Genomic DNA, 54,465 nt, shown 5'->3' with positions numbered 1-54,465 from the left:
CTGAAGCTGGAGATCTGCGCGTAGTACCCGCTCGGGAACTTGCGCAGCGCCACCGACTGCGTGATCTCCTGGCCTTCGACGAACTGGATCTGGGTGACGGTCGTTCCGTCGTCCTGGGCGACGTTGTGGCAAATGGTCGCTCCCGAGCAGAGGTACGTCTCGATCGCCTTGTTCCTGGTGACGACGACCTGGAGCGCGGTCTGTCCGATGTGGTCGGTGAAGTGCACGAAACCGGACAGCTCGGGGTCGTTCGGCCTGTGCGGCGGGATCGTCGGAGAGTTCGGCTGATAGGCGTACACGCCGGGACGGAAGTCCGCGTAGACCTCCTTGAGGTTCGTCATCCTCTGCCCGAACTTCTCCACCAGCTTGTCGCCGATGCGCCTCGCCTTCTCGTCCACCGGCTCGCTCGGTGGCGCGGACGAACTCGGCGGCTCCTGGGAGGAGGCGAGCTGGCCGTCCTCACCGCGCGGCAGCAGGCCCGGCAACGACAGCGAAGCCACGGCGATCATCGCCGTAGCCACGCCCACAGCGACCAGCGCTCGTCGACGACTTTTTTTCTGCTCGACCCGCCTCATCAACGTGTCGGGGTCGAAGTCGAGCGGCGGCTCGTCCCAGACGGCCAGCAGCATTCCCTCGCGGATCTCCTGCTCACTCACGACGCGACCCTCCCCGAACTGTTGTCGAGCTTCTCCACGATGGCGCGCAACGTCGCGAGGCCGCGCGCCGTCTGGCTCTTGACCGTTCCCTCGCTGCACCCCATGGCCACCGCCACCTCGGCGACCGGCAGGTCTTCGAAATAACGCAGCACGAGCACCGCTCGTTGCCTCGGCGGCACCTGCAGCAACGCGGTGTGGACCAGCTCACGTGCCCACAGCTTCGCGCTGGTCGTGTCGGGATCCACGCTGGCGTCCGCGGCGTCCGGCAGCTCCCCGTCGCGCTGCTCGGCTCTGCGCCACGGCCTGCGCTTCTCGTCCAACCAGGTGCGCAGCAGCACCTTGCGGGCGTAAGCGATCAGGTTGTCGAGGTCCTTGATGCGCTTCCAAGCCATGTACATCTTCATCAGGCTCGACTGCATCAGGTCCTCTGCGGTGTGCCAGTCGCCACAGAACAGATAGGCAGTGCGTCGCAAAGACGCGGCATTGGCTGCCGCGAACTCGCGAAAGCCCTGCTCATCGGCCTTGCGCATGCGATCCCCTCTCGCGTCCTCAACCAGGGGAACGCATCAGAGGTACGCGGGGTTGCATCACTCGTGACGCGAAAGGGCCGTTCGGAGCATCCTGGCCGCGACGCCGCGCGGGTCCGACTTGAGCTCGATGAACGAGTTGACCACGGAACCGTCGACCAGCGCGATCAGCTCCTCGACCCGGTCGCGCGTGATGTCACGGCCGGAGCGGGCGAAGATGTCGGCGATCAGCGCGTGCAGCTCCGTGGACAGCACGTTCATCAACGGACGCAGGTACGGGCGGCGGCCGGTCGCGACGAGGCGTTCGTAGCGCAGCAGCATCGTCTCGGTGTCGGTGACGTCCTGGCCCACGAGCAGGTCGAGGATCAGCTCGATCAGCACGTCGGCGTCGGCCAGCTCGTCGGTCAGCTCGGCCAGGCGTGCGCGGCAGCTCGCCAGCTCGGTGCGGCCGTGGAACTCCACCGCCGCGGTGATCAGCTCGTCGAGCGAGTCGAAGTAGTAGGTGGTCGACGCGAGCGGCAGACCTGCGCGTTCGGCGACCGCGCGGTGCCTGACCGCGTCGAATCCGCCCTCCACGAGCAGTGCGGACGCGGCCTCGACGAGCGCCTGCCTCCGGCGCTCACCCTTCGGGGTTGCTGCCGTCATAGTCGGGCCAGGGTACTGGGCCGCTGATCAGAACTTCGGCGCCAGTGCGTCCGCGATGGGCCTGGCCTTGCTCTTCAGCTCGCCGTCGCCCTGGGTGAACACGTAGAGGTCCTGCCCGCTGCCGGACGTCACCTTCTCCGTCGAGGCACCGCTGGGCGGGTCGAACGCCCGCGGCGTCACGATCGCGGTGACCGTCAGCCCGTCGATCTTGAACGAGGCCGCGCGGGAGTCAGGTGAACAGGACACCGACGGAAGTCGGGCGAAGTCCGGTGAGACCGAAAGCTCGCTGGCGAGGGCCTCTGCGAGCTCCCGGTCCACCTCCGCGCAGCCCTGCACTGCGCGTTGTGCACCGGTCGTGAAACCGGTGCTCCCCGGCGTGGACCCGTCCCCCTGCGTGGACGAGTCTCCGGGGATGCTCTTCGTGGACGGCTGCGCTTCCATCAGGGTCATCGGCGCCTGCGCGTCGTTGTTCTCCTGCGGTTGCGCGCTGCTGCTGCTCTTGTCCGTGCTGATCCAGTTCGTGCCCGCCAAGACACCGCCGAGGCCGAGCACGACGACCAGGGTAGTGCCGGCGGCGATCGAGTTGCGCCTGCGGAGGCTGGCGCGTCGCGAAGCAGTTCGGACGTCACCCGCGTCGAAGGACGCCGGTGGCGCGTCGTGCGCGGCGTCGCGGAACAGGTCCGCGAGCTTCTGCTCGTCCATCTACGTCCTCCTTTCCGCGGTCTTGTTCATGACGCCGGTCGCAGGTCGTCGATCGCGTCGCCAAGAGCTTCCCGCAACGCGGTCAGCCCGCGTGCGGTCTGACTCTTCACAGTTCCTTCCGAGCACTTCAGAACCTCGGCCGTGGCCGTTACGTCGAGGCCCTCGAGGAACCTCAGCACGAGCACCGCGCGTTGCCGCGGCGGAACTCTGCGCAGGCCTTTCATCAACGCCTCGCGCGTCGCCACCGTCTCGCCGATCTCGTTGTCCTGAGTCGGCGACTCCGGCAGCTCGTCGGTGAACTTCTCGCGCCGCCACGGACGGCGCGACTCGTCGATCACCGCGCGCACGAGCGTGCGCCGCACATAGGCGTCGAGAGCCTGCTTGTCCCGGATCTTCCGCCACCTCCTGTGCACCGCCACGAACGCCGTCTGCGCGAAGTCGTCAGCGCGGTGCCAGTCGCCGCACAGCAGGTATGCCGTTCGGCGCACGGCCTCACGGCGAGCCACGAAGTACTCCGCGAACTCCTGCTCGTCGCGCTGATCCACGCGGACTGCTCTCCGCTCGTTCCTCGAGTTGCACTGACGGGACGGAAACTGGGTCACCAACGGTTGCACGAACCATCGACGAGAGCTACATCACCCCCTCGGTCGTTCACCGGATGTGATGTGATCGGGGCCGTGACCCCCATCGACCTGCGCTCGGACACCGTGACTCAGCCGGACGAGGAGATGCGCCGCGCGATGGCGTCGGCCGAGGTCGGCGACGACGTGCTGGACCACGACCCGACCATGGCGCTGCTGGAGGAACGCGTTGCCGCGTTGCTCGGTGTCGAAGCTGCCCTCTGGGTTCCCTCCGGCTCCATGGGCAACCTCATCGCGTTGTTCCTGCATCTGCGGCGCGGTGACCGGTTCCTGGCTCCGCTCGGCGCACACGTTCTCGACGCCGAACTCGGTACCGCCGCCTGGCTGGCCGGCGGGATGCCGCACGGGCTCGCGGTCATGTCTCCGGAAGCCGTGGTCGCCGCTGGTGGTGGCGAGTCTCCCTACTACGGGCTGAACACCACGTTGTTGTGCTTGGAGAACACGCACAACGCTTCCGGTGGCACTGTGACCACGGCTGATGAGCACGCTCTGCTGGTGTCCGCCGCTCGCTCGGTGGGGCTGGCCGTGCATCTGGACGGCGCTCGGTTGTGGAACGCGTCGGTGGCGCTCGGGGTGCCGCTCGAGGTGCTGGCCGCCGGGGCGGACACCGTGCAGGTGTGCCTGTCGAAGGGTCTCGGGGCGCCGGTCGGGTCTGTCGTGGCCGGGTCTGCCTCCTTCGTTGTCGAGGCTCGCCGGGTCCGGAAGATGCTCGGTGGCGGGGTTCGGCAGGGCGGGGTGCTGGCGGCGGCCGGCCTCGTCGCCCTGGATCGGATCTCCCGGCTGGCTGACGATCACGCGAACGCGTCCGCGCTGGCCGCGGGGTTGCGTGAGCTGGGTTGGGACGTTCCCGAGCCCGCGACGAACATCGTCCTGGCCTCTGTTCCGGATCTGGACAAGACGCTGACGGCGTTGCGCGAGGTCGGGGTTCACGCCAGTCCGATGTCCGGCAAGGTTCGGTTCGTGACGCACGGCGACGTGGGCTCGTCCGACATCGCCGAGGTGCTGCGCCGGCTACGAGAGGACGCCTGAGATGCGCTGGATCGTGTTCGACTTCGGCGAGGTCATCAGCCAGCGCAACCCGGCGCTGCCCGCGATGGCCTCACGGCTCGGTGTCTCGCTGGAGCAGTTCGAGTCCGCGTACTGGGACCGCGACGCGTACGACCGGGGCGGGTCGGACGCCGACTACTGGTCGTTGATCGGGTCCTCGCTCGGGATGTCGTTCGACGACGACACCGTGCGCGAGATGACCGCGATGGACAACGCGGGCTGGCTGGACGAGCCGGTAGCGGACACCGTCGCGCTGCTCGAGGATCTTTCGGCTCTGAGCGTGCCGCTGGCGTTGCTGTCGAACGCGCCGTCGACGTTCGCACGGCTGGCCGAGAAGGTGCCGTGGGCCAAGCACTTCCGGCACCTGGTCTTCTCCGGCGACCTCGGCTACGCGAAGCCGGATGCCGCGATCTGGCACCACGTGGAGTCGGTCGTCGGTTCGTCCGACCTGATCTTCTTCGACGACCGCGCCTCGAACGTCGAGGGCGCTCTGATCGCCGGGTGGGACGCGCGGCTGTGGACGTCAGCCGCCGCTGCGCGCGTTGAGCTCCGCGCGGAGTTCGGCGATCTCGGCGCGTAGGTTCCGGAGCTCCTGCGCGGTCTCGAGCTCGGCTTCCTCGACGCCGCGCAGCTTCTCCACCAGCCAGCTGGCGATCGTTCCGGTGATGACACCGAGCAGGGCGATGCCGCCGACCATGAGCAGGCCCGCGACCATCCGCCCTTCGCCCGTGACGGGGTAGCGGTCGCCGTACCCGACCGTCGACATGGTCGTGAGCGTCCACCACAGCGCGTCGCCGAACGTGGTGATGCTGGCGTTTTCCGCGTGCCTTTCCGCGTCCAGCACGGCGAGGCTCGCGCAGAAAACGACGATGATCGTCACCCCGGCGACGTAAATGCTGACCCGCTGCCGGATTTTGTGCTGGAACTTCTTGTTGAGCAGCGTTATCACCGTGATCAGCCTCAGCACCCTGAGTTGCCTGACCATCGGCAGAAGGACCGCCGCGAGATCGAAGAGATGCGATTTCACAAAGTGGATCTTGTTTTTGGCCAGCGTCAGCCTGGTCACGTACTCGGCCGCGAACAACGCCCAGACCAGCCACAACACGATCTCGAGGGTGAAGTGCGCGCGCCCGTGATCGTCGAGAACCTGCCACGCGTACGCGACGAGGAACAGCACGGCGAGTGCCGTCAGGGGCCACTCGACCTTTCGCTCCCACCGTTCGAGGCGGGCCTCGTTGGACTGCAACACCGCTTCATGGTGAGTGGTTGGTCCCGTTTAGACCAGTGTCACCGCTTGGATTTGATCGCACCGTAAGCCGCTGTGCCTGCGAGGAGTAGTCCTCCAATCACAGCGAGCCAGAAAAGGCCCTTCACCACGGCTCCGACGACGGCGAGCACGATCCAGATCGCCACCAGCCAGCCGATGATCGCCCACATGGGTCTTCCTCCCCTTCAGAGCCATGCCTTCAGACGTACCAACGCTTCCTCGATGTCGTTTGTTGCACCGGCGAACGACATCCGCACGAAGTGGTGGCCGTCGACCGGGTCGAAGTCGATGCCGGGGACGATGGCAACGCCCGTGTCGTCGAGGAACCTGCGGCAGAACGCCATCGAATCGTCGGTCAGGTGCCTGATGTCCGCATAGACGTAGAAGGCGCCGTCGGCCGGTGCGAGCTTGTCGATGCCGAGGTTCGTCAGGCCTTCGAGGAGGACGTCGCGGTTGGTCCTGTACCTCTTGAGGTGAAGTGCCGTTTCCGCATAGGAGTCTTCGTGGAATGCCTCGACGGCGGCGTATTGCGCCAATGCGGGCGGGCAGAGGGTGAAATTGCCGGTCAGACAGTCGACGGCGCGGCGGAGGCGTTCCGGCAGCAGCATCCAGCCGAGCCGCCAGCCGGTCATCGCGAACGCTTTCGAGAACGAGTTGACGACAATGGATTCTTTGGACGTTTCCCAGGCGCAGCGCAGCGGTTCGCCGTAGCTGATGCCGTGGTAGATCTCGTCGCTGACCAGCTGGACGCCGTTGGTCTGGCACCACTGCGCGATCGGGCGGACGTCCACTGTTGTCCCGGTCGGGTTGGCCGGGCTGGCGACGATCACGCCTTTGAGGCCGTCGTCGAGCATCTCGATCGTGGGCTGGAAACGCGTTTCCGGGCCACACGGGAGCTCGACGACCTCACATCCCAGTGCTTTCAGGATGTTGCGGTAGGCGGGATAGCCGGGGCGGGCCAGGGCGACCTTGTCACCGGCGTCGAACGCGGACAGGAACGCCAGCGTGAACGCGCCGGACGACCCCGTCGTGACCACCACGTCGTCGGCGGTCACGTCGAGGTCGTACTGGCGCTGGTAGTGCCCGGCGATGGCACTGCGCAGCTCGGGGATGCCGAGCTGCTCGGTGTAGCCGAGGGCGTGGTCGTTCAGGGCCTTGGCCGCCGCGTCCCGCACCGGTTTCGGCGCCGGGCTCGAAGGCTGCCCGGCGGCCAGGGAGATCACGTCGCCGTGCGTCCGCTGCCTTTGTGCGGCAGCGGAAAGCACGTCCATGACGTGGAAGGGCGGTACGTCGGCGCGGGCGGCCACGGTCAGCATGCCGCCAGGCTAACTCGCCTTTCGCAGGTCAGTAACCCTGATAGCCGCCGCCCTGCGCCATCGCCTTGAGGCCGGGGTGGCCGGCGAAGCCGCCGTAGCGGTCGAACGTGTACCGGACGCCGGCGATGATGTTGTCGACCGGGTTCCAGATGTCGTCGTGGCCGGGCAGCTTGTGGGCGTTGAACGTCGAGTCGATGCACTGCATCAGGCCCTTGGACGGGTGGCCCGCCTGGTAGTTCGAGTCCCAGAGGTTGATGGCGTGCGGGTTGCCGCTCGACTCCTTCTCGATGATCTTCCAGATCTCGTCGATGTTGTCGTCGGTGACCGGGATGCCGTTGGCCTGCAGGATCTTGATGGCCTCTTTGATCCACTCCTGGACGTTGCCGGGGGGAGGGCTGCCGGACGGCGGACCGCCGCTGGGGCCCATGCCGCCACCGCCACCGCCACCGCCTTCGCCGCCTCCACCACCGCCGCCTCCACCACCGGAAGCGCTGCCGCCGCCACCGCCGCCACCTTGATGCTGGGACGGGGCGGGTTGCTGCTGCTGAGGTGGCGGTGTGTCCGAAGAGGACGTTTTCGTCGAGTCGTCGGGCGCGGGAGTCGGCGCCCACTCGATCCCCTTGCCCGGCTCCGGTGTGAAGGACTGCGTGTTCGGGTCCTCAATGGACGAGAACTTCGGTGCCATCGCGCCAGGGCGGCCCTTGAGGGCGCCCGCGGCGGCGTTCAGGGCACTTTCCGCCTGGGAGATCACGGGTTTCGCGTCGCTCGTGGCCTCGGCGCAGTAACCGCGGATGACGCTGTCGACGTCCTCCTGCGGCTGGCCGTGGAGCTGCTGGCGCGTCTGACGGGCGCGGCTCAGCAGGTTCTCGCAGATCGTCGTCATCGAGGTCTTGGCGGTTTCCAACGCGTTCGCGGCCGCCTCCAGGTCGGCCGCGGCGCCGTTGAGCCCGTCGGTCATCGAGGTGCCGGCCTTCGTGATGGTGCCCATGTAGGCCACGAAGCCGTCCGCCGACTTGCCCTCCCAGGCGCCGTCGAGCTGGCTGACCGACTTCTGCAGGGCGTTCGTCTGGTCACCGCACTTGCCGGCCGCCTGCTTCCAGCGGTTCGCGATGTCGCGCACGGCCTGCGGTTGCGCGGTCTCGATCTTGTCAGCGAGCGCGGCCAGCTCAGCCCCGCCGGGCAGCCCCGCGACCTCGTCCATCGCGCTCACGTCACACCGCCCTCATGGAGTTCTTGGTGGCTTCCTCGGTGTCCGCGACGTTGGTCTGGATCTTGTCGAGCGCACCCTCGACCTTGCGCAGCACCTTCTCGGCCGCCTCGAACTCCTGCGTGCCCGCTTGATCCATCGCGGTCACCGCGCCCTGGACCGCGCCGGAAGCGCCGAGTTTTCCGAAAATGTCCGGATTGCCGTACTGATTGGAAAAGCCGTCACCGATCGCGCCGAATTGTCCGGCCTGGCTGCTCACGGTTGTCCGGCACTGTTCCATGGCCTCAGTGTTGAACTTCGCCACAGCCATGCGCGCCTACCCCCTAAACGTCTCGCCGCCGACCTTAGAGCGAATTGCTCTGCTCGGCCGGGTGATTGGACGCAGGGGTTGGCGCGAACGTTCCACTCAGACCTCTTGCAGGAGCTCCCAGACGGCCGCGGCGAGACGATGGTTGTCCACCGGCGTGATCGTGCACCACTGCCGCCCGTCACTGCTCGGCTTGAGCTGCCGCAGGTACCGCCCGTTGTGCGTGTCGTGGAACGAAACCACGCGCTTGGCCCGCTGCCCGTTGCGCTGCACCCCGAACTGCCCGCGCGTGGACGTCCCGTCCAGCATCCCGGCCAACTCCTGCGCGTCACCGAGCCGCATCCCCTGCCGCTCGAGCATGGTGATCAACCGCTGCGCGTCCTGCCCGACGTCCTTGGCGGCACTGACGAGTTCGTCGTACGGCAGGCTGATCGAGCGCCCGAACCCGGCCGGCATCTCCCCGGCCACCGACACCGCGGCTTCCGCGAGGGCGGTTCCCCGCGCCTCGATCAACCACATCTCGTCGCGATCCTGCACCGCCAGGATCGCCTCGTCCCCGATGGCCGCCGCGAGCCCGCTGATCTGCCGGTCGGCCCAGATCCACAGGTCGATCGACATGGACGCGTTGGCCAGCAACGCGAACCCGTCCGCCAACTCGGACACGACCCGGCCATTACTGGCCAGGCCGCGCGCCTCCAACGACTCCCAGGCCCGCTTCACCACCTCGGCCTTCTCGGTGTGGGTGATGGAGGGAATCCGCGTGTCCAGCGCGACGTGCGCGGCCGGGAGGCGTTGCGCCTCCCAGACCACGGCGAACTCCACTGTGGACAAAACCACAGAACCTGGTGAGCTCAAGGGATTACTGGTCCTTCGGGTCTTCGCCGATGACGGACTGCACCACCATGCGGTCATCACCGAACATCTCGTCGGAGTCGACGCCGTACTTGCGCACGTGCTCGCCGTCCTCCTCGCCCTCACCCTTGGCCGCACTGGCCGCGGGAGACATGAGCGACCCGGACTTGCCGGGAGCTCCACCCTTGCCCGCCGCGGCACCAGGCCGGCCGCTGCCCTCGGGCCCAACACCACTGGCGCCACCAGGCGTCATGGTGCCGCCCTTACCAGCAACTCCGGGCCCGCCAGGCAGACCGGGGCCTGCCTTGCCACCACTGGGACCGGGACCGCCCTTGCCCGCACCGATAGTGCTCGGGGCACCCTTCGGCCCGGTCGGGGCGATCGGCGTCTTCGGGGCCTGACTAGGCCCACGCCCGCCACCGACCACCTGAGCACCCTTCGCGGTGCCCGCCGCGCCCGCGATACCCGTCGCCGCCGCGCCTGCCGCGGCGATGCCCACCGGGAGGGTGGACGGGAACGGCTTGGGGAAGCCCGGACCGCTGGCGAGCGGGGTCGGGGTGGTGCCGGGAAGCACGCCCGTGGTGTTGCCGGGGATGCCTGGGGTGGGGCCGACCGGCACTCCTGGGGAGCCGGGGCTGCCCGGGGTGCCGGTGAAGCCCGGGCCGCCGTGGATGCCGGGCGGGGTAGCGCCGGGCGTGCCGACCTGGGGGCCGACAGGAGGCGCCACCGCGGCGCTGGCCACGACGATGTCCGGCGCCTTGTCAGGCGCGCGGAAACCGCTCAACGAATTCTGGCTGCCGCCGACATAGCCGTTCAGACTGTCGATGGCCTGCTGACGGGCGCGGTTGGTCGCCTCGACTTCCTTGGCGTGGTCGGTCTCAATCCCGACAACGCTGCCGACCTTGTCTTTCCAGTTCTGCTCGGAGTCTCCACGCAGGTTCTGCTCAGGAGGCGTGCTGTAGCGGGCAGTGCTGGTGCTCTCGCCCTGCTGCGTCATGGCCTGGGAGTTCTGCTTCGACGCCTGGCTGCTGTCATCGATACCTGCGGCCACGACGTCCGTCTTCTCGTGGCTCTGTTCTCCGGCCGCGCCGCCCCAATCGATCTTGAGATCCTTGAGCTGCGCCCGAATCGTCTGGTCGATGGACTCGAGAGAGTTCGCCAACGTGCGCAGAGCCTCGGACGCCTCGCCGAACTGCGTTGCGATCGTGCTGCTCGAAAGCTTCTTGACCTCGTTGGCGAGTTGCTCGTTGGACCAACCGTCGAAATTCCAGTCATTGAGCTGCCGATAACCCGACATGGCTCCCCCTCACTTCAACGTCTTGAGCGTCGAGAGTGCTAGACCAGCGGCCTTCTCAGCCTTACCGCACAGCACGGACTGGTCCTTCTCCTTGGTGGTCGTCGGGATGTAGCTGACCATCAGTTGCTGGCCATCCGCGACATCGATCGCCACCGAGCAGTCGAATCCAGAACCGCCCTTGAGCTTGACCTGCACCGCGCCGTAGTCGCCAACCTTGATCACCGTGGAGTCAACGTTGCCGCCACCCTGGAGCCAATACGAAACACCTTTGTGGGTTACCGCGCCGACCTGATAACCGAAGCCTCCGTCACTCCCGTAGTCACAGCTGGGCGACTCTTGGCCGTCTACCAGGTCCAGCTTCACCGGATCAGCGGAAACGGTGCTGATCTGCTTCATCTGATCTGCCGTGAACAGCTTGCAGGTGTCGATCGAATCCAGCTTGAGGGCCTGCGGACGCGCAGGCAGCTTGCTTCCAGGATCGTTTCCGGATGAGCTGGTCGACGACGGAACCGGCGTGGGATTCCCCTTCTCTCCGCCGGAAGTGCAAGCCGAAACAGCTGCCACGACGACAACCACCGCAGCAAGCTTTGATATGCGCATCGTCATTCTTTCGCCTTGCTGAACACGGCAGTGACCTCGTCCTCGGTGAAGCCGTACTGCTGAGCCGACGTCTTCAACTGGTCGGAAAGGCTCCGCAGCGTCTCCATGTAGAGGGTGATCCTGTTGGCGTAAGAATCTTCGTGGAAGACCAGTCTGTCATTCCACGCCTTGACGACGTCATCAGTGACCTCACCGTCATTGGACGGAATCCGCAGCTTGGGAACGTTCCGCTTGTACGCTTTCTCCAACAAGTCGAGCTGGTCGTGGATGACCTTGCCGGCCTTCAACACGGTGTCCTTTTCGACGTGAAACTGCTGGGTCGACGGGCCAGAAGAGATTCTGTCCATCAGCGACGACGCGGCCTTGAACGTTGCAACCGCCCCAGCAACTGCGCCACCGGCCAGTCCGGCAGCGGCACCGAGAACGGCATCCGCCCCCGCGTTCTCCTGTGTCACGACGTCCTACCCCCGTACGGTTGGTGACGGTTCGGTCCCGCTTCGCAGGCTACCAACGCCCGCGTAAGACGTACCTGTGGTTGGACGAAGACCACCCCTTGTTGGTTCCACGTCACGCTCGGTTTCGTTTCCACTGGCACAACCGGTCGATTCCGGCAGCTTCCGCGACTTGGGGGAGGAACGCACACGACCACCTGGGGGAACACGTGCACGGGCCGCAGCAGCCTTATCAGTTTCGGCAGTACCCGCGGTAACAGCTCCCGCCGCCAGGAAAGAGCGCACTGGGTTGATCATCACGGCGATCCTGGGGGCACTGGTGCTGGTCGGCGGAGGCATCACCGCCGTGATCCTGGCCAAGGGCCAAGACACACCTCAGGCGGCGGTCGAACAGCAGCCCGGTCCAGCAGTTCGCTCCGATCGCCAAGCGGATGGTGGACGAGGTTCGGAAGGCGATCGGATAGGGCACAGGAAGTCGGGTACGACCGCGGCTCAGCCCATAGCGTTGGGGACGTGTTGGAGCGACTCAACCAGGCCATGGCCCGCATCGAGGAGAGCCTCGACGGCGAGGTCGACGTGAAGGGGCTCGCGCGGATCGCGGGCACCAGTGAGTACCACTTGCGCAGGTTGTTCAGTGCGCTCGCCGGCATGCCGTTGAGCGAGTACATCAGGCGCAGGAGGCTCACCAAGGCGGCGAGTGAGGTCCTCAGTGGACAGGACTCGTTGCTCGACATCGCCGTGAGATGGGGTTACGGGTCCAACGAGGCCTTTGCTCGGGCCTTCAAGGCCATGCACGGGACGGGGCCACAGGAGGCCCGTACGAGCAGGAAGTCGTTGCAGTCGCAGCAGATTCTCACGTTCAGGCTGGTTGTCGAAGGGAGCACGAGCATGGAGTACCGGATCGTCAACAAGGAAGCGTTCAAGGTCGTCGGGCGGGGGACGCGGGTGCCGTTGGTGCACCTCGGGATGAACCCGGCGATCGTCGAGTTCGTGAAGGGCATCGGCATGCCGACGCTGGAACGCATCAAACAGCTCAGCGACGGGGAGCCGGGAGGGATGCTCGCCTTGACCTACAACCAGGAAGGGGTTGAGGAAGGGGATCAGCTCGACTACTTCCAGGGGGTGGTGACGAGCCAGGAGGCGCCGGAGGACTTGGAGACCGTCCAAGTTCCCGGGAACACGTGGGCCGTCTTCACGACGGAAGGGCCCTATCCCGAGACGATTCAGCACATGTGGCGGGACGTGTACGCGCAGTGGTTCCCGTCCAACAGCTACCAGAGCGTTGAGGGGCCGTCGATGTTGCGCACGCAGATCGACGGGGACAGGGCCAGGGCCGAGCTGTGGATTCCGGTCACCAGCTGAGTGCCAGGCGTTCGATCACGTCTCGCAGTTCCAGCACGGACAGCCACGAAGAAGGAATCACGGCAACGCCGTCGCGGGCGCCCAGGATGTTGCCGCAGATCGAACCGGTGGAGTCCGAGTCGCCTGAGTGATTGACGGCGATGCGCAGTGCGGAAGGGAAATCAGGCGCCACCAGGGCGGCGTGCAGGCCGATGGCCAGGGCCTCTTCGCCCACCCAGCCGCCGCCCAGCGAGGACTCGATCTCCTCTGGCGTCAAAACCCCGAGGCCGACCACCTTGTCCAGCAACGTGGTCTGCTCCTCGTGGCCCTCCCAGCGGACCAGTTCGGCACGCGCGACAGCGACAGCCGACAGCAGGTCCGCGCCGCTCAGCAACGACTGGACGATCACTGCCAGTACGCCTGCCGACAGGTAGCCGCTCGGGTGGTGGTGCGTCATCTGAGCCGTGCCCACGGCCAGCGAGAAGACCTCGCGAACGTCGCGCGACCACACGGCGACGGGGGCGGCGCGCATCACGCCGCCGCAGCCTTTCGAGTTGTTCTTCTCGTTGTGCTTCAACGCGGTGATGCACGTGTGGCCCGGCGCCCGCCGTGAGTGCAGGCGCTGGTCCGCCATCAGCCAGCCGTCGGAAGTGACCAGCGGGCCGCCCTGCGTGTGCAGCCAGCGCGCGTAGGCGGCCCGCACGGTCAGCAGCGGGTCTACGCCGTGCTGCCGTGCGAGCAGCAGCCCCTCCAGCGTGAACAGCACCATCTGGGTGTCGTCGGTGATCTCCAGAACAGGGAGGTCGACGACGCCGGCAGGGCCGTACTGGCGACGGATCGTGTCGATCGACGAGAACTCGATCGGCGCGCCCAACCCGTCGCCCACGGCCCCGCCGAGCAGGCAGCCGAGCAGGCTCACGGCACCGTGATCGTGCCGTCGACAGCCTTGAGAGCGATGTCGGAGCGGTGGTGGGAGCCGGTGAGGTGGATGTCCGCGATGCGCTTGTAGGCGCGCTCGCGGGCCTTCGACAGCGACTTGCCGGTGCCCACGACCGACAGCACGCGGCCCCCGGCGGAGACCACGGCACCGTCCTCGCGGCGACGGGTGCCGGCGTGCAGGACGCCGTCGGTCTCGGAGCCGGTGATCACGTCGCCCGTGCGCGGACGGCCGGGGTAGCCCTCGGCGGCGACGACGACCGTCACCGCGTAGCCGTTCTCCCACTCCAGAGCGGGCAGCGAAGCCAGCGAACCGGTCGACGCCGCTAGGAACAATGAAGAAATCGGCGACTTCAGCAAAGCCAGGACCGACTGCGTCTCCGGGTCACCGAAGCGGCAGTTGAACTCGATCACCTGCACGCCCGACGACGTCAGCGCCAGACCCGCGTACAGCAGACCGACGAACGGCGTGTCCCGAGCGCGCAGCTCGTCGACGACCGGCTGCACACAACGTGAAACAATTTCAGATACAAGGCCCTCCGGCGCCCAGGGCAACGGCGCGTAAGCACCCATGCCACCGGTGTTCGGGCCGTGGTCCCCGTCGCCCACGCGCTTGAAGTCCTGCGCCGGGATCAAAGGCACGACGGAAACACCGTCGGTGACGCAGAACAGCGACACCTCGGGTCCGTCCAGGAAGGACTCCAGCAGCACGGGGTGCCCGCCGTCGAGCAACGTCATCGCGTGCGCACGGGCAGCGGCCAGGTCGGAGGTCACCACGACGCCCTTGCCCGCGGCCAGGCCGTCGTCCTTCACCACCCACGTCGGCCCGAAGCGCCCCAGAGCAGCGTCCAGACGGGCCGGGTTGTCCACGACCTCGCTGTGGGCCGTCGGCACTCCCGCCGCGTTCATGACGTCCTTGGCGAACGCCTTGGACCCCTCGATCCGGGCAGCCTCACGAGAAGGCCCGAAGCACGGGATGTCCAGCGAACGAACCGCGTCGGCGGCCCCGGCGACCAAGGGTTGTTCGGGGCCGATGACCACGAGGTCGGCCTTCCACTCCTTCGCGAGAGCGGCGACCGCCGAAGCGTCTGCGACGTCCACGTCGTAGAGCTCGGCGTGGCCCGCGATGCCCGCGTTGCCCGGCGCGCACGCCAAAGCAGTGAGCTGCGGGTCGCGCGACAACGCGAGGACAAGGGCATGCTCACGGGCTCCAGACCCGATGACCAGGACGCGCACGATGCCCCAGCGTAGTTCAGCCGAGCGCCTGCTTCGCTCCAGGGTGCAGCGGGACCGGGTCGGTGGCCGATGCCTTGTCCTTCGAGATGTCCTTCACGGCCGGGTGCACCTTCTCCAGGTCGGCCTTCTTGTCGAAGATCAGCTTGGTCACGGCGCACGCGTTGTTGGCCGCGAAGTCCTCCCGGACGAGCAGCAGGTTCGGCACGGCGATCGTGGGAACCTCGGCCGTCCCGTAGGTCGCCGCCGGGATCTGCGCCCTGTCGTAGACCGGGCTGATCTTCTTCATCTCCGGCAGCAACGGCGTGATGTCGATGAACTTCACCTTGTCCTTCAGCGACGTGGTGATGTCCGTGATCTGCGGCGTCGGCAACCCGCCGGACCAGATCAGGCCGTCGATGCCGCCGTCCTTCATCCCGTCCGCGGTCTTGGTCAGGTCCAGGCGCTGGGCGGACACGTCGGAGTCGATGTTGAGCCCCGCCGACTTCAGCAGACGACCGGCGATCACCTCGGTGCCGGACTTCGGCGAACCGGTCGAGATCCGCTTGCCCTTCATGTCCGCCACGGAGTTGATCCCGGAGTCGGCGCGGACGAGCACCTGCGTGTAGTTCGGGTAGATCCGCGACAACGCCGCGATCTTCTCCTTCTTGCCGTTGAACGCCCCGGTGCCGTTCACCGCGTCCGCCGCCGTGTCGGCCAGCGAGAACGCGATGTCGTACGTGCCCGAGACGAGCTGCTGGATGTTCTGCACGGACGCGCCGGTCTCGGCCGAGGACGCCTTCAGCTTCGAGTTGTCGGAGATCAGCTTCGCGAGACCGCCGCCGACCACGAAGTACACGCCACCGGAGTTGCCGGTCGCGATCGTGATCCGGCCTTCGGACGCCTCGCACGACACCCCGCCGCCCGACGCGTCCGGGGTCGTGGGCGTGCGTTTGCCGCCACAGCCGGAAACCGCCAGCGCCAAAGCGATCGCACCGATCGCGTACTTACGCAGCATCACGAACCCTCCCACGGGTCACCAGGTGTACCGCCACGGCCACCACGAGGAACCCGGCCCCGATGGCGATCGTCAACGGCTGCAGGTAGAGCAGGAACAACGCGGCCGGCACGCACAGCAAGCGCTCCGGCCAGCGCGCGGGACCGAACAACCAGCCGCCCGTCAGAACGGCAAGAGCGGCCACCCCCAAAGCCGACGCACCGAACGTCCACACCGAGTCCAGCAACGGCCCGCGCAACAACAAAGAAGCACCGTTGTCGGTCAGCACGAACGCCAGCGGCACCAGGAACGCCGGCAGCGTGTACTTCCACGTCTGCCACATCGTCTTCATGACATCGCCGCCGGTCAGCGCCGCAGCGGCCACGGCGGCGAGCGCGGTCGGAGGCGTCACCTCGGACAACACCGCGTAGTAGAAGATGAACATCGCGGTCTCGGCCGGCTCCACGCCCAGCGTGATCAACGCCGGCCCGATGACGACCCACGAGATGATGAACGACGCGGTCACCGGCACGGCCAGCCCGAGCACCGACACCGCGACAGCCGCCAGCACCGCCGTCAGCATCAGCACCACGACGGGCTCCGAGGAAACAGCCGAAGCCAGGTCCACCAACGACCCCGCAAGCGCTTGCCCCAGCCCGGTCTTGGTGATCGTCGACGTGACCACGCCCGCCGCCGCACACACCGCGATCACCGGGAACGCCGACCGCACGCCGACGGACAACGCGTCGGCGATCAACCGGAACCAGTCACGCCGGTGGTTGATCAACGCGAACAGAGCCGCCACGCCCGTCGCGTAGACGACCGCGCGGTAGACCGGGATGTCGAGCGCCAGGAACACGATGATGATCCCGAGCGACAGGAAGTGGTACCAGCCGAGCTTCAGCACCTCGAGGAACCGCGGCGCGTTCACGTCCACCGGCCGCGCCCCGAACCGCCGCGCATCGGCCTCCACGGCCAGCGCGATGCCCAGGTAGTAGAGCAGCGTCGGGATGATCGCCCAGATCAGCACCGACAGGTACGACACCTTCAGGTACTCGGCGATGATGAACGCCGCCGCGCCCAGCGTGGGCGGCGACAGGATCGCCCCGATGCCGGACGCGGCGAGCAGCCCGCCCGCGTTCTCCTTGGGATACCCGGCCTTCTGCAGCATCGGCCACGTCACGGCGCCCAGCGACACCGTCGTCGCCGTGCCCGAACCGGAAACCGTGCCCAGCAGGAACCCCGCGGTCGCCGCGGTCCGCCCAGGAGCGGTCCGCGACTTTCTAAAAGCCGCAAAGCTGACGTCGACGAAGAACTTCCCTGCCCCAGAAGCGTTCAGAACGGCGCCGTAGATCGTGAACAGCACGATGTAGGTCGCCGCGACGTCCATCGGCGTCCCGTAGAACCCGCTGTAGTCGTTGAAGAACCCGTTGATGATCTGCGAGAAGTCGACGCCGGAGTGCGCGATCGACCACGACGGCGGCAGGAACCCGCCGTAGTACGCGTAAGCGACGAACGCCAGGCACACCACCGGAAGCACCCACCCGGTCGTGCGCCGGCACGCCTCCAGGATCAGGACCAGCAACACAGTGCCGGCGATGACGTCCAACGACGTGAGCTGCCCCTGCCGGTTCAGGAACTCGTCGTAGCCCCCGAACAGCGGATAGGCGCCGACGACGAAGGCCAGCAACGCCAGCACCCAGTCCCACCACGGCGGCGTGTGCCCGCGGCCGTACGACAGGAAGACCAGCGGCAGCGTCACCGCCAGGAAGATGATCAGGTAGTACACGCTTCCCTTGGCGAACGGGAAGAAGACCTGCTTGAGCACCAGCAGTGCGATCAGCAGGCCGGCGATCCACAGCGCCCGCTCCCACTTGGGTGAGAGCGAACGCGACGGCATCTCCTCGTCGTGCTCCGCGACGATGCGGGCGAGGTCCGGGTTGGCCACGAACCGACCGTACTGTGGTCCCGATCACAGCGTCAGAGGATCAATCCAAAGGAATTGCAAAGTCATCAGACGATGGCACTGTCCACATAGCACCAGCGCCAGTCCTCGCCTGGCTCGAACGAGCGCATGACCGGATGCTGAGACGTTCCGAAGTGCGCCGTCGCGTGCCGGTGCGGGCTCGAGTCGCAGCACGCCACGTGCCCGCAGGACAGGCACATCCGCAGGTGAGCCCAGTTGCGCTCACCCAGAGCGAGGCAGTCGACACAGCCCTCGGTCGACTCCGGCGCCACCGACTGGGGCAGCGCTCCCACGTGCGAACAGGTCATGCCGTCCATCTTTACGCAGAATGTGCGCATGGTCGGGCCTGAACTACTGCTGCTGCTCCTCGGAGCGTTGGTCGTCACCTCCCTCGCGCGCCGCCTGAACTGGCCGGCGCCGCTGGTGCTGGTTGCCGTCGGGCTCGTGGTCTCGTTCATACCGGGGGTGCCGGAGTTCGAGCTGGATCCCCACCTGATCCTGGTCCTGGTCCTGCCGCCGCTGCTCTACAGCGCGGCACTGGACAGCTCGTACCTCAACATCCGCGCCAACCTGCGGCCGATCGGCCTGCTCGCGGTCGGGCTGGTGCTGTTCACGACGTTCGCGGTGGGCGTAACGGCGAAGCTCGCCTTCCCGGACCTCCCGTTCGCCGCGGCACTGGTCCTCGGCGCGGTGGTCGCCCCGCCGGACGCGGTCGCTGCCGTCGCGATCGGGCGCAAGCTCGGTCTGCAACGCCGGGCGATGACGCTGCTGGTCGGCGAGAGCCTGATCAACGACGCCACGGCGCTGACCGCGTTCAAGGTCGCGGTGGCGGCCACCGTCGGCGCGGCCATGCACCCGCTCGTCGGCGTCGGGATGTTCCTGCTGGTCACGGTTGGCGGGATCGCGGTCGGGCTCATCGTCGGGGTGGCCGTCCGCTTCCTGCGCAAGCGGCTCTGCGAGGGGGTGCTGGAAAGCGCGCTGGGCCTGCTCGTGCCGTTCGGTGCCTACCTGCTCGCCGAAGAGGGCCCGCACCTGTTCAGCAACAAGATCCAGTTCTCCGGTGTGCTCGCGGTCGTCGTCGCGGGCCTGTACGTCGGCCACCACTCGCCGCGAGGCACCTACACGACCCGGCTGCAGGACGCGGCGGTTTGGCGGTCGGTGGACGTGCTGCTGGAGTCGTTCGTCTTCGCGCTCATCGGGCTGCAGGTGTCGGCGATCATCAGCGACGTCGACCTGAACGCGAGCCTGCTGATGGGCGCGGGCGCGGTGCTGCTGGCCACGATCCTCGCGCGGTTCGTCTGGATGTACCCGGCCACGTACATCCCGATGTTCCTGTCCAAACGCATGCGGGAGCGCGAACGCTGGCCGCACCTGGGCCAGGTCACGGTGATCGCGTGGGCGGGCATGCGCGGTGTGGTGACCCTCGCCGCCGCGGCCGCGATTCCGGAAGAGGTTCCGGGACGCGGCATCATCCTGTTCTGCGCCTTCGTGGTGACGGTCGCGACGCTGCTGCTGCAGGGCACGACGTTGCCGTGGCTGATCAACAAGATCGGGTTCGAGGGCGACGACGTACGCAAGGACGCGCTGGCCGAGGCCCAGATCCAGCACCGGGCGGCGCAGGCGGCGGTCGACCGGCTGGACCAGGAGATCGCCGACGTTCCCGACCACGTCGCGGACCAGCTGAGGTCGCTGGCCGAGCACCGGGGCAACGCCGCGTGGGAACGGCTCGGGCGGCAGGAGGAGGAGAGCCCGGCGGCCGCGTACCGCAGGCTGCGCAGGGCGATGCTGAGCGCGGAGCGTGACGAGTTCATCAAGGCCCGCGACGCCGGTGAGATCGACGACGAGGTGCTCTTCCGCGTGCTGCGAGAACTGGACTTGGAAGAAGCCGCACTCTCTCGTGAGTAACCGTTCACCTGCATTTCGTGTTGCGATGCTTGGGTGCGCTCTCAACACGAAATGGGGAGGTCGAACGCGATGTACCGGAGAGGTATCGCCGCTGTTGTGCTCGTCTTGGCGGGCGCGGTCGTGGCAACCCTGCCGTCGGCGTCGGCACACGACGACAAGGGCCCGATCGTCATCGGGCACCGCGGCGCGTCGGCGTACCGGCCCGAGCACACGCTCGCGTCCTACGAGCTCGCCGCCCGCATGGGTGCCGACTTCATCGAGCCGGACCTGGTGTCGACCAAGGACGGCAAGCTGGTCGCCCGGCACGAGAACGAGATCGGCGGCACGACCGACGTCTCGACCAGGCCGGAGTTCAAGGACCGGCAGAAGACCAAGGTCGTCGACGGCACGCCGCTCACCGGCTGGTTCACCGAGGACTTCACGCTCGCCGAACTGAAGACGTTGCGCGCCAAGGAACGCATCCCCGCGATCCGCCCGCGCAACACCCTCTACGACGGCCGCTTCGAGATCCCGACGTTCCAGGAGGTCATCGACCTCTCCAAGCGCCTGTCCCGCGAGCTGCACCGCGAGATCGGCATCTACCCCGAGACCAAGCACCCGACGTACTTCCAGTCGATCGGTCTCGCGCTGGAACCGAAGCTCGTCGACGCGTTGAACCACAACGGCCTCAACCGCCGCAACGCCAAGGTCTACGTCCAGTCGTTCGAGGTGGCGAACCTCAAGCAGCTGAACAAGTCGCTGCGCGTGCCGCTGGTCCAGCTGGTCAACGGTTCCGGTGCGCCGTACGACTTCATCGTCGCCGGTGACAAGCGCACCTACGCCGACCTGGTCACGCCGGCCGGTCTGCGCGAGGTGCGGTCGTACGCGGACGGCGTCGGCGTCACCAAGGACCTGATCATCCCGCGCGACGCGGCCGGCTTCCTCAAGCAGCCGACGACCCTCGTCAAGGACGCGCACACGGTCGGCCTGATCGTGCACTCCTGGACGTTCCGCAACGAGAACTCGTTCCTGCCCGCGGACTTCCGGTCCTCGGCCGACCCGGCCGCGTACGGCCGGGCCTTCGAGGAGTACGACCTGTTCTACAAGACCGGTCTCGACGGCGTGTTCGCGGACAACCCCGACACGGCGATCGAAGCCAAGGTCAAGCGCTAGCCAGTGCGAGCGTGCGGTCCCCGTCGAGCAACCCGCGTTGCTTCAGCAGGGGCCGCACGCCCTCGCCGAACCAGTAGGCCTCTTCCAGGTGCGGATAGCCGGAGAGGACGAACTCGCTGATGCCGATGGAGTGGTACTCCTCGATCAGGTCGGCGACGTCCTCGTGTGAGCCCACCAACGCCGTTCCAGCGCCACCGCGCACCAGACCGACGCCCGCCCACAGGTTCGGGTAGATCTCCAGGCCGCGGACACCACGGCTGAGGTCGCCGCCGTGCAGCGCCACCATCCGTTGCTGGCCAACGGATTCCGACTTGCTGAGCTGTTCCTGCGCCTTCGCCACGGCCGCCGGGTCCAGCGCGTCGAGGAGCTTCGCGGCCGCCTCCCACGCTTCTGCCGAGGTGTCGCGGCTGATCGTGTGCAGCCTGATGCCGAACCGGATCGGCCGATCGGTCAACGCCCGCACCCGCGCGATCTTCGCCGCCACGTCCTTCGGCGGTTCGCCCCAAGTCAGGTAGACGTCCGCGTTGCGCGCGGCCACCGGCAACGCGGCATCCGACGAGCCGCCGAAGTAGATCGGCGGCACCGGGTCCGGCGCGGCCAGCACCGTCGCGTCCTGCACCTGGTAGTGCTCGCCCTGGAACGAGTACGGCTCGCCGGTCCAGATCCCGCGCACGATCTGCAGGAACTCGTCCGTGCGCGAGTACCGCTGGTCCTTGTCGAGCCAGTCACCGAACCGTTGCTGCTCAACGGAATCGCCACCGGTCACCACGTTCAGCAGCAACCGTCCGCGCGAAATCCGCTGGTACGTCGAGGCCATCTGCGCGGCCAGCGTCGGCGACAGCACACCCGGCCGGAACGCCACCAGGAACTTCAACGTCTTCGTCTGGCTGATCAACGCGGCCGTGGTCAGCCACGCGTCCTCGCACCACGTGCCGGTCGGCGTGAGCACGCCCGTGAACCCGACCTGCTCGGCCGTGCGCGCGATCTGCGCCAGATAGTCGATGTCCGGCTCACGACGCGCCCCGGCTGCAGGTGCGCGCTGAGCGTGGAAGTGCTCCACGACCGTGCGCCCGTCGCCGGATGTCGGCAGGAACCAGTGCAGCGTGACGCTCATGTGAGATCTCCCTGGAACCTCGTGTCGACGAACTTCGCGAAGTCGACCTTGCCCGGCAACGTCTTGTCCGCCGTGAACGCGTCCGCGAGCTCCTGCTCCGACTTGATCACCTTGTCGTCCAGCTTCACGACCTGGTCGCCGTTGCGTTCCACCGCGGCCCGTGCGACCTCGTACTTCAGCCCGGTCTCCGCCGCCCACGCCTTGGCCCACTCGTCGCGATGCGTGTCAGCCCACTTCTGCGCCTTGTAGTAGCGGACGAGGTACTCCTTGATCGCCTCGTGCTTTCCCTTGTCGTCCAGGGCTTTGCGGCCCGCGACCTGGAAGCCGTAGCCGTTCGACAAGCCCTCACCGGTGGCCAGCACGCGCGCCTTGGCCTCCTGCTGCGCCTGCGCCGTGTAGGGGTCCCAGACCGCCCACGCGTCGACCTTGCCCTGCGTGAACGCGCCGTACGCATCCGAGGGCTGCAAGAAGTTCAGCGTCACGTCCTTGGTCGTGAGCCCGGCCGCGCGCAAGGTCAGCAGCACCTGGCCGTGTGCCGAACTTCCCTTGGCCACGGCGATGTTCTTGCCCTTCAAGTCGGTCACGGTCTTCAGCGGCGAGTTCTCCGGAACCAGGATCGCGTCCGCCTCGACCTGTCCCTGTGACGCGCCGACCACGGCGATCTTGGCGTTCGCGGCGGCGGCGAAGATCGGCGGTGTGTTGCCGACGCCACCGAGGTCGATCGCCCCGGCGGACGAGGCTTCGAGCAGCGGCGGACCGGACGTGAAGGTCGACCACTCGATCTTGTACGGGAAGTCGTTCAGCAGACCGGCGCCCGTGAGCAGCGCCTTCGCACCGCCCTTCTGGTCACCGACCTTGAGCACGACCTCGCCCGCCGGGGTGTCCTGTGCGGTCGCGGCGCACCCGGTCGCGAACAGGATCGCGGCGAGCAGGCTGAGCAACCTTCTGCTAGGCAGCTGTTTCAACGTCCACTCCCAGGTCGGCGAGCACGCGGGTGCGTTGCTCCACAACGGAAGCCCGGCGGCGCGGGCGGGGCAGGTCGACGTGGTGCGTGGCGACGATCCGGCCCTCGTCGAGCACGAGGACCCGGTCGGCCAGCAGCAACGCCTCGTCGACGTCGTGCGTCACGAGCAGCACGGCGGGCTTGTGCCTGGTCCACAGGTCTTCCACCAGGTGGTGCATGGCGAGCCTGGTCAACGCGTCGAGCGCGCCGAACGGTTCGTCCAGCAGCAGCACGTCCGGCTCGCGGACCAACGCCCGTGCGAGCGAAACCCGTTGCGCTTCACCACCGGACAACGTCAGCGGCCACGCGTCGGCGTGATCCGCCAGCCGCACTTCCTCCAGCGCCTTCAACGCGACCGTGCGTCCGTCCGGCTTGTGCAGCCCCAGGGCGATGTTGCGCCAGACCTTGCGCCACGGCAGCAGACGCGGCTGCTGGAACGCGATCGACACCGTGCCGGGGACCTCCGCCACGCCGTCGACCTCCTCGTCGAGGCCGGCCAGGATCCGCAGCAACGTCGACTTGCCGCAACCACTGCGTCCGAGCAGCGCGACGAACTCGCCCGGGGCGATCTCCAGGTCGATCCCGTCCAGCACCGTCCGTGCGCCAAAAGCCTTGCGCAGACCACGAACACTCACCGCACTCGCCATCGCAGCACCCTCCTCTCCAGCAACCGCACCAGCGCGTCTGTCGTGAGACCGAGCAGCGCGTAGACCACGAGGCCGACGACCACGACGTCGGTGCGGAGGAACTCACGGGCGTTGTTGATCAGGAAGCCGAGACCGGCGTCGGCGTTGATCTGCTCGCCGACGATCAGCGACAGCCACGCGGTACCGAGCGCGATCCGCAGTCCCACCAGCGTTTGCGGCACGGCGGACGGCAGCACGACGTGCACGATCCGTTCGAACCGGTTGTAGCCGAGCACCCGAGCCGCCTCGACCAGGCCGGGATCGGTCTGCCGGATGCCCGAGTGCAGGTTGAGGTACAGCGGGAACGCCACACCGGCCGCGACCAGCGCGAGCTTGGGCTCCTCCCCGATCCCGAACCACAGGATGAACAGCGGGATCAGGCCGAGGTGCGGCAGCGTCCGCAGCATCTGGACGGGCGGGTCCAGCAATGTCTCGCCCCACCGGGAAAGGCCGGAGGCAAGCCCCAGAACAACCCCGGCAAAACCGCCGATGAGAAACCCGAATAGAACGCGCGTGATGGACACGGCGAACGCTTCGCCCAATTGGCCGTCCGCGATCAGCTCACCGGCCGACTGCGCGACGGTGACGGGAGAAGCGAGCTTGTCGGGCGACAGCACACCCGTTGAGCTGGCCAGTTGCCACAGCAGGACCAGCGCGACGGGGCTGATCCAGCGCAGCGGCAGCTTGAACTTTCGCGCCTGCACAGGCGTCGCGGATTTCGGCCGCGCGGCCACTCCTGCTATGGACAAGGTCATGGGCGGAAGTACAGGCGAGCCCACGACATGAGTCAACGACGCCCAAATCGTGAAAAAGCGTCGTACATCGAGATGTTCCCCGCACGGACACATTTCCTGCCAACGGCTTAGTGACAGCACGGGTCCGCAACGATCAACATGCACGCATGGATCCTGAGGGGGACAGACCGAGGGTGCCTTCTGGCACCACGCTGCGGTTCGCGTCGCTGGTGCTGCTGGCGGTCGCGACCACGCTGCAGATCTTCAGCCTGTACGCGTCCGTGTGGCCGGTGGCCACCTCGCTCGACAACGCCCGTTGCCAGGTGAAGTCAGGCCTCTACTTCACGTCGAACTTCGCGGTCGACCCCGATCAGTCCAAATGGGACGGTTATCGGGCGTGCATGGCGACGTTCCTAGGCGGTCGTGCCCTGTGGCTCGCCGGCGGACTGGTCCTGCTCTTCGCGACGGCGTGGCTGATCTACGCACTGCGCCCGGCGTTGCTGCGCTACCGGCGGAACCTGGCTCCCGTGCCGGAGGAACTGGTCGAGCCGCTCGCCGAACTGGTCGCGGAGGCCGGACTCGAGAAGGCGCCGACGTTCCTGCTCGACCGGGCGAACATCCGGGCGGGCGGCGTCGCGTTCGGCACGCACCGCCGCAAGTACGTCGCGCTCAACGTCGGCATGATGGCGTTGCGCCGCATGGAACCCGAGTCGTTCCGCACGATCGTGCTGCACGAACTCGCGCACGTCCGCAACGACGTCACGATCACCTACGCCACGCTGGCGATCTGGCGTGCTTTCGTCGTCGCGGTCCTGACGCCCTATGTGCTCACGTGGTTCAACGTGTTGATGCTGACCGCCACCCCGTTCCGGCTGCCTCCACCTCCTCCCGGCTGGACCTCCTTCACCGTGCTGTGGCACCTGGCCGTGCTGGTGCTGCTGGTGTTCGCCGCTCGAGTCGGCGTGCTGCGGGCACGGGAGAAGCACGCCGACGCGCTGGTCGTGCGGTGGACAGGTGAGCCGGCCCCGTACCGGCTGCTGCCACCCACCGGCCGGCTGCGCCGATGGCTCGGCCATCACCCCGCGCCCGCGAGCCGGCAGGCCGTCATGCAGGACCCCAGATCGTTGCTGCGGCCGGGTTTCTGGGAGACGCTCGGCAGCGCGCTCGCCGTGCAACTCGCGTGGTGGCACCTGACCGACGGACTGCGCGAGCTGACCTGGTACCGGGACGGCAACGAGTCGTTCCTGGTCATGCGGATCGTGTGGGCCGTGCCCGTGGCCGCTCTCATCGGCCTGATCGCCTGGCGGGGCGCGGCTTTCGGCCCGCGCCGCGGCACGTTCGCGTTGCCCGGTCTCGCTCTAGGACTTGGTCTGGTCCTTGCAGACCTGCTGGACATGCAGAACATCTACCCGTTGACGCTGCACAGCGTCATCGCCGCGATCGCGCTGTCCGGTACCGCGGTGCTCGTGACGATCTGGGCCGGATACTGCGCGACGCTCGTGCGCACCCGTTGGCACGGCTGGTTTCTCGGGATGTCGATCGCTGTGGTCACGTACACGTTGCTCGGCTGGTTCCCCGAGATCCGGGTGGCTCAAGCCGCTTGGCGCGACCGCCTTGTGCCGGTGATGGACCTTCTGCACAGCTACGCGCAGACGTTGCTGAACGAGATCGGGCTGAAGGCCGTGGCGATCCCGTTCCTGCTGAACTTCAACCGGCTGCTGACCGCGGCATCGCTGGCACTGCTGTGGCTCGTGCCGCTGGTGCTGCGGCGGGAGTTCCCCCGCTTCGCCGCGCTGGCCGGCGTGATCGGGGGCGTCCTGGCCGTCGCCGCGATCGTGCTGCTCGGATCCGCGGGCTCACCCCTGGTCGCCACCGCCTGGCAGATCGCGGCGGTCGTGGCGGTGCAGCTCGTCGTGGTGCTGGTGGCCCGCCTGGACCGCGTGGGGGCGCTGCTCACGACGTGGCTGATCGGGCTGACCGCGACGGTCGCGATCTGGCTGACGCACCTGGACGGCTCGCAGGTCGACAGCGTCCTGGCGATGCGACCGCACCAGGTCCTGCCGGTGCTGGGAACGCTCGCGGCCCTCCTCGCGGGCGGACACGGCCGTCTGGGCGGCTACACCCGCTCACGGCCGATCTGGGCGGCCGGAATCGCGGTGCTGAGCGTGGCGGTGGCGGCGTGGTCGCCGTCCGCGGGACCGAGCGTGCAGACGCTGCAGGCACCTCCCGCCGCGACCGCGAGGAACACCGACGAGGCGGTGAACACGTGGATCTACGGCGGCGGCTGGGACCGGATGATGACCGTGGTGAAGGCGAACGACCAGGTGTTCGTCGGCGTGCGGGCGGCGGACCCCGCGGCGATCGCGGCCGGGTGCGAGGCGCTGGGACCGGTGCTGCGGGAGGAGTTCCCGCAGCCGCCTGATCCGAAGATCGCCGCGACGTGGGCGGAAGCGTTGCGAGCCTTGGAGAACGGCTCGCGGTCGTGTCTCGTCGTCTTCCGGGACGCCGGCCCCGACGACGGCTCGATGTCGAACGAGTTCGTGAAGGGCCTCGAGCAGCTGAAGGTCACGCAGACCGCGCTGCTCGAGGCCCAGGAGCGAGCGATCAGCTGAGCACGTCGTGGCGGACGATCGTCTGGTCGCGGCCGGGGCCGACGCCGATCGCCGACACGCGGGCGCCGATGATGCTCTCCAGGTACTCGACGTAGGCCTTGGCGTTGGCCGGCAGCTCGTCGAACGTGCGGCAGTGCGAGATGTCCTCGAACCAGCCGGGCAGCTCCTCGTACACCGGCACGGCGTGGTGGACGTCGGTCTGCGTCATCGGCATCTCGTCGACGCGGCGACCGTCCACTTCGTACGCGACGCAGACCGGCACCCTCTCCAGGCCGGACAGCACGTCCAGCTTGGTGAGGAAGTAGTCGGTGATGCCGTTGACGCGCGAGGCGTAGCGGGCGATCACGGCGTCGAACCAGCCGGTGCGCCTGCTGCGACCCGTGGTGACACCGAACTCGCCACCCTGCTTGCGGAGGTACTCGCCCTGGTCGTCGTTGAGCTCGGTCGGGAACGGACCGGAGCCGACGCGGGTCGTGTAGGCCTTCAGGATGCCGATCACGGTGCTGATGCGGGTCGGGCCGACACCGGAGCCGACCGTCGCGCCACCCGAGGTCGGGTTCGACGACGTGACGAACGGGTAGGTGCCGTGGTCGACGTCGAGCAGGGTGCCCTGCGAGCCCTCCAGCACGACGATCTCGTCGCGGTCCAGCGCCTGGTTGAGCAGCAGGCGGGTGTCCGCGATGCGGTGCACGAAGTGCTGACCGCGCTCCAGCACCTGGTCGACGACCTGGTCGGGCTCGAGCGCCTTGCGGTTGTAGACCTTGACCAGCACCTGGTTCTTGAAGTCCAGGGCCGCCTCGACCTTCTGCCGGAGGATCTTCTCGTCCAGCAGGTCCTGCACGCGCACGCCGACGCGGGCGAGCTTGTCCTGGTAGGCGGGCCCGATGCCGCGGCCGGTCGTGCCGATCTTCGCCTTGCCCAGGTAGCGCTCGGTCACCTTGTCGATGGCCACGTGGTACGGCATGATCAAGTGCGCGTCCGACGAGATCAGCAGGCCGCTGGTGTCGACGCCCTTCTCCTCCAGCCCCGCGAGCTCCTCGAGCAGCACGCCGGGGTCGACCACGACACCGTTGCCGATGACGTTCTTCACACCGGGCGTGAGGATGCCGGACGGGATGAGGTGCAGGGCGAACTTCTTGCCGTCCGGGAGGACCACGGTGTGACCCGCGTTGTTGCCACCCTGGTAGCGGACGATCCACTGGACACGCTCACCGAGGATGTCGGTGGCCTTGCCCTTGCCCTCATCGCCCCACTGGGCACCGATAAGCACGACGGCCGGCATGTGAAACTCCAAGCGCTTGGACTGGTTCGAGCGAACGCCGGTAAGCGAGGGTAGACCAGGAGATGACCGTGCACGGAATCGTGTTGGCCTGCGGAAACACGCAGTTGCCAATGATCACTCAACGTGACGACGCGCACGTCGTCCCCGCCCGCCCCGGCAAGGACCACGTAGATCAGCACCTGGACGCCGAACGGCTCGTCGTGGTGGGCACGGACGCCGACCTCTCCGCCGTCGCGTTGCGGTTGCTGCGCAAGGAGAAGCTCGGTTCGGTGACCCTCGGTTACGTCCCCGTGGGCGAGTCGCCCGTCGCCGCGCTCTGGGGCCTGTCGACCGACCCCGGCCGCGCCCTGGACATCGCGCTGAACGGTGACGTAGATCCCGTCCCGTTCGTGCGCGACGACGTCGGCGGCGTGCTGATGGGTCTCGGCGTGTTGTCACCGGTTCGTGGCGTCGGTTACAGCGACGCGGACAACGTGCTGCGCGGTCAGGCGTCCCGGATCGAGTGCACGCCGGACCCCGACGGCGGCTTGGGCCTCGTTGTGCGAATTGTTAACAAGCGGCTGATCGGCTCGCGCGTCCGGGAAAGCCGCCCGCGCGCATTCCAGCTCGGCTGCCTGCCCACAACGGCCGTTTTGGATGGTCACAAGCACCCTCGCCCGGTCGACAAGTGGACCTGGTACCGCCACACCGAAGACTTGAGGCTGGCTCGAGGCGTCTAGTCGTGCGCCTGTCATTCACTTGAGTGTCACCCAAAGGTATTGCCTAATTCCATAAGGTAACTGAGGGTTGTCCCGATCACTTCCAACAAGGAAGGTCGGGATGATGTCAAAAGTTAACCGAACCATTGGTGTTCTCGTTGCCGCAGCGGCACTCACCTTTGGTTTTGTTTCCCCTGCACTCGCGACACCCACCGGAATTCCCACCACCGCCGAGGCCAAATCCAAGCTGGCCGCGCTGACCGTCCGCGCCGACGGCCCGATGACGGGCTATTCACGCGACAAGTTCCCGCACTGGATCACCAAGCCCGGCACCACCTGCAACACTCGCGAAGAGGTCCTCAAGCGCGACGGCACGAACGTCGTGACCGACTCGTCGTGCGCGGCCACCTCCGGCCGCTGGTACTCGCCGTACGACGGCGCGACCTTGACCGCCGCGTCCGACCTCGACATCGACCACATCGTGCCGCTGGCGGCAGCCTGGAGGTCTGGAGCGGCGTCGTGGACGACGGCCCAGCGCCAGGCGTTCGCGAACGACATGACCCATCCGCAGCTCATCGCCGTCACCGACAACGTGAACCAGGCGAAGGGGGACCAGACCCCGGCCACCTGGAAGCCGCCGCTGACGTCGTACTGGTGCACTTACGCCAAGATGTGGGTAGGTACTAAGAGCTACTACGGCCTCAGCGTGAACTCGGCCGAGAAGACCGAACTGACGGGCATGCTCGGAAGGTGCTGATGACGTCGCACTCCTCGCTTTTCGTGGCCGGCCCCGGTGGCGTGATGACCGACGAGGTCGGCGTCGTCACCGGGGACCTCGAGCTGTGCACAGAACTCTCCGACGACGGAAAGCTCCGGGCACTGGTCCGCTACGAGGGCGCGGAGGAGTGGTACGCCATCACGGGAGCTTCTTGTCTGCTCGCTGATCCTCGCGACCACGAGCCGGTTCACCAGCTTCTGCTGGGCCTGCTGAACCGGCCGGAGGGCTGAGGGGCGGCAACGCCTCCATCGCCTCGCTCCGGCTCAACCCGGTCGCCTGCAGCAGATCCACCGCGAGACTCCGGATCTGCGCCAGCACCACCTTGGACGAGAACCCGTCCCCACCGAGGCGCCGCGCGGTGAGATGCCGCGCGGCGTCTCGCACGGCTTCTCTGGTGTCCTTGGGCGTCTTGCCCTTCTCCAGCTCGCCCCTGAGGCAGTCGACCGCCGCGGCGTAGGCGTTCAGCACGTCGGGGACGCCGTCCGGGATCTCTTCGCCCGCTTTGAGCGCCGCCATCGACCGGCGCGCGAGCACGCGCGTGTTGCGGATCGCGTAGTCCACCGGGCCGGCCGCGGTCTGGTACCGGCTCAGCTCGTCCTTCGACCGCCACCGGATGGGCGCGATCTTCGCGATCTCGCTCCCGGTCTGCAGCGCGGACTTGTAGTCGTCGATCGTCGACTGGCTGGTGCGCAGCTCGGCCAGCACGCCCGCCGCCTTCACCGCGTCGGCCTCGGTGAGGGCCTCGGCGAGGGTGCGCAACGCGCTGCTGAGGGTGTTCGTCAACGCCTTGAGCTGCCGCTGGGCCACCGTCACCGGGTTCGCGGGCAGCAGCGCCGCCACCGCGAGCCCGACCAGTCCGCCGGTCAGCGCGTCGATCATCCGGTCGAACCCACCGCCCGCGCTGGGCGGCAGCAACGTCGCCACGAGCACCGCCGACGAACCGGCCTGCAGCGCGATGACCGACCCGCCGTCCAGCAGCACGGCCGCCGACATCGCGAGGGCCACGACCAGCGCGATCTGCCAGGGACCGCTGCCGATCCAGCTGATCAACGCATCCCCGACCCCGACACCGACCGACACACCGACGACGAGCTCGCCGACGCGCCGCAGTCGTTGCCCCAGTGAGACTCCGAGGCAGACGACCGCGGCGATCGGCGCGAAGAACGGGTGCTGGTGTCCGATCACGAGCGTCGCCACGACCCAGGCAAGGCCCGCGGACAGGGCACTTTGGACGATCGGCAACGCGGCCCCGCGCCACCGCGTCAGCCCGCGCCCCACCGCGTCCCGGACAGCACCCACGCACCCACCCCGACCCGGCTCGCTCGACATGCGCCATCAGTCTTGATCCAACAGCCACCAGGCACAACCTGCGGGGACGCACGTCTCACGTGTCGCGGGTCGCGTGGCTAGACCAGAGCAAGGCCGACGAGCACGCCCAGCGTGACGCTCGCCGAGGCAACGGCACGGTAGAAGAACCGCCACCCGCGGCGGTGGTCGAGGATCCACGCGGCACCCCGCCGATCGGACTTCATGAACACGAGGAACCCCAGGAACCCCACCGCCAGACCGGCAGCGCCTCCGTAGAACGCGTGCCAGCACGCATTCGGGTTGCCAGTCCAGACGAACAGCCCGGGCAAGGCGAGAATGCCGAACAACACGACAACGGTGAATTTCACCCGCAGATACTTGGCCAGCGGCGAAGCTGCGGAGAACCCCGTCGTGATTCGTGGCCCGATCTGCAGCATGAGCAACAACGGGATGGCCGTCACAGCCCCGACGCGCAGCGAGGTCTCCCAGCCACCGACGTTCGACAACGTGTTCGTCGCCGCGGCGATGAAGCCGGCTCCGACGATCGCTCCTGCTGCCTTGCCCACCAGCCACTTCAGCGAAACGCCGATGCGGTGGATCGAGGCGGGCGTCTGCTCGGGCACGTCGGGCTTCTCCGTGCGCACCTGTCGTTCGGGTCGTCCGGCGACACGACGAACCGGCGCGACGACAGGTCTTCGAGGACGGTTGTTGCGTTTCATGGGGCACCCTCGTGGCGTTGGCGGCGTTTTGCCTACAACGCGCGGCCAGCGATCCTGGTGCCTCGAACTGTGTGCTCTTTTCGTGTGAAAAAGAACCGGCCCCTGATTCCACGTCAGTGGTCTCAGGGGCCGGCGAAACGAACAGCGTCCCCGCTCAGACCAGACCGAGCGCGGCAGGAGCCTTGGGGTCGGAGTCGGCGAGGAACTTGGAGCAGCGCTCCCACTCCTCATCCTCCCCGATCTCCCTGGCGGCACGGGCGAGCGCGGCCAGTGCGCGCAGGAAGCCCTGGTTCGGCCGGTGGTCCCACGGCACGGGGCCGAAGCCCTTCCAGCCGGAACGACGCAGCTGGTCCAGGCCGCGGTGGTAGCCGGTGCGGGCGTAGGCGTAGGCGGCCACGGGGTCGCCGGCGTGCAGCGACCGTTCGGCCAGCAGGGCCCACGCCTCGGAGAAGTCCGGGTACGCCCGCACGATCTTGCCGGGGTCGGTGCCACCGTCCGCGGCGGCCTGCGCCTCGGGACGATCGGGAAGACGGGTCGGCTCGGGCCCGAGGAGGTTCTCAACCATGCGGCTCATCGTGCCGCACGAGCAGGCCTCAGGAGATGAAGACCCTCATCACAGCGGCCACGACGGCCAGCACCAGCGCAGTGACCAGCACCCCAGCGATGATCTTCTTGCTCATGGGCGGCATGGTCTCGTGCTGGGCCGAACAGATCAACGCCGTTAACCCGATCGAGCACACGAATCGGCAACATCAGGGTAAAACCAGGGTGGTTCTGGCTTCATGCACCCCTCCACCAGGCTCATGATGTGCGGATGATCCAGGGGGCAAGGCAGTTCCGAGACCAGTACTGGGAGCGGGGCACAGCAGGCAGGACCACACCGGCAACGCTGACGAAGCAGCTCTACCAGCTGTGGCTCGTGGGCCTGCTGCTCAAACTGCTGGGCTCGACCTGGGACGTCTCGTGGCACTTCAAGTGGCTGCGTGACGACCTGGCCCCTCCCCACCTGCTCAACACCGTGGGCACGGTGATCGTGGTCGGCCTCACGTTGTTCCACACCTTCACCGGCTACAGCGTCGACAAGCTGACACTGCGCCTGATGCAGATCGGGTGCGGCATCTTCCTGGTCGCCCTGCCGATCGACGTCATCAACCACCGCGTCAACGGGCTGGACATCACCAGCTGGTCCGGCTCGCACGCCCTGCTCTACCTGGGCACCGCGGTGATGCTGGCCGGCGCGATCCGCGGCTGGATGAAGTACTTCCCCGCAGGCAACGCCCGCACGTTCGGGCTCGTCGCGCTGTGGTTCTTCTTCCTGGAGAACGTCTGGTTCCCCAACCAGCACCAGGAGTACGGCGTCCGCGCGCTGCAGGCCTACGACAGCGGCAGGCCCGAGGCAGAGCCGATCCTGCTGCAGTTCGCCGCCGACCAGATGGGCGTCCCGGTCGGCCGGGAAGCGGTCGTGCACTTCGCGCTGCCCATCGCGGACTGGGTCTACCCGGTGTGGGGCCTGGTCGCGGCCGCCATCGTGCTGGTGATCGCGCGCAGGACGATCGACAGGCCGTGGGCGGCTACGGCCGTCGCGGGCGGCTACGTGGCGTACCGGTGCCTGGTCTGGCCGTTGCTCGCGGGCATCGACTTCCCGAAGTCCGCGGTGCCGCTGTTCCTGATCCTCGTCGGGCTCGCGATCGACGCGGCGCACGTGGTCAAGATGCCCACGCCGGCCGCGGCCGTGCTGGGGTCGGCGGCCGTCACGACGGTCGGGTACGTCGGCATCTGGTTCCAGCAGGAGTACCTGTGGGGCCCGCCGATCTCGTTCTCCTCGGCGGCGGTGACGGCCGTGCTGCTGGCGATGCTGTGGACGGTCGGGGACATGGTGATCCACCGCCCAGAAGCCCAACTGCTCGCGTCACGACTCAAACTGAGCTGAAAAAGGCCCCCGGCGAGCAGCCGGGGGCCTTTCACGGTGGAGCCTGGTCAGCCCGCGATCATGCGGCCCGACGACTTGAGGTGCTCGCACGCCTGGGCGATGCGGGCGGCCATGGCCTGCTCGGCTGCCTTGAGGTAGCTGCGGGGGTCGTAGGCCTTCTTGTTGCCGACCTCACCGTCGATCTTCAGCACACCGTCGTAGTTCGTGAACATGTGCGCCGCGATCGGGCGGGTGAAGGCGTACTGCGTGTCCGTGTCGATGTTCATCTTGATGACGCCGTACGACACGGCCTCCTGGATCTCCTCGAGCAGCGAGCCGGAGCCGCCGTGGAAGACGAGGTCGAACGGCTTCGAGCCGGCCGGGAGACCCAGCTTCTCGGCCGCCACGTCCTGGCCCTGCTTGAGGATCTCCGGACGCAGCTTGACGTTGCCCGGCTTGTAGACGCCGTGCACGTTGCCGAACGTCGCGGCGAGAAGGTAGCGGCCCTTCTCACCGGCGCCGAGCGCGTCGATGGTCTTCAGGTAGTCCTCTGGCGTCGTGTAGAGCTTGTCGTTGATCTCGTTGTCGACGCCGTCCTCCTCGCCGCCCACGACACCGACCTCGATCTCGAGGACGATCTTCGCCTTGGCTGCGAGGTCGAGCAGCTCGCTCGCGATCTGGAGATTCTCGTCCAGAGGCACGGCCGAGCCGTCCCACATGTGCGACTGGAAGAGCGGGTTGCCGCCCTTGTCCACCCGCTCCTGGCTGATCCCGATCAGCGGACGCACGTACCCGTCGAGCTTGTCCTTCGGGCAGTGGTCGGTGTGCAGCGCGATGTTCACCGGGTACTTGGCCGCGACGACGTGCGCGAACTCCGCGAGCGCCACAGCGCCGGTCACCATGTCCTTGACCTTGGTGCCGGAGGCGAACTCGGCACCACCGGTCGAGACCTGGATGATGCCGTCGCTTTCGGCCTCGGCGAAACCGCGCAGAGCCGCGTTGAGAGTCTCGGAAGACGTGACGTTGATCGCGGGGTAGGCGAACTCGTTCGCCTTGGCCCGGTCAAGCATCTCCGCGTAGACCTCGGGAGTTGCGATGGGCATCGGTGGTCCTCCTCAGGTGCCCTGAACGCCGTATCACCCGCATCCTACGAGCACGTGTCACGGGGGCTACGCGGCGGCCGACCCTGGCGTAGTGATCGATCAAGTACCAGCTGACCAGGTGGTCCGCCCTACTCGCCGGTACGGGCATAGTGGATGACATGGCAACTGCCCGGTGGAACAACAAGATCATCGCCTCGAGTGACGACACCGTGGTCGTCGAGGGCAACCACTACTTCCCGCTGGAGTCCGTCGACCCGGCCGTGCTGACGCCGACCGAGCACACCTCGTTCTGCCCGTGGAAGGGCACCGCGAACTACTACTCGTTGCAGGTCAACGGCTCTGAGAACGCCAACGCGGCCTGGTACTACGCCGAGCCGAAGGAGGCCGCGGCGCAGATCAAGGACCGCGTGGCGTTCTGGAAGGGCGTCGAGATCACTCCTTGAGTCGCAGCGCCGCGGCCAGTTCGGCGTAGTGGCCGTTGAGCGACTGGACGGCCACGTGGTCGGCGCCCGCGTCCAGGTGTGCCCGCAGCTTCGCGGCCACCTGGTCCGGGCTGCCCCACGCCACCAGCGCGTCGATCAGCCGGTCCGAACCCGGTGCGGCGACCTCGTCGGCCGAGAAACCCCAGCGCTGCCAGCTGTTCGTGTAGTTCGTGAGGTTGAAGTAGTACGACAGCTGCTCGCGGGCGATGGCCCGCGCGGCCTGCGGGTCCTCCTCGACGACGACGGTCACCTCGGGCGCCAGCAGCTTGTCACCGAGCACCTTGCGAGCCTCGACGGTGTGCTCCACCGGCACGAGGTACGGGTGCGCGCCCGCCGTGCGTTCCGCGGCGAGCTTGAGCACCTTCGGGCCGAGCGCGGCGAGCACCAGCCTGTCCTGGGGCACGTCGAGGCGGTCCAGGTACGACACGAGCTTGTCGTACGGCTTCTCGTAGGCCTGGTCGATCTGCTTGTGACCGATGCCGACGCCGAGCAGGAACCGGTCGCTGTTCAGCCTGGCGACCTCGGCCGACACGGCTTCGGGCTCGGTCTGCCAGACGTTGGTGATCCCGGTCGCGATGGTGATCGACTTCGTGGCGTTCAGAGCGCGCTCGACCAGCGCCATCTCGGGCGAGCTGCCGATCCAGAACGTGCCGAACCCGAGCGACTCGAGCTCGGCGACCTCGTCGATCTTGTCCGCCCACTGGTAGTGCGAACCCCACACGCCGAATGTTCCCAGAAAGTGGCTCATGTCCTTCAGCAACACGGACTACCGTCACGTTATGCCGATCTTGAGCACCACTGATGTGACCGTGTCCCGACTTTGCCTGGGGGGCAACGTCTTCGGCTGGACGGCCGACGAGGACGCCTCGTTCGCAGTGCTCGACGCCTACCTCGACGCGGGCGGCAACTTCCTCGACACCGCCGACGTGTACTCGGCCTGGGTCGACGGCAACTCCGGCGGCGAGTCGGAGACGATCATCGGCAAGTGGCTGGCCAGGCGCAGCGACCGCGACCAGATCGTGGTGGCGACCAAGGTCGGCATGCTCGCCGGGTTCAACAACCAGAAGCGCGAAACGGTCCTGACCAGCGCCGAACGCTCGTTGAAGCGGCTCGGCGTGGACCACATCGACCTCTACTACAACCACCTCGACGACGCGAACACGCCGCTCGAGGAGACGCTCGCCGCGTACGACCAGCTCGTCCGCGACGGCAAGGTGCGCCACATCGCCGCGTCCAACTTCTCCGCCGAACGGCTGGCGAAGGCGCTGGAGATCCAGGAACGCGAGGGCTTCGCGAAGTTCGTGGCGTTGCAGCCCGAGTACAACCTGGTCAGCCGCGACAAGTTCGAGGGCGACCTGCAGGACGTCGTCGCGAAGAACGGCCTCGCGACCGTGCCGTACTTCTCGCTGGCCAGGGGGTTCCTCACCGGCAAGTACCGGCCCGGCGTCCAGGTGGACAGCCCTCGCGCGGGCGCTGCCTCCAAGCACCTCGACGAGCACGGCCTGCAGGTCCTGGAGGTGCTCGACGAACTGGCCGAGACGCACCGGACGAGCGTCGCCGCGGTCGCGCTGGCGTGGCTCGCCCAGCAGCCCACGGTGGCCGCTCCGATCGCGTCCGCACGCACGTTGGAGCAGCTCAACGACCTCGTCCCGCTCCTCACGCTCGAGCTGCCGCAGGCCGAGGTGGACCGCCTGAGCGCAATTTAACTTGCCAGTAGCTTACCGGGAGTAGGTTGCGTTACCGTGACGAGCATGGACGTCACGGGCAAGGTGGTACTGATCACCGGCGCGGCCAGGGGCATCGGCGCCGAGGTGGCGAGGCAACTGGCCGCGCGCGGGGCTCGTCTCGCGCTCGTCGGGCTCGAGAAGGCCCAGCTCGAAGAGGTCGCGCGGCAGACCGGCGGCAAGGCGTGGGAAGCCGATGTCACGGACTGGGACGTGCTCGAACGCGTGATGAACGAGGCCGCCGAGCACTTCGGCGCCATCGACGTCGTCATCGCGAACGCGGGCATCGCGGCGACCGGGTTCGTGCGCTCCATGGACCCGAAGGCGTTCGAGCGGGTCATCGAGGTCAACCTGCTCGGCGTGTGGCGCACGGTCCGCACGGCCCTGCCGCACCTGATCCGCAGCCGCGGCTACTGCCTGGTCGTGTCGTCGCTGGCGGCGATCGTGCACATCCCCGGCAACGCGGCCTACTCGGCGGCGAAGGCGGGCTGCGAGGCGTTCGCGGACAGCCTGCGCGCGGAGGTCAGGCATCTGGGCGTCGACGTCGGCACGGCGTACTTCTCGTGGATCTCCACGGACATGGTCAACAGCGCCGACGAGCACCCGGTCTTCGGCAAGCTGCGCAAGGGCATGCCGGGCGTCGCCGGGAAGAAGTACCCCGTCCGCAATGTCGGCAGGGCCGTCGTCAGGGGCGTGGAGAAACGAGCGAAGGCGGTCCACGTCCCCGGCTGGGGTGGGCGCGTTGAAGTACTTCCGCGCGTTCACGCCGATGATCGTGGACCGCCAAGCGGTGGACGAGGTGGCCGACGCCGACCGTCAGATGGCCGCGAGCGACACGTCAGGCCTGGTCGGACCGGGTGGCCAGGCCGCTAGTCGGTGAGCCAGCTCCCGAGCACCACGTTCCAGACGCGGATCTCCCACTTGATGATCACGTTCGCGGGCGTGTACGGGTCAGCGGAGATGATCTCCTTCAACGCCGCCTCGTCCACCGCCTCGTAGATGATCAACGCGCCGGTGTCGTCCGCGTACGGACCGGCGGCGAGGACGACGCCCTTCTCGGCGAGGGAAGCGATGTACTCGCGGTGAGCGGGGCGCACCGCGAGGCGCTTCTCGCGATCGGAACCGAACACCAATTCGACAGCAAAGCGGGCCATGCGTCCACCGTAGCGACGGTGACCGGTACCGTCCTACCTTGTGGTTGGCGACGAAACTCCGCGCACCGTGCAGGACACCCTGACCAACCTGCGAATCAAGGACGGCGTCGCAGGACCTCCCACAGGGCCCCTCACGCTCGAAGACCTGTACAAACAGCACCGCATGCGCCTCGTGCGACTCGCGCTGCTGCTGGTCGACGAGCCGTCGACGGCCGAGGACGTGGTGCAGGAGGCGTTCGCCGGTCTGCACCGCAACTGGAAGGGCCTGCGCGACGCACAGGCGGCCGTGGGCTACCTCCGCACGGCCGTGGTCAACGGTTCACGCAGCGTGCTGCGCCGGCGCAAGACCGCCCGCGACTACACCCCGCCGCACGTGGCGAACGCGCGATCGGCCGAGTCGCTCGCGATGCTGACGGCCGAGCACCAGGCCGTGGTCAAGGCTCTGCAGCAGCTGCCGCCGCGTCAGCGCGAGGTTCTCGTGCTGCGCTACTACGGCGACCTGTCGGAGGCCGAGATCGCCGAGGCGACCGGCATCTCGAAGGGCACCGTGAAGTCGACGGCCTCGCGTGCGCTGGACGCCCTGCAGAAGATCATGGCCGGCTGACGCCCGGTCTCAACCAGATTGTTAGCGAGAACAGTTTCCCTCAGTTGAGCCGTTTTGCCCGGTGAGAGCGGTCTCAGCAGGTAACACCACGCCCCCAATCCGGTACTTGGTATAGACCAATAGGGCTCCGATGCCGCAGGATCAGTCCTCGTGGCACGCAGACACGTGGTCGCCGTTGACATCGGTGGCACCGAAACCAAGGCGGCGCTGGTCGCCGGCACCTCGGAGGCGGTGGCGGCGCAGAAGCACGCCCGCCGCGCGACTCCGGCCGAGCTGGAGCCTCTCCTGGCCGTGATCGCCGAGCTCGTCGACGAGCTCAGGCAGGCCTCCGAGCACGAGATCGACGCCGTGGGAGTCGTGGCGCCGGGCATCGTGGACGAGGCCAACGGCGTCGGCGTGTACACGACCAACCTGCCGTGGAGCCAGTTCCCGTTCAGCACCGTCCTCACGGAACGGCTGGGCGTGCCCGTCGCGTTCGGACACGACGTCCGCGCCGCCGGGCTCGCCGAGTGCCGCATGGGTGCCGCGAAGGACCTGCGCAACGCGGTGATCATGCCGATCGGCACCGGGATCGCCGGCGCGCTGCTGCTCGACGGGAAGATCTTCAGCGGCGACGGCTACGCGGGTGAGATCGGACATGTGAACGTCGGCCACGGCGTGCCTTGCGCGTGTGGCCAGATCGGCTGCGTGGAGACAGTGGCGTCCTCCGCGGCGATCGCCCGCCGGTACACCGCACGTACCGGCACCCCCGTCAACGGCGCCGCTGAAGTCGCACGCAGGGTGTCCGACGGGGAGCAGGACGCTGTCGCCGTGTGGCACGAGGCCGTGGACGCGCTCGCCAGGGGGATCCTGGTGCTGGCGACGCTGCTCGGCCCGGAGGCCGTTGTGCTCGGCGGTGGGCTCGCACTCGCAGGAGACCTGCTGGTGGTCCCGTTGCGGGAAAGGCTGGACGGGCTGATCGCCTTCCAGCGCCGACCGGAGCTGCGGCTCGCGGCGCTCGGCGACGAGGCGGGCTTCCTCGGCGCGGCGCTGCTGGCCATCGACATGCTGGAGGCGTCATGAGCACGTGGGGTGGACCTGTCGACGTGACCCTGACCAATGGTCGGGTCGTCACGCCGGGCGGGGTGCTCGAGAACGGGTGGGTGAGCGTCCGGGACGGCCGGATCGCCGCGGTCGGCGAGGGTGCCGCGCCCGATGGTCCGACGACCGACGTCAGCGGCTGCACGATCGTGCCGGGGTTCGTCGACATCCACTGCCACGGGGGCGGCGGGGACGCGTTCACCAGCAAGGACCCGGTGAAGGTCCGCAAGGCCGCGTCCGCGCACCGCAGGCACGGCACGACGACGTTGCTCGCCTCGCTGGTCTCGCGTCCCGTGCCGGAGCTGGCCGACCAGGTGTCCGCACTGGCCGAGCTGGTCCAGGAGGGTGTCGTCGCCGGCATCCACCTCGAGGGACCGTTCCTGTCCGCTGCCCGGTGCGGCGCGCACGACCCGGCGATCCTGTGCCCGCCGGAGCAGACCGCGGTGACGAAGCTGCTCGACGCGGGCAAGGGCACCGTCCGGATGATCACCATCGCGCCCGAGCTGGAGGGCGCGGTTCAGGCCGTGCGTCAGCTCGTGGACTCGGGCGTCATCGCGGCCATCGGCCACACCGACGCGACCGAGGCGCAGGTCCGTCCCGCCGTCGACGCCGGCGCGTCCGTGGCGACGCACCTGTTCAACGGCATGCGCCCGTTGCACCACCGCGAGCCCGGCCCGATCGGCGCGCTGCTGGACGACGAACGCGTGACCGTCGAGCTCATCTGCGACCTGGTGCACCTGCACCCGACCGCGGTTCGCCTGGCCGCGCACCACGCCGGTCTCAAGCGCACGGTCCTCATCACCGACGCCATCGCGGCCGCCGGGGTGGGCGACGGCGTCTACGACGTCGGCGGCCTCGAAGTCCGGGTGGTCGACGGCGTGCCGACACTGGCGGGCGGCGCCGCGCTGGCCGGCAGCACGCTGACCATGGACATGGCTTTCCGCAACGCCGTCAACTCCTGCGGACTGTCGCTCGTGGAGGCCACGTACGCCACCTCGACGCGGGGCGCGGAGCTGCTCGGGCTCGACACTGGCAAGCTGCAGCCGGGCTGCGCGGCCGACATCGTCGTGCTCGATGCAGAATTGAAGCCCAGGGACGTGATGAGCAAGGGCGAGTGGGTCAAGGAATAGGTGGATGGCTGACGATCCGGAACGGCTGGTGACCGACGCGCTGCGAGCGCAGGCGACCAGCACGAATGCCGGATTTGCCGTACCTGTCCCAGTTCCTGACGAGCGCCCGGCACCGATGTCGACGTGGCTGGTGCTGGGCCTCGCGCTGCTGTTGGGCCTGGCAGCGGGCACGGTGGCCGCAGTGATCACGCTCAGCTGACCTGTACCGTTGTGGCCGTGACGATTGCATTGGGCCCTGACTGGCTGGATCCCGAAAAACTGCTGACGATGCTCGGCCCGTGGATGCTGGTCGGGCTGTGCTTGATCGTCTTCGCCGAGTGCGGGCTCCTCGTCGGGTTCTTCCTGCCGGGCGACTCGCTGCTGTTCACGGCGGGTCTTTTCGTCGCGGCGGGGCACATCTCGACGCCGCTCTGGCTCGTCTGCCTGCTGCTGACCGTGTGCGCGTTCATCGGCAACGTCTGCGGCTACTACATCGGCCGAAAAGCCGGTCCGGCTCTGTTCAGCAAGCCGGAGTCGAAGATCTTCAAGAAGGAGTACGTCGACAAGACGCAGGAGTTCTTCGACAAGTACGGCTCGCGCGCCATCGTCCTCGCGCGGTTCGTGCCGATCGTCCGCACGTTCATCACCGCGATGGCCGGCGTCGGGCGCATGGACCCGAAGAAGTACTTCACCTACTCCGCGATCGGCGGTGTGGCGTGGGCCGCGGGTCTGACGATCCTGGGCTACTTCCTCGGCCAGGTGGAGTTCATCCGCAAGAACCTCGAGCTCACGCTCATCGCCATCGTGCTGCTCTCGGTCGTGCCGATCATCTTCGAGGTGATCAAGGCGCGCAAGGAGAAGAAGGCGCTGCTGCAGACCGAGGCGGACGACATCACCCAGGTCATGGACGCCCAGATCAAGGACGACTCGACGCAGATCATCCCGCGCGTCGAACGCTGAACCAGAGCCCGCTTGCCTCGGCAGGCGGGCTTTTTGCTGGCGAAGTTTGAATACAGAGCTGTACTGTATTCATATGGTCATCATTGCGGGGGCGGGTCCGACCGGCTTGGCGCTGGCGTGCGGACTCCGGCAGTTCGGGGTGGATGTTCGGATCGTGGACGCGGCCTCGGGCCCGGCCACGACGTCGCGGGCGCTGGGGTTGCAGCCGCGCGGAGCAGAGGTGCTGGCGAGGCTGGGCGCGTTGGGCGACCTGCCGGACAAGGCGGTGCGGCTGCGGGCGTTGCGGATCAACGGCGCGGTGGCGCTGGACATGGGTTTTCTGCGCGACGCGGGTCAGTTGATCGTGTCGCAGGCATGGGTGGAGGAACGGCTGCGCGACCGGTTGTCCGCGCTGGGAGTGGAGATCGAGTGGAACACGCCGATCTCGTCGGTCTCCGGCTGGGACTGGCTCGTCGGGTGCGACGGCGCGCACTCGGCGGTGCGGAAGGCGGCGGGGATCGCGTTCGAGGGCGAACCGGTGATGGAGAACTTCCTCCTGCGAGACGTCCACGGGAAGTGGGACCTCGACCGCGAGTCGATCCACCTGTACGTCGACGGATCGTCGATCACGAGCGTGTTTCCGTTGCCCGGCGGCGTTTGGCGGGTGATGTCGCCGAACGGCGAGCGGTGGACGCCGGGCCCGATCGACTCCGTGGAGTGGGAGTCGACGTTCCGCATCCACAGGCGGCAGGCGGCGACCTACCGGCGCGGGAACGTGCTTCTGGCGGGCGATGCGGCGCACATCCACAGCCCGTTGGGCGGTCAGGGCATGAACACCGGACTCGGCGACGCCGACAACCTCGCGTGGAAGCTCGCACTGGTGGTGCAGGGCAGGGCTTCTGCGACGTTGCTCGACACCTACGAGGCCGAACGTCGTCCGGTCGGGGCACAGGTGCTCGCCTCGACCACGCCGGCGACCCGGCTGGTGATGGGGCCGGGTGTGGTCACGCGAGCGTTCAGGGACCACGTCTTGTGGCCGTTGCTGGGCCTCTCGGTCGTACAGCGACGGCTTGTGCGGTTCACCTCGCAGCTCGACGTGAAGTACTCAGGCCCGTTGGCGGCCGGACGGCGAGGCGGCGAGCGCGTGCCGGCGTTCGCACGGACCGGCAAGTGGGTGCTGGCCGGGCCTACGACGTGCCTGGAGGTGGCGCGGGAACGGCTCGGGGACGTCGTGCACCATGAACGGGCCGGTGACACGCTGCTGGTGCGTCCCGACGGTCACCTCGCGTGGCGTGGTCCCTCTGAAAGGCTTTCCGCGTGGCTGAACGAAGTGCTGGGCGTCCCCGAGACCCCGAGGCTGACAACGCGATCCTGACCGCGGCGTTCGAGCTGTTCCTGGAGCGCGGCCTCGACGGCACCTCGATCGAGCAGGTGGCCCGTCGCGCGGGCGTGACCCGCGCGACGGTCTACCGCCGGTTCGCCACCAAGGAGGACCTGCTGTTCAGCGTGATCGAGCTGCCGCGCGAGGTCGCGGCGCTCGATCCGGAGCGGATCGTCGCCGCGCTGCCGGAGGAGACGGTCAAGGGCTGGGCCGCGCTGATGTCGACGCCCTCGTCGGTCCAGCTGCTGCGCCGGATCGTGGGCGCGTCAGCGGACAACTTCGAGCTGATGAAGCGGTACTGGGAGCTGTTCATCGCGCCGCGCCGGGCCGCGCTGAAGGAGATGTTGCGTCCCGGTTTTCCGCCCGGCACCGACCTCGGCATCGTGCTGGACATGGTCGGAGGTGCGCTTTTCTACCACTCGCTGACCAATCCGGAGCAGAGCACGGCCGACGAGCTGGAGGTGTATCTGAAGTCTCTGTTGCGGCACGCCGGGTACCGCCCCTAGGTTTCGGTGGTCTGAACCACTGGAGGCCTGTGATGTCGTTGTTCCGCAAGGGATTGGCGGTCACGTTGGCCGCACTCTCCGTCTCACTTGGCGTCGTCTCGGCCGACGCCGCACCACGCAAGATCGTCGGTGCCTACTACGGCAACTGGTACAGCGAGTCGAAGCCGATCTCGTCGATTCCCACCGACACACCGATCACGCACCTGTTCTACGCGTTCGCTCTGATCGAGAACGGCAAGTGCGTGATGCCTGCCGAGACAGCGGCCAAGGACTTCGCGGACATCCGCGCGTTGAAGAAGCGCAAGCCGTCGTTGAAAGCGTTGATCTCGCTGGGCGGCTGGGGTGCGGGCGGTTTCTCGGACGCCGCTCTCACTTCGGAGTCCCGCAAGACTCTCATTCAGTCCTGTGTGGACTTGTTCTTCTCCGACGGGACCTTCGACGGCCTCGACCTCGACTGGGAGTTCCCGGTCTACGGCGGTCCTGCCGAGATCAAGGACCGGCCGGAGGACAAGCGCAACATGACGTTGCTGGCGTGCGAGTTCAAGCGGGTGCTGGGCAAACGGCTCCTCACCGCGGCGCTGCCCACCGGCCGCCTGCAGACCGACGGCTCCTACGACCCGGCGAAGTCGTTCGAGCTGCGCGAGCTGTCGCAGGTCCTGGACTTCATCAACGTCATGACCTACGACATGGGCACCGGCTTCTCGCCTGTGGCCACGTTCAACGCGCCGTTCCGCGAGGTCTCCAACGACCCGATGCCCGCCGCCGACCGCAAGTGGAACAACGTCGTCGGTGCCATCAACTACTACGAACGGCACGGCGTCTCCCCGCGCAAGATGGTGCTCGGCACCCCGTTCTACGGCCGCGGCTTCACCGTGAAGACCGAGGGCCCGCAGCACGGTCTCTACCAGGTCTACGACAGCGCGTTCTGGGTCGACGGCTACGAGGAAGCCTTGCAGCTCAAGGCAACTCCTGGCTGGAAGGAGTACTGGCACCCGGTCGCGCAGTCGCCGTGGCTGTACAACGCGGCCGAGAAGAAGTTCGTGTCGTACGAGAACCCGCGGTCGATCGGGATCCGTGCGGACTTCGCTCGCTCGCGCGGGCTGCTCGGCACGTTCATGTGGGAGCTCGGGCACGACGACGCCCAGTACTCGCTGCTGAAGGCGATGTCGCGCTGAAGGAGTTGAGTCTGACGTAGCGTCAAGGTGTTGGTTGAACGGCATGACTGACACCACTCGACGTGAAGTGCTGGGCTGGCTGGCGGGGCTCGGTGCGGCAGCAGTGCTCGCACCGGGCCGGGCCAGCGCTTCGGTAGGCGTGACCGCGCTGCGAGGCGTCACGCTCGTCGACTCGGCAGGAACGCGTCCCAACGCCACCATCGTGCTGGCGGACAACAAGATTCTCGCGGTCGGCTCGTGCGACCTTCCGTTGCCGCGCGGGTCCACGGTGCTGGACCTGCCCGGCAAGTTCGTCATCCCCGGGCTGTGGGACATGCACGTGCACGGCGCGTACATGGACCGCATCACGTTGCCGCTGTGCTTGGTCAACGGCGTGACGGGCATCCGCGAGATGTGGGGCTTGCCGCCGATCTACGCGTTGCGCGAACGGATCGAGCGCGGCGAGGTGTTGGGGCCTCGGTTGATCGTCGGCAGCACCATCATCGACGGCCCGCACTCGACGCTGCCGGGTGCGCTGATCGTCGCCACGCCGGACGAGGGACGTCAGGCCGTGCGGGACGCCAAGACGCAGGGCGCTGACTTCGTGAAGGTCTACTCGTACCTGGACCGCGCGACGCTCGCGGCCATCGCGGACGAGTGTTCGGTTCAGGACATCACGTTCGCCGGGCACTGCTCGGACCACGTGGCGCTGGGCGACGCGAGCGACCTGGGGCAGCGCACGTTCGAGCACATGTACGGCTTGCCGCTCGCCACGAGCACGCAGGAAACCCACCTGCGCCAAGCGATTGCGGACCTGCCGCTCGACCCGGCGAACTCGTTCGCGTGGTTCAGGCAGGTGCTGGAGTTCGAACGCCGAGCCACCCTGTGGCACAGCCGGTCCAAGGCGGTGCAGCTCGCGAAACGGCTGCGGCGCAACGGGTCCGCGTTGTGCCCGACGATGGTCGCGATGCGGGTGTACTCCAGCCCGGCGGACCGGTTCGCGAACGACCCGCGGATGAGGTACATGCCGGCGTTCTACCGGGACTTCTGGCGTGACGGCCTCAAGAACTGGGCTCCGGTGACGCCGCAGGAGATCCGCGAGCAGGCCGAGTTCCTCAAGCGCCGCATGGAGCAGGTCGCCGAGATGCACGACCACGGCGTGGAGATCCTGGTCGGCACGGACGCGGGCAACCCGTACGTGTTCTCCGGATTCTCGGTGCACGACGAGCTGGAGCTGCTGGTCGACGCGGGCCTGTCGCCTGCGGCAGCGTTGAGGGCGGGCACCCGGAACAGCGCGATCAAACCGGGCGAGGCGGCGAACCTCGTCGTGCTCGACGGCCACCCGCTCACCAACATCCGCAACACACAACGTATTCACACCGTGCTGACGCGAGGCAGGACCCTCGGGCCGGCGGAACGGCAGCAGATGCTCGCGGACGTGGAGAAGGCCGCGCAGGAACCGGTCCCCGCAGCCGCTGTGGCCTGTTGCTAGAGGCTGAACATCGAGCCGGGGTTGAAAAGGTTCTCCGGGTCCAGCGCGCGTTTGATCTCGCGGTGGACCCGGAGGCCGACCGGCCCGATCTCCTTCGCCAGCCACTCCCGCTTGATCTTGCCGATGCCGTGCTCGCCGGTGACCGTGCCGCCCAGCGCCAGCCCGACCGCGAGGATGTCGTCGAACGCCTTCTGAGCGCGCGCGAACTGGTCGGCGTCAGCGGGGTTGTAGACGATCGTCGGGTGCATGTTGCCGTCCCCCGCGTGGCCGACGACGGCGATCTTGAGGTCGACCTCCTTGGAGATGTCCTCGCAGCCCTGGATCAGCTCGGCGATGCGGGTGCGCGGCACACACACGTCGTCGGTCAGCCACGAGCCGTAGACCTCCAACGCGGTCAGCACTGCTCGACGCGCAGTCAGCAGGTCACGACCCTCGTTGATGTCGTGCGTCGCGTAGACGAGGTCGGCCTCGGAACAGATGGCCTCGATCTGCTGCAGCTCGTGCCGGGCCTGCTCACCGCCGGCGTCGGACTGGCAGATCAGCAGCGCCGCGCAACCCGGACCGGCGCCGAGCTCGGTCTTCAGGTACTGCTCGACGGCCTCGATCGAGGTCCGGTCCATGATCTCCATCAGCGACGGCACCAGGCCCTCGCGCACGATGCGGCTGACCGCGGCACCGGCGGTGGCGGTGCTGCTGAACGCGGCCACCAGCGTCGCGGGAGCCTGCGGGAGCGGCTTCAGGGCCAGCGTGGCCTTGGTGATCACGCCCAGCGTGCCCTCGGAGCCGATGAAGAGCTTCGTGAGGTCGTAGCCCGCGACGCCCTTGACCGTGCGGCGGCCCGTCTTCAGGACCTCACCGTCGGCCAGGACGACCTCCAGGCCCAGCACGGAGTCGGTGGTCACGCCGTACTTCACGCAGCACAGGCCACCGGCGTTGGTGGAGAGGTTGCCGCCGATCGTGCACCAGTCGTAGCTGCTCGGGTCCGGCGGGTAGAACAGGCCGTTCTTCTCGACGGCTCCGCGCAGATCGAGGTTGATCACGCCCGGTTCGACGACAGCCAGGCGGTTGTCGGCGTCGATCTCGACGATGGCGTCCATCTTGGTCGTGACGAGGACTACACAGCCGTCGATGGCGTTCGCGGCGCCGGAAAGGCCGCTGCCCGCTCCACGCGGGACGATGGGGACCTTGAAACGAGCACAGGCGCGGACAACCGCCTGCACCTGCTCGGTGTTCAGCGGGAACACCACCGCCAACGGGCTGCCGTGGGGCGCCAACGGCATCATGTCGCGCTGATAGCTCGCGGTGACATCGGCATCGGTGAGCACACCTGGGGAACCCACAACAGCGCGGAGTTCGGCGAGCAAGGTCTCCATGCACCCCACGCTAGTGCCGTGACCGCCAGCCGTCACCGCGTCTTCGGCGCTCAGCAGGGCGCCTCGCGGCACCGGCCCCACGCCCACAGCCAACCAGGATGAGGACGCGGGGCCGGCACCACGATGCACCCGTCTGACCACCGAACACGGGGCAACGGCCGGCGGCCACGGCACTAGTCCGATTCGACTGGTTCACTCGAAAGTGATCTCAACGGAAGGAAGTTCACGTCGTGACCGAGCGTGCTCAATCAAGATTTCGTCATCCCGTTAGCCCGATGTCGCCGTGCCGCCCGCACAGCACGACGTAGGCTGGCTCACCGTGGCGCATGCTTTCGCCTCGTTGGAGACCGCAGGTCCGGTGGCCGTGTGGCTGATCGTGCTGAGCTTCATCTTCTTCGAGTGCGCATTCATCTTCGGGTTGTTCCTGCCCGGTGACTCGCTGCTGTTCGCCGCCGGGGTGGTCCTCGCGCAGCACAACAGCGAGGTGTCGGCGTGGGCGCTCTCGGGCGTGGCACTGATCGTGGCCGTCGTCGGCAACCAGGTCGGGTACTTCATCGGCAGGACGACCGGTACGCGTGTGCTGGCCCGCAAGGGCGGCAAAGTGCTGAACCGGCAGAACCTGAAACGCGCAGGCGACTTCCTCGACCGGCGCGGGTTCTGGGCCGTCGTGCTCGCCCGCTGGATCCCCTGGATCCGCACACTGGCGCCGATGATCGCCGGTGCCGCGCGAATGGAACTCCGCCGCTTCACGCTGGCCACCACGCTCGGGGCCATCGCGTGGGTGCCGACGCTGGTGCTCGCCGGCTACTACGGCGCGGGCATCCTGCAGGAGCTGCCCTGGCTGGAGACGGCAGCGGTGATCATCAGCATCGCGTTCTTCCTCGGCGGCACCGGGTGGGGCATCTGGCGCTACCGGCAGGAGATGCGCAAGCCGATCGACGAGGGCAGCGACGACCTCAGGCACGTCAGCGAGCACCACGCCCGCTAGAGCACCTCGGTGATCAGCAGGTCCGCCGACCCCTTCGACGAGTTGACCATCAGCGCGTTGACGTGGTCCGTGCCGTGGAGCACGCGTTCCTCCGCCTCCGACAGGGTGCGCCCGTATCGCAGGTGGCGGTCGATCAGGCGCTGCACGCGCACGTCCTCGTCGATGAACAGGAACCACGCCTCGTCCAGGATGATCCGGACGCGCTTCCACTTGTCGTAGTTGAGCAGCAGGTAGTTGCCCTCGGTGACGACGAGCGGGACGTCCGGGTGCACCGGCACCGCGCAGGCGATCGGTTCCTCGAGGTCGCGGCGGAACGTCGGCGCGTAGATCATGTCCGGCCCGCACGCCTTGATCCGGCCGAGCAGGTCGACGTAGCCGGGGATGTCGAACGTGTCCGGCGCGCCCTTGCGTTCGACCAGCCGCAACCGTTCCAGCTCGCTCTGCGCGAGGTGGAAGCCGTCCATCTCGACGAGCACCGCCTGGCCGTCGAGCGCCTCGACGAGCCGGCGCGCGAGTGTCGACTTGCCCGAACCGGGTGCGCCGCCGATGCCGAGAATCTTGCGCTCACCCTGATCGGTGAGCACCCGAGCCCGCTCTAGCAGCTCGTCGAACCTGACCTGCTGTCCTGCCACCGCGCCAGCCTCTCAACCCAGTCCCCGACCGCACCGACCCGAACCGCCGCCGCCTGCGACGCGAAGCCGATGGCGGCCACCGGGTCCGCACCTGACGCCAGCGCGTAGGCGTACGCGCCGTGCCAGACGTCCCCGGCACCGTTCGTGTCCTTCACCTCCACCGCCGGCACGGGCACCTCGCCGGACGAGCCGTTCCTCGACCAGGTCACCGGCATCGCACCGTGCGTGCGAATGACCAGCGGCACTCCGTACGAGTGCACCTCGGTCTCGGACCGCTCGAACCCCGAACTGCAGGCAGCCACGTCCACCAGCGGCAACAGGTGATCGAGGACAGGTTTCCAGCTCCCGGCGTCCAGCACCACAGGCAATCCCAGAGCTTTCGCCTGCTGGGCGACGGGGATCACCAGGCCGTCGTGGTGTCCGTCCAAGAGCACGACGTCGGCACCGCCGAGCAGACCGGACAGATCGGGCGCGACGACGGGCACCGAGGCGTTGCGGGAAACAACTGTGCGCTCCCCATCAGCATCTCTGACGACGACCATGCTCACGGGTGTCGTCCCGGCCACGGCGGTGACTTGGACCGGCTCCATGCAAGCCCTGACGAATTCACCCAGTGCGTCGGCACCCAGTGCGGTGAGCAGTGACGACTTCCCGCCGAGTGCCGCCACGGCCCTGGCCGCGTTGGCCGCCGGACCGCCGGGTGACAGCGCCGCGCCGAGCGACCTGATCTTCTGGCCGGGATCCGGGAACTCGTCCACCCGTTGAGTCACGTCGAGAGTTGTGAGCCCGACACACAGCACGGCTGCCATCTGGGCTTCCTCCAAACGGGTAAGGTCCCTGGCCATGGTCACCATGCGGGATGTAGCGGCTCTCGCGGGAGTCTCCATCACCACGGTGTCACACGTGATCAACGAGACGAGGCCGGTCGCGGGGGACACGCGCGAGCGCGTCCAGAAGGCGATCGACGAGACCGGGTACACGGGCGACGCCATCGCGCGATCGCTGGTCATGGGCGGCACGAAGTCGCTGGGCCTGGCCGTGTCACTGGTCTCCCACCCGTACTTCGCCGAGCTGATCGCCGCCATCGAGTCGGAGGCGACTCGCAACGGCTATTCGCTCGTGCTGATCGACACGAGGGACACCCCCGAATCCGAGCAGACAGCGGTCAGAATGCTGCGCTCGCGAAGAGTCGACGGGCTGTTGCTCACACCGTCCGCCAGCACCGGCGGAAGCCTCGTGCTGCCGGAGCTCAAGAAGCTCGGTATCCCGACCGTGCTCGTGGACCGGCTGACCGTGGCCAAGGACATCGACCAGGTCGGGCCGGAGAACGTCCAGGCCACCTCGGGTCTGGTGAAGCACCTCGCGGAACTCGGGCACCGGCGGATCGGCATCGTCTGCGGCAAGGCGGGCGTGGCGACGACCGAGGAACGCATCCTCGGCTACCGGCTCGGTCTCGGTCGCGCGGGGCTGAAGTGGGACGAGGCGCTGGTGTCGCAGAGCGGCTGGCTCGCGCCGCTGCTCGACCAGGACGACCCGGCGACGGCCGTCGTCGCCGCCGACCACCTCGTCACGGTCGGCATGCTGCACGAAGCCCGCGCTCGTGGCCTCAAGCTCGGCACGGATCTCGCGGTCGTCGCGTACGACGAGGTCGAGTGGGCGACGTTGATCGAACCGCCGCTGACCACGCTGGCCCAGCCCGTCGAGGAGATCGGCAGGACCGCGGTGAAGCTGCTGCTCGCCCGCATCGCCGACCCGGAGAGGCCACCGGAGACCATCAGGCTCGCCCCCTCGCTGATGCACCGGCAGTCCTGCGGATGCTGATTCCCGGTCTCGTCTCGGTGACGTTCCGGCAGCTCACGGTCTCCGAGATCGGCGAGCTGGCAACGGAATGCGGGCTGCAGGCCGTGGAGTGGGGTGGCGACGTGCACGTGCCACCGGGTGACTTCGACGCGGCTCGCCGTGCGTTGGACACCGGGCTGAAGGTCGCCGCGTACGGGTCCTACTACCGGGCGGGTGTGACCGATCGCGGTGAGCTGGCGGCGATCCTGGAGACCGCCGCCGAGCTGGACGCGCCGTTCGTGCGGGTCTGGGCCGGGACGTCCGGGTCGGCCGAGTGTCCTGACCGCGGGCCGGTGATCGAGGCGTTGCAGCACGCCGTCGAGCACGCCGACGCGATGGGCACGCGGATCGCGTTGGAGTACCACCGCAACACGCTGACGGACACGCTGGAATCCGCGGTTCAGCTGCTCGACGAGGTCGACGGCGTGGTGCCGTACTGGCAGCCACGCGGAGGCCAGGACGTGTTCTCCGCCGTGCACGAGGTGCGGACGCTGGAACCGGTCACCGCGCACGTCTTCTCGTGGGGTCCCGGCGGCTACCAGGAACGTCTGCCGCTCGCCGCTCGCCGCGACATGTGGAAGCCGGTGCTGACCGAGCTCGCGCGCGACGGCATCGAGCGCAACGCGCTGCTGGAGTTCGTGATCGACGACTCGCCCGAGCAGTTCCGCGAGGACGCCAAGACGTTGCTGAGCTACCTCAAGGCGTCCTGACGTTCGAGCAGCGCGGCCGCCTCCAGGCACATCCAGCCGCCGAGCTGGACGGACAGGTCACGGCCCTCCCGCTCGTCCGCCGGGACCGTCCACTCCGGACCGAACAGCGGGCCGCTCACCGCCATCACGCGGTTGAGCCACGCCGACTCCGCTGACTGGATCACGAGCTCCCTGGCCAGGTCCGCGGTCTCGTGCAGGTCGGGATCGAGCTCGGGGATCGTCAGCACGGCCTGCGCGAGGTAGCGGGTGAGGATGCCCGCGAACAGCCCGCCGTCACCACCGCCCTGGCCCCTGATCACGCCGTTCGTGGCGAGGTCGTCGTGCACCGCGGTGATCGTGCGGGAGGCCTTGCCGAGCCACTTGTCCGCCTGACCGTGCTTGGCCAGCTCGACGCACGCGCCGATCAGAACTCCTTGGCAGTACGTGTAGATGTTCTTCTCGTACTCGCGGATCTCGCCGTTGGGATGAACGTGCAGGCCGTCCCACGCGAGACCGCTGGCGGAGTCCACGAGGTTGTCCTCGATCCAGTCCACGGTGGACCGGGCGCGGGCCAGGTCGGTGCGTTCGTTCTGCCGTGCCAGGAAGATCGCGGCCGGGCCGTTGGCGGGCACGTTCTTGAAGTCGTCCTTGCGCTTCCACCAGATGCCACCGCCGGCGTGGTCGGTCCAGCCCTCCCGCAGCTGTTCCGCGATCATGCTGAGGGCCTTGGGTTTCGCGACGCCGACCTCGGTCTGGGCGCGCTGCAGGGCGAGGCCGAGCCACGCGATGTCGTCGTAGAAGTCGTTGGTCCAGCCCAGGACGTTGCGCACCCGGATGCCCCGCACGACCTTGGTGATACCGGCCTTGCGCAGCTCGCTGGGCGACCGCAGGTAGCCGTCGATCATGCAGTCGAGCAGGTGCGCCTGCCACCAGTAGTTGAAGCTGGTGTGCAGCTTGTCCCGCAGGAGCGGGGGCCACACCCGTGCCCCGAGCAGCGTGCCCGGCACACCCCAGACCCGCCGCAGGTGCCTGGAGTACACCGCGCGCTCGGCAACGCCCGCGCGCGCCGCCAGCAGTTTCGCGATCACCACTTGGTCATCGTGCTTGCTTGACCGGTCAAGAAGCTCGGTGAATCACCCAGTGGTAGAGACCCATCGCCACGGAAGTCGTCAGGTTGTAGCTGCTGACCTTCTCTCGCATGGGCAGCCGGACGATCCTGGTGGCCTTCTCCCGGACCTCTGCGGAGAGGCCGTGGCGCTCCGATCCGAACGCCAGCACGGCGTTGTCGGGGATCGGGCCGTGCAAGAGATCGCCGTCCGCGTCGAACGCGATGAGCTCGCCGTCGAAGTCGAGGCTCTCGGCTTTGGCGACCGGCAACGCGAAGTGCAGACCCGCCGAGCCCCTCAGAACGTTGGGGTGCCACGGGTCCACGTCGCCGGTGGAGATCACGCCGCCCGCGTTCAGACCGGCCGCCACGCGGATCGTGGCGCCGAAGTTGCCCAGGTTGCGCGGGTTGTCGAGCAGCACGACCGGCGCGGCGCGGTCGAACGGCAGGTCCGGCTTGTCCGCGAATCCGGCCACGCCGGTCGGATGGGTGCGCCCGGCGCGGAGCACGAACCCGGCCTTGTCGATCTCGGTGGCGGCCTTGAACTGCTCGATGAGATCCGGCGCGTGCGTCTCGGCGAGGCTGATGGCGCCGCTGAGGTCCGTGGTGAGCAACGGATGCACGTCGGCGCCGAAGCGCAACGCGTGCTTAACAGCGTGAAAGCCTTCGAGCAGCACGGTGACCAGCATAGAAGCCGACCCACGAGACGATCACGATCGACCCCAGCACGAGCTGCACCAGCGTTGACGCGCTCTCCGGGTACCAGACGCCGTCGATGTAGTAGTCGATGAAACCGGTGCCCAGCGACGGCATCCCCGCCTGCGCGCGGAAGAACTCCTCCGCGGTCGTGAGCGGGCACGTCACGGGCACCAGCAGGCTGAGGATCGCCCACGCACCGATCAACAGGTGCGCGTAGATCACGCCGCGCCACCGCCATGCCACGTACCCACCGAACAGCAGGAACGCCAGCACGGCGAAGTGCAGCATCATGACCGCTTCCGCGAAGAACCTGGCCATTCGCACCACCCCGTCCTCCAGACTAGGACGGGGTGGCTCGAAGCGCGCTCGATAAAACCCTCTGGGACGAGGATCTCAGGCGAGCCCGAGGTCGTTCAGGTCCAACAGGTACCGGTACTGCAGGCCCTCGGCCTCGATGGCCTCCTTGGCGCCAGTGCCGCGGTCGACGACCGTGGCGACACCGATGACCTCGGCACCGTGCTCCCGCAACGCCGTGACGGCCGTG

61 protein-coding genes and 1 pseudogene (2 of these 62 running past the window's edge) are annotated in these 54,465 nt (G+C 67.8%); 25 read left to right on the top strand and 37 right to left on the bottom strand.

What is annotated here, in order from left to right:
• The 5 genes in view from ABZ345_RS03875 to ABZ345_RS03855 are tightly spaced (at most 57 nt apart) and all read right to left on the bottom strand, a layout consistent with a single transcriptional unit that may run on beyond the window.
• Positions 1-656: the 5' portion of a hypothetical protein gene (locus tag ABZ345_RS03875; RefSeq protein WP_359842638.1), read on the bottom strand. Its footprint begins 100 nt before the window's first position; 656 of the gene's 756 nt are visible here — the first part of the coding sequence; it begins with the start codon at positions 654-656; its stop codon lies off the left edge, out of view.
• On the bottom strand, positions 653-1,186 hold the full coding sequence (locus ABZ345_RS03870; RefSeq protein WP_359842636.1) for a SigE family RNA polymerase sigma factor: 534 nt from the start codon (positions 1,184-1,186) through the stop codon (positions 653-655). The genes ABZ345_RS03875 and ABZ345_RS03870 overlap by 4 nt, the downstream gene beginning before the upstream one ends.
• Positions 1,187-1,243: 57 nt before the next feature.
• Positions 1,244-1,828 (bottom strand): TetR family transcriptional regulator, encoded by a 585-nt coding sequence (locus ABZ345_RS03865; RefSeq protein ID WP_359842634.1) that lies wholly within the window; start codon positions 1,826-1,828, stop codon positions 1,244-1,246.
• Positions 1,829-1,855: 27 nt separating this feature from the next.
• A complete protein-coding gene (locus ABZ345_RS03860; protein ID WP_359842632.1) occupies positions 1,856-2,530 on the bottom strand; it encodes a hypothetical protein in 675 nt (224 codons plus the stop codon).
• A gap of 26 nt (positions 2,531-2,556) precedes the next feature.
• A complete protein-coding gene (locus tag ABZ345_RS03855; protein WP_359842630.1) occupies positions 2,557-3,075 on the bottom strand; it encodes a SigE family RNA polymerase sigma factor in 519 nt (172 codons plus the stop codon).
• Positions 3,076-3,198: 123 nt separating this feature from the next.
• Between ABZ345_RS03855 and ABZ345_RS03850 the strand changes: the two genes are divergently transcribed.
• A complete protein-coding gene (locus ABZ345_RS03850) occupies positions 3,199-4,200 on the top strand; it encodes a GntG family PLP-dependent aldolase (protein WP_359843120.1) in 1,002 nt (333 codons plus the stop codon).
• Position 4,201: 1 nt separating this feature from the next.
• Positions 4,202-4,798, top strand: coding sequence for an HAD-IA family hydrolase (locus ABZ345_RS03845; RefSeq protein WP_359842628.1), 597 nt, complete (start codon positions 4,202-4,204; stop codon positions 4,796-4,798).
• Here ABZ345_RS03845 and ABZ345_RS03840 read toward each other — a convergent pair.
• From ABZ345_RS03840 to ABZ345_RS03800, 9 genes are all read right to left on the bottom strand, one after another.
• The gene (locus ABZ345_RS03840; protein ID WP_359842626.1) at positions 4,742-5,467 is read right to left on the bottom strand and encodes an ion channel; all 726 of its coding nucleotides are present in this window, start codon (positions 5,465-5,467) and stop codon (positions 4,742-4,744) included. The genes ABZ345_RS03845 and ABZ345_RS03840 overlap by 57 nt on opposite strands.
• A gap of 38 nt (positions 5,468-5,505) precedes the next feature.
• A complete protein-coding gene (locus tag ABZ345_RS03835) occupies positions 5,506-5,655 on the bottom strand; it encodes a hypothetical protein (protein ID WP_166049133.1) in 150 nt (49 codons plus the stop codon).
• A 15-nt stretch (positions 5,656-5,670) separates the two neighbouring features.
• Positions 5,671-6,801 carry a pyridoxal phosphate-dependent aminotransferase gene (locus ABZ345_RS03830; protein ID WP_359842624.1) on the bottom strand — a complete coding sequence of 377 codons (1,131 nt, stop codon included), beginning with the start codon at positions 6,799-6,801 and terminating at the stop codon, positions 5,671-5,673.
• A 28-nt stretch (positions 6,802-6,829) separates the two neighbouring features.
• Complete coding sequence (locus ABZ345_RS03825) at positions 6,830-8,002, bottom strand: WXG100 family type VII secretion target (RefSeq protein ID WP_359843118.1); 1,173 nt, start codon at positions 8,000-8,002, stop codon at positions 6,830-6,832.
• 10 nt (positions 8,003-8,012) lie between these two features.
• Positions 8,013-8,318, bottom strand: a complete 306-nt coding sequence (locus tag ABZ345_RS03820) for a hypothetical protein (RefSeq protein ID WP_359842622.1) — start codon at positions 8,316-8,318, stop codon at positions 8,013-8,015.
• A 96-nt stretch (positions 8,319-8,414) separates the two neighbouring features.
• A complete protein-coding gene (locus ABZ345_RS03815) occupies positions 8,415-9,152 on the bottom strand; it encodes an ESX secretion-associated protein EspG (protein WP_359842620.1) in 738 nt (245 codons plus the stop codon).
• A 22-nt stretch (positions 9,153-9,174) separates the two neighbouring features.
• Positions 9,175-10,464, bottom strand: a complete 1,290-nt coding sequence (locus tag ABZ345_RS03810; protein WP_359842619.1) for a hypothetical protein — start codon at positions 10,462-10,464, stop codon at positions 9,175-9,177.
• Positions 10,465-10,473: 9 nt separating this feature from the next.
• Entirely contained in the window at positions 10,474-11,070 is a 597-nt protein-coding gene (locus ABZ345_RS03805; RefSeq protein ID WP_359842617.1) for a DUF3558 domain-containing protein, read from the bottom strand.
• Positions 11,067-11,519 (bottom strand): hypothetical protein, encoded by a 453-nt coding sequence (locus tag ABZ345_RS03800; protein ID WP_359842615.1) that lies wholly within the window; start codon positions 11,517-11,519, stop codon positions 11,067-11,069. Before ABZ345_RS03800 ends, ABZ345_RS03805 begins: the two co-directional genes overlap by 4 nt.
• 510 nt (positions 11,520-12,029) lie before the next feature.
• Between ABZ345_RS03800 and ABZ345_RS03795 the strand changes: the two genes are divergently transcribed.
• Positions 12,030-12,878 carry an AraC family transcriptional regulator gene (locus ABZ345_RS03795; RefSeq protein ID WP_359842613.1) on the top strand — a complete coding sequence of 283 codons (849 nt, stop codon included), beginning with the start codon at positions 12,030-12,032 and terminating at the stop codon, positions 12,876-12,878.
• Here the strand turns inward: ABZ345_RS03795 and ABZ345_RS03790 are convergent.
• From ABZ345_RS03790 to ABZ345_RS03770, 5 genes are all read right to left on the bottom strand, one after another.
• A complete protein-coding gene (locus tag ABZ345_RS03790) occupies positions 12,868-13,776 on the bottom strand; it encodes an ADP-ribosylglycohydrolase family protein (protein WP_359842611.1) in 909 nt (302 codons plus the stop codon). The two genes, ABZ345_RS03795 and ABZ345_RS03790, sit on opposite strands and share 11 nt — an antisense overlap.
• Complete coding sequence (gene purD / locus ABZ345_RS03785) at positions 13,773-15,029, bottom strand: phosphoribosylamine--glycine ligase (RefSeq protein WP_359842609.1); 1,257 nt, start codon at positions 15,027-15,029, stop codon at positions 13,773-13,775. Before purD ends, ABZ345_RS03790 begins: the two co-directional genes overlap by 4 nt.
• 16 nt (positions 15,030-15,045) lie before the next feature.
• Entirely contained in the window at positions 15,046-16,023 is a 978-nt protein-coding gene (locus tag ABZ345_RS03780) for a TAXI family TRAP transporter solute-binding subunit (RefSeq protein ID WP_359843116.1), read from the bottom strand.
• Positions 16,013-17,902 carry a TRAP transporter fused permease subunit gene (locus ABZ345_RS03775; RefSeq protein WP_359843114.1) on the bottom strand — a complete coding sequence of 630 codons (1,890 nt, stop codon included), beginning with the start codon at positions 17,900-17,902 and terminating at the stop codon, positions 16,013-16,015. The genes ABZ345_RS03780 and ABZ345_RS03775 overlap by 11 nt, the downstream gene beginning before the upstream one ends.
• Before the next feature lie 113 nt (positions 17,903-18,015).
• Positions 18,016-18,276, bottom strand: coding sequence for a UBP-type zinc finger domain-containing protein (locus ABZ345_RS03770; protein ID WP_359842607.1), 261 nt, complete (start codon positions 18,274-18,276; stop codon positions 18,016-18,018).
• 28 nt (positions 18,277-18,304) lie between these two features.
• On the opposite strand from ABZ345_RS03770, the gene ABZ345_RS03765 reads away from it, so the two are divergent.
• Together ABZ345_RS03765 and ABZ345_RS03760 are read left to right on the top strand one after the other, a co-directional pair.
• On the top strand, positions 18,305-19,873 hold the full coding sequence (locus ABZ345_RS03765) for a Na+/H+ antiporter (protein WP_359842605.1): 1,569 nt from the start codon (positions 18,305-18,307) through the stop codon (positions 19,871-19,873).
• A 69-nt stretch (positions 19,874-19,942) separates the two neighbouring features.
• Complete coding sequence (locus tag ABZ345_RS03760; RefSeq protein WP_359842603.1) at positions 19,943-21,025, top strand: glycerophosphodiester phosphodiesterase; 1,083 nt, start codon at positions 19,943-19,945, stop codon at positions 21,023-21,025.
• Here ABZ345_RS03760 and ABZ345_RS03755 read toward each other — a convergent pair.
• Genes ABZ345_RS03755 through ABZ345_RS03740 form a run of 4 tightly spaced genes read right to left on the bottom strand, consistent with a single transcriptional unit; the run spans position 21,015 to position 24,583 of the window.
• Entirely contained in the window at positions 21,015-22,139 is a 1,125-nt protein-coding gene (locus ABZ345_RS03755) for an LLM class flavin-dependent oxidoreductase (protein ID WP_359842601.1), read from the bottom strand. The genes ABZ345_RS03760 and ABZ345_RS03755 overlap by 11 nt on opposite strands.
• Entirely contained in the window at positions 22,136-23,059 is a 924-nt protein-coding gene (locus ABZ345_RS03750) for an ABC transporter substrate-binding protein (protein ID WP_359843112.1), read from the bottom strand. Before ABZ345_RS03750 ends, ABZ345_RS03755 begins: the two co-directional genes overlap by 4 nt.
• Before the next feature lie 28 nt (positions 23,060-23,087).
• Positions 23,088-23,789, bottom strand: a complete 702-nt coding sequence (locus ABZ345_RS03745) for an ABC transporter ATP-binding protein (RefSeq protein ID WP_359842599.1) — start codon at positions 23,787-23,789, stop codon at positions 23,088-23,090.
• Positions 23,774-24,583, bottom strand: coding sequence for an ABC transporter permease subunit (locus ABZ345_RS03740; RefSeq protein WP_359842597.1), 810 nt, complete (start codon positions 24,581-24,583; stop codon positions 23,774-23,776). Before ABZ345_RS03740 ends, ABZ345_RS03745 begins: the two co-directional genes overlap by 16 nt.
• Before the next feature lie 146 nt (positions 24,584-24,729).
• On the opposite strand from ABZ345_RS03740, the gene ABZ345_RS03735 reads away from it, so the two are divergent.
• On the top strand, positions 24,730-27,174 hold the full coding sequence (locus ABZ345_RS03735) for a M48 family metalloprotease (RefSeq protein ID WP_359842595.1): 2,445 nt from the start codon (positions 24,730-24,732) through the stop codon (positions 27,172-27,174).
• Here the strand turns inward: ABZ345_RS03735 and ABZ345_RS03730 are convergent.
• Positions 27,167-28,456 carry an adenylosuccinate synthase gene (locus tag ABZ345_RS03730; protein ID WP_359842593.1) on the bottom strand — a complete coding sequence of 430 codons (1,290 nt, stop codon included), beginning with the start codon at positions 28,454-28,456 and terminating at the stop codon, positions 27,167-27,169. The genes ABZ345_RS03735 and ABZ345_RS03730 overlap by 8 nt on opposite strands.
• 110 nt (positions 28,457-28,566) lie before the next feature.
• Between ABZ345_RS03730 and ABZ345_RS03725 the strand changes: the two genes are divergently transcribed.
• The 3 genes from ABZ345_RS03725 to ABZ345_RS03715 all read left to right on the top strand — a co-directional run bounded on the left by ABZ345_RS03725 (position 28,567) and on the right by ABZ345_RS03715 (position 30,162).
• Complete coding sequence (locus ABZ345_RS03725; protein ID WP_359842591.1) at positions 28,567-29,175, top strand: hypothetical protein; 609 nt, start codon at positions 28,567-28,569, stop codon at positions 29,173-29,175.
• Positions 29,176-29,278: 103 nt separating this feature from the next.
• Positions 29,279-29,911: an HNH endonuclease family protein gene (locus ABZ345_RS03720; RefSeq protein ID WP_359843110.1), complete on the top strand. Its 633-nt coding sequence runs from the start codon at positions 29,279-29,281 to the stop codon at positions 29,909-29,911.
• Entirely contained in the window at positions 29,911-30,162 is a 252-nt protein-coding gene (locus ABZ345_RS03715; RefSeq protein WP_359842589.1) for a hypothetical protein, read from the top strand. The genes ABZ345_RS03720 and ABZ345_RS03715 overlap by 1 nt, the downstream gene beginning before the upstream one ends.
• Here the strand turns inward: ABZ345_RS03715 and ABZ345_RS03710 are convergent.
• The 3 genes from ABZ345_RS03710 to ABZ345_RS03700 all read right to left on the bottom strand — a co-directional run bounded on the left by ABZ345_RS03710 (position 30,071) and on the right by ABZ345_RS03700 (position 32,524).
• Positions 30,071-31,231: an FUSC family protein gene (locus tag ABZ345_RS03710; RefSeq protein WP_359842587.1), complete on the bottom strand. Its 1,161-nt coding sequence runs from the start codon at positions 31,229-31,231 to the stop codon at positions 30,071-30,073. The genes ABZ345_RS03715 and ABZ345_RS03710 overlap by 92 nt on opposite strands.
• Positions 31,232-31,338: 107 nt before the next feature.
• Positions 31,339-31,959 (bottom strand): hypothetical protein, encoded by a 621-nt coding sequence (locus tag ABZ345_RS03705; protein ID WP_359842586.1) that lies wholly within the window; start codon positions 31,957-31,959, stop codon positions 31,339-31,341.
• A 154-nt stretch (positions 31,960-32,113) separates the two neighbouring features.
• A complete protein-coding gene (locus ABZ345_RS03700; protein WP_319964971.1) occupies positions 32,114-32,524 on the bottom strand; it encodes a DUF3151 domain-containing protein in 411 nt (136 codons plus the stop codon).
• A 249-nt stretch (positions 32,525-32,773) separates the two neighbouring features.
• Here ABZ345_RS03700 and ABZ345_RS03695 point away from each other — a divergent pair, with 249 nt between their 5' ends.
• On the top strand, positions 32,774-33,889 hold the full coding sequence (locus ABZ345_RS03695; protein WP_359842584.1) for a hypothetical protein: 1,116 nt from the start codon (positions 32,774-32,776) through the stop codon (positions 33,887-33,889).
• A gap of 47 nt (positions 33,890-33,936) precedes the next feature.
• Here ABZ345_RS03695 and fbaA read toward each other — a convergent pair whose 3' ends face one another.
• Positions 33,937-34,971: a class II fructose-bisphosphate aldolase gene (fbaA, locus tag ABZ345_RS03690; RefSeq protein WP_359842582.1), complete on the bottom strand. Its 1,035-nt coding sequence runs from the start codon at positions 34,969-34,971 to the stop codon at positions 33,937-33,939.
• 158 nt (positions 34,972-35,129) lie between these two features.
• On the opposite strand from fbaA, the gene ABZ345_RS03685 reads away from it, so the two are divergent.
• Positions 35,130-35,414, top strand: a complete 285-nt coding sequence (locus ABZ345_RS03685) for a DUF427 domain-containing protein (protein WP_359842580.1) — start codon at positions 35,130-35,132, stop codon at positions 35,412-35,414.
• On the opposite strand, the gene ABZ345_RS03680 is transcribed toward ABZ345_RS03685, so the two are convergent.
• Positions 35,404-36,201, bottom strand: a complete 798-nt coding sequence (locus ABZ345_RS03680) for an LLM class F420-dependent oxidoreductase (RefSeq protein WP_359842578.1) — start codon at positions 36,199-36,201, stop codon at positions 35,404-35,406. The genes ABZ345_RS03685 and ABZ345_RS03680 overlap by 11 nt on opposite strands.
• A gap of 31 nt (positions 36,202-36,232) precedes the next feature.
• On the opposite strand from ABZ345_RS03680, the gene ABZ345_RS03675 reads away from it, so the two are divergent.
• A complete protein-coding gene (locus ABZ345_RS03675; RefSeq protein ID WP_359842576.1) occupies positions 36,233-37,159 on the top strand; it encodes an aldo/keto reductase in 927 nt (308 codons plus the stop codon).
• 45 nt (positions 37,160-37,204) lie between these two features.
• Positions 37,205-38,057: pseudogene (locus tag ABZ345_RS03670) on the top strand (SDR family oxidoreductase).
• On the opposite strand, the gene ABZ345_RS03665 reads toward ABZ345_RS03670, so the two are convergent.
• Complete coding sequence (locus ABZ345_RS03665) at positions 38,047-38,331, bottom strand: YciI family protein (protein ID WP_359842574.1); 285 nt, start codon at positions 38,329-38,331, stop codon at positions 38,047-38,049. The pseudogene ABZ345_RS03670 and the gene ABZ345_RS03665 sit on opposite strands and share 11 nt — an antisense overlap.
• Before the next feature lie 67 nt (positions 38,332-38,398).
• On the opposite strand from ABZ345_RS03665, the gene ABZ345_RS03660 reads away from it, so the two are divergent.
• From ABZ345_RS03660 to ABZ345_RS03620, 9 genes are all read left to right on the top strand, one after another.
• Positions 38,399-38,935, top strand: coding sequence for a SigE family RNA polymerase sigma factor (locus ABZ345_RS03660; protein ID WP_312877626.1), 537 nt, complete (start codon positions 38,399-38,401; stop codon positions 38,933-38,935).
• A 150-nt stretch (positions 38,936-39,085) separates the two neighbouring features.
• Positions 39,086-39,997: an ROK family protein gene (locus tag ABZ345_RS03655; protein WP_359842572.1), complete on the top strand. Its 912-nt coding sequence runs from the start codon at positions 39,086-39,088 to the stop codon at positions 39,995-39,997.
• Positions 39,994-41,145: an N-acetylglucosamine-6-phosphate deacetylase gene (gene nagA, locus ABZ345_RS03650; protein ID WP_359842570.1), complete on the top strand. Its 1,152-nt coding sequence runs from the start codon at positions 39,994-39,996 to the stop codon at positions 41,143-41,145. Before ABZ345_RS03655 ends, nagA begins: the two co-directional genes overlap by 4 nt.
• 4 nt (positions 41,146-41,149) lie before the next feature.
• The gene (locus ABZ345_RS03645; RefSeq protein ID WP_359842569.1) at positions 41,150-41,344 is read left to right on the top strand and encodes a hypothetical protein; all 195 of its coding nucleotides are present in this window, start codon (positions 41,150-41,152) and stop codon (positions 41,342-41,344) included.
• 68 nt (positions 41,345-41,412) lie between these two features.
• Positions 41,413-42,084 carry a VTT domain-containing protein gene (locus ABZ345_RS03640; protein ID WP_359843107.1) on the top strand — a complete coding sequence of 224 codons (672 nt, stop codon included), beginning with the start codon at positions 41,413-41,415 and terminating at the stop codon, positions 42,082-42,084.
• Positions 42,085-42,157: 73 nt separating this feature from the next.
• Positions 42,158-43,438, top strand: coding sequence for an FAD-dependent monooxygenase (locus ABZ345_RS03635; protein ID WP_359842567.1), 1,281 nt, complete (start codon positions 42,158-42,160; stop codon positions 43,436-43,438).
• Positions 43,381-43,950 (top strand): TetR/AcrR family transcriptional regulator, encoded by a 570-nt coding sequence (locus tag ABZ345_RS03630; protein WP_359842565.1) that lies wholly within the window; start codon positions 43,381-43,383, stop codon positions 43,948-43,950. Before ABZ345_RS03635 ends, ABZ345_RS03630 begins: the two co-directional genes overlap by 58 nt.
• A gap of 32 nt (positions 43,951-43,982) precedes the next feature.
• Positions 43,983-45,125 (top strand): glycosyl hydrolase family 18 protein, encoded by a 1,143-nt coding sequence (locus ABZ345_RS03625; RefSeq protein WP_359842563.1) that lies wholly within the window; start codon positions 43,983-43,985, stop codon positions 45,123-45,125.
• Between the two features lie 43 nt (positions 45,126-45,168).
• The gene (locus ABZ345_RS03620) at positions 45,169-46,596 is read left to right on the top strand and encodes an amidohydrolase family protein (protein WP_359842561.1); all 1,428 of its coding nucleotides are present in this window, start codon (positions 45,169-45,171) and stop codon (positions 46,594-46,596) included.
• Here ABZ345_RS03620 and ABZ345_RS03615 read toward each other — a convergent pair.
• The gene (locus tag ABZ345_RS03615) at positions 46,593-47,969 is read right to left on the bottom strand and encodes an FAD-linked oxidase C-terminal domain-containing protein (RefSeq protein ID WP_359842559.1); all 1,377 of its coding nucleotides are present in this window, start codon (positions 47,967-47,969) and stop codon (positions 46,593-46,595) included. The two genes, ABZ345_RS03620 and ABZ345_RS03615, sit on opposite strands and share 4 nt — an antisense overlap.
• A 319-nt stretch (positions 47,970-48,288) precedes the next feature.
• Between ABZ345_RS03615 and ABZ345_RS03610 the strand changes: the two genes are divergently transcribed.
• Positions 48,289-48,957, top strand: coding sequence for a DedA family protein (locus tag ABZ345_RS03610; protein ID WP_359842557.1), 669 nt, complete (start codon positions 48,289-48,291; stop codon positions 48,955-48,957).
• Here the strand turns inward: ABZ345_RS03610 and ABZ345_RS03605 are convergent.
• Together ABZ345_RS03605 and ABZ345_RS03600 are read right to left on the bottom strand one after the other, a co-directional pair.
• Positions 48,954-49,589 (bottom strand): nucleoside/nucleotide kinase family protein, encoded by a 636-nt coding sequence (locus ABZ345_RS03605; protein ID WP_359842555.1) that lies wholly within the window; start codon positions 49,587-49,589, stop codon positions 48,954-48,956. The genes ABZ345_RS03610 and ABZ345_RS03605 overlap by 4 nt on opposite strands.
• Positions 49,553-50,398, bottom strand: coding sequence for a PfkB family carbohydrate kinase (locus ABZ345_RS03600; protein ID WP_359842553.1), 846 nt, complete (start codon positions 50,396-50,398; stop codon positions 49,553-49,555). Before ABZ345_RS03600 ends, ABZ345_RS03605 begins: the two co-directional genes overlap by 37 nt.
• A gap of 34 nt (positions 50,399-50,432) precedes the next feature.
• Here ABZ345_RS03600 and ABZ345_RS03595 point away from each other — a divergent pair, with 34 nt between their 5' ends.
• The gene (locus tag ABZ345_RS03595; protein ID WP_359842551.1) at positions 50,433-51,410 is read left to right on the top strand and encodes a LacI family DNA-binding transcriptional regulator; all 978 of its coding nucleotides are present in this window, start codon (positions 50,433-50,435) and stop codon (positions 51,408-51,410) included.
• Positions 51,404-52,138 (top strand): TIM barrel protein, encoded by a 735-nt coding sequence (locus ABZ345_RS03590; RefSeq protein ID WP_359842549.1) that lies wholly within the window; start codon positions 51,404-51,406, stop codon positions 52,136-52,138. The genes ABZ345_RS03595 and ABZ345_RS03590 overlap by 7 nt, the downstream gene beginning before the upstream one ends.
• Here ABZ345_RS03590 and ABZ345_RS03585 read toward each other — a convergent pair.
• The 4 genes from ABZ345_RS03585 to pyrE all read right to left on the bottom strand — a co-directional run.
• A complete protein-coding gene (locus ABZ345_RS03585) occupies positions 52,120-53,208 on the bottom strand; it encodes a glycoside hydrolase family 76 protein (protein ID WP_359842547.1) in 1,089 nt (362 codons plus the stop codon). The genes ABZ345_RS03590 and ABZ345_RS03585 overlap by 19 nt on opposite strands.
• A 25-nt stretch (positions 53,209-53,233) precedes the next feature.
• Entirely contained in the window at positions 53,234-53,911 is a 678-nt protein-coding gene (locus ABZ345_RS03580) for a TrmH family RNA methyltransferase (RefSeq protein WP_359842545.1), read from the bottom strand.
• A complete protein-coding gene (locus tag ABZ345_RS03575; protein ID WP_359842543.1) occupies positions 53,871-54,239 on the bottom strand; it encodes a DUF2784 domain-containing protein in 369 nt (122 codons plus the stop codon). Before ABZ345_RS03575 ends, ABZ345_RS03580 begins: the two co-directional genes overlap by 41 nt.
• Before the next feature lie 75 nt (positions 54,240-54,314).
• Positions 54,315-54,465 carry the 3' end of an orotate phosphoribosyltransferase gene (pyrE, locus tag ABZ345_RS03570; RefSeq protein ID WP_359843105.1) on the bottom strand. 404 nt of this gene lie beyond the right edge of the window, so 151 of the gene's 555 nt are visible here — the last part of the coding sequence; its start codon lies off the right edge, out of view; the stop codon is at positions 54,315-54,317.

This window comes from Lentzea sp. NPDC005914 (genome assembly GCF_040629405.1).
Taxonomy (GTDB): domain Bacteria; phylum Actinomycetota; class Actinomycetes; order Mycobacteriales; family Pseudonocardiaceae; genus Lentzea.
This window is presented reverse-complemented; position numbering and strand designations above follow the sequence as displayed.

Coding starts and splice junctions, on each gene's coding strand:
- ABZ345_RS03625 (WP_359842563.1), top strand. CDS start 43,983: ATGTCGTTGTTCCGCAAGGGATTGGCGGTCACGTTGGCCGCACTCTCC.
- ABZ345_RS03595 (WP_359842551.1), top strand. CDS start 50,433: ATGGTCACCATGCGGGATGTAGCGGCTCTCGCGGGAGTCTCCATCACC.
- ABZ345_RS03810 (WP_359842619.1), bottom strand. CDS start 10,464: ATGTCGGGTTATCGGCAGCTCAATGACTGGAATTTCGACGGTTGGTCC.
- ABZ345_RS03770 (WP_359842607.1), bottom strand. CDS start 18,276: ATGACCTGTTCGCACGTGGGAGCGCTGCCCCAGTCGGTGGCGCCGGAG.
- ABZ345_RS03805 (WP_359842617.1), bottom strand. CDS start 11,070: ATGACGATGCGCATATCAAAGCTTGCTGCGGTGGTTGTCGTCGTGGCA.
- ABZ345_RS03825 (WP_359843118.1), bottom strand. CDS start 8,002: ATGGACGAGGTCGCGGGGCTGCCCGGCGGGGCTGAGCTGGCCGCGCTC.
- ABZ345_RS03775 (WP_359843114.1), bottom strand. CDS start 17,902: ATGCCGTCGCGTTCGCTCTCACCCAAGTGGGAGCGGGCGCTGTGGATC.
- ABZ345_RS03755 (WP_359842601.1), bottom strand. CDS start 22,139: ATGAGCGTCACGCTGCACTGGTTCCTGCCGACATCCGGCGACGGGCGC.
- ABZ345_RS03780 (WP_359843116.1), bottom strand. CDS start 16,023: ATGCTGCGTAAGTACGCGATCGGTGCGATCGCTTTGGCGCTGGCGGTT.
- ABZ345_RS03740 (WP_359842597.1), bottom strand. CDS start 24,583: ATGACCTTGTCCATAGCAGGAGTGGCCGCGCGGCCGAAATCCGCGACG.
- ABZ345_RS03680 (WP_359842578.1), bottom strand. CDS start 36,201: ATGAGCCACTTTCTGGGAACATTCGGCGTGTGGGGTTCGCACTACCAG.
- ABZ345_RS03645 (WP_359842569.1), top strand. CDS start 41,150: ATGGCTGACGATCCGGAACGGCTGGTGACCGACGCGCTGCGAGCGCAG.
- ABZ345_RS03620 (WP_359842561.1), top strand. CDS start 45,169: ATGACTGACACCACTCGACGTGAAGTGCTGGGCTGGCTGGCGGGGCTC.
- ABZ345_RS03640 (WP_359843107.1), top strand. CDS start 41,413: ATGCTCGGCCCGTGGATGCTGGTCGGGCTGTGCTTGATCGTCTTCGCC.
- ABZ345_RS03735 (WP_359842595.1), top strand. CDS start 24,730: ATGGATCCTGAGGGGGACAGACCGAGGGTGCCTTCTGGCACCACGCTG.
- ABZ345_RS03725 (WP_359842591.1), top strand. CDS start 28,567: ATGATCACTCAACGTGACGACGCGCACGTCGTCCCCGCCCGCCCCGGC.
- ABZ345_RS03635 (WP_359842567.1), top strand. CDS start 42,158: ATGGTCATCATTGCGGGGGCGGGTCCGACCGGCTTGGCGCTGGCGTGC.
- ABZ345_RS03765 (WP_359842605.1), top strand. CDS start 18,305: ATGGTCGGGCCTGAACTACTGCTGCTGCTCCTCGGAGCGTTGGTCGTC.
- ABZ345_RS03675 (WP_359842576.1), top strand. CDS start 36,233: ATGCCGATCTTGAGCACCACTGATGTGACCGTGTCCCGACTTTGCCTG.
- ABZ345_RS03870 (WP_359842636.1), bottom strand. CDS start 1,186: ATGCGCAAGGCCGATGAGCAGGGCTTTCGCGAGTTCGCGGCAGCCAAT.
- ABZ345_RS03580 (WP_359842545.1), bottom strand. CDS start 53,911: ATGCTGGTCACCGTGCTGCTCGAAGGCTTTCACGCTGTTAAGCACGCG.
- ABZ345_RS03730 (WP_359842593.1), bottom strand. CDS start 28,456: ATGCCGGCCGTCGTGCTTATCGGTGCCCAGTGGGGCGATGAGGGCAAG.
- nagA (WP_359842570.1), top strand. CDS start 39,994: ATGAGCACGTGGGGTGGACCTGTCGACGTGACCCTGACCAATGGTCGG.
- ABZ345_RS03695 (WP_359842584.1), top strand. CDS start 32,774: ATGATCCAGGGGGCAAGGCAGTTCCGAGACCAGTACTGGGAGCGGGGC.
- ABZ345_RS03760 (WP_359842603.1), top strand. CDS start 19,943: ATGTACCGGAGAGGTATCGCCGCTGTTGTGCTCGTCTTGGCGGGCGCG.
- ABZ345_RS03865 (WP_359842634.1), bottom strand. CDS start 1,828: ATGACGGCAGCAACCCCGAAGGGTGAGCGCCGGAGGCAGGCGCTCGTC.
- ABZ345_RS03835 (WP_166049133.1), bottom strand. CDS start 5,655: ATGTGGGCGATCATCGGCTGGCTGGTGGCGATCTGGATCGTGCTCGCC.
- ABZ345_RS03575 (WP_359842543.1), bottom strand. CDS start 54,239: ATGGCCAGGTTCTTCGCGGAAGCGGTCATGATGCTGCACTTCGCCGTG.
- ABZ345_RS03685 (WP_359842580.1), top strand. CDS start 35,130: ATGGCAACTGCCCGGTGGAACAACAAGATCATCGCCTCGAGTGACGAC.
- ABZ345_RS03845 (WP_359842628.1), top strand. CDS start 4,202: ATGCGCTGGATCGTGTTCGACTTCGGCGAGGTCATCAGCCAGCGCAAC.
- ABZ345_RS03830 (WP_359842624.1), bottom strand. CDS start 6,801: ATGCTGACCGTGGCCGCCCGCGCCGACGTACCGCCCTTCCACGTCATG.
- ABZ345_RS03745 (WP_359842599.1), bottom strand. CDS start 23,789: ATGGCGAGTGCGGTGAGTGTTCGTGGTCTGCGCAAGGCTTTTGGCGCA.
- ABZ345_RS03665 (WP_359842574.1), bottom strand. CDS start 38,331: ATGGCCCGCTTTGCTGTCGAATTGGTGTTCGGTTCCGATCGCGAGAAG.
- ABZ345_RS03590 (WP_359842549.1), top strand. CDS start 51,404: ATGCTGATTCCCGGTCTCGTCTCGGTGACGTTCCGGCAGCTCACGGTC.
- ABZ345_RS03715 (WP_359842589.1), top strand. CDS start 29,911: ATGACGTCGCACTCCTCGCTTTTCGTGGCCGGCCCCGGTGGCGTGATG.
- ABZ345_RS03600 (WP_359842553.1), bottom strand. CDS start 50,398: ATGGCAGCCGTGCTGTGTGTCGGGCTCACAACTCTCGACGTGACTCAA.
- ABZ345_RS03820 (WP_359842622.1), bottom strand. CDS start 8,318: ATGGCTGTGGCGAAGTTCAACACTGAGGCCATGGAACAGTGCCGGACA.
- fbaA (WP_359842582.1), bottom strand. CDS start 34,971: ATGCCCATCGCAACTCCCGAGGTCTACGCGGAGATGCTTGACCGGGCC.
- ABZ345_RS03860 (WP_359842632.1), bottom strand. CDS start 2,530: ATGGACGAGCAGAAGCTCGCGGACCTGTTCCGCGACGCCGCGCACGAC.
- ABZ345_RS03700 (WP_319964971.1), bottom strand. CDS start 32,524: ATGGTTGAGAACCTCCTCGGGCCCGAGCCGACCCGTCTTCCCGATCGT.
- ABZ345_RS03615 (WP_359842559.1), bottom strand. CDS start 47,969: ATGGAGACCTTGCTCGCCGAACTCCGCGCTGTTGTGGGTTCCCCAGGT.
- ABZ345_RS03705 (WP_359842586.1), bottom strand. CDS start 31,959: ATGAAACGCAACAACCGTCCTCGAAGACCTGTCGTCGCGCCGGTTCGT.
- ABZ345_RS03720 (WP_359843110.1), top strand. CDS start 29,279: ATGTCAAAAGTTAACCGAACCATTGGTGTTCTCGTTGCCGCAGCGGCA.